This is a genomic window from Bacillus sp. AFS040349 (assembly GCF_002577655.1).
In the GTDB taxonomy this organism is placed as follows: Bacteria; Bacillota; Bacilli; order Bacillales; family Bacillaceae; genus Metabacillus.
Genome location: NZ_NUMC01000060.1, coordinates 1 through 57,671 on the forward strand (window position 1 = coordinate 1; position 57,671 = coordinate 57,671).

At 35.6% G+C, this 57,671-nt stretch carries 57 protein-coding genes, 1 pseudogene and 1 other annotated feature; of the genes and pseudogenes, 9 read left to right on the forward strand and 49 right to left on the reverse strand.

Going from position 1 to position 57,671, the window contains the following annotated elements:
- Nucleotides 1-40: 40 nt before the first annotated feature.
- A complete protein-coding gene (locus COD11_RS13705; RefSeq protein WP_176551087.1) occupies nucleotides 41-1,672 on the reverse strand; it encodes a Na/Pi cotransporter family protein in 1,632 nt (543 codons plus the stop codon).
- Nucleotides 1,673-1,910: 238 nt separating this feature from the next.
- Between COD11_RS13705 and COD11_RS13710 the strand changes: the two genes are divergently transcribed.
- The 3 genes from COD11_RS13710 (at nucleotide 1,911) to ispG (ending at nucleotide 4,426) form a co-directional block, all read left to right on the forward strand.
- Nucleotides 1,911-2,690 carry a DUF1189 domain-containing protein gene (locus COD11_RS13710; protein WP_098797464.1) on the forward strand — a complete coding sequence of 260 codons (780 nt, stop codon included), beginning with the start codon at nucleotides 1,911-1,913 and terminating at the stop codon, nucleotides 2,688-2,690.
- A gap of 153 nt (nucleotides 2,691-2,843) precedes the next feature.
- Nucleotides 2,844-3,176, forward strand: a complete 333-nt coding sequence (locus COD11_RS13715; RefSeq protein WP_231307901.1) for a LysM peptidoglycan-binding domain-containing protein — start codon at nucleotides 2,844-2,846, stop codon at nucleotides 3,174-3,176.
- Between the two features lie 152 nt (nucleotides 3,177-3,328).
- Nucleotides 3,329-4,426, forward strand: a complete 1,098-nt coding sequence (ispG, locus tag COD11_RS13720) for a flavodoxin-dependent (E)-4-hydroxy-3-methylbut-2-enyl-diphosphate synthase (protein ID WP_176551092.1) — start codon at nucleotides 3,329-3,331, stop codon at nucleotides 4,424-4,426.
- Nucleotides 4,427-4,466: 40 nt separating this feature from the next.
- Here ispG and COD11_RS13725 read toward each other — a convergent pair whose 3' ends face one another.
- Both COD11_RS13725 and COD11_RS13730 read right to left on the reverse strand, forming a co-directional pair.
- Nucleotides 4,467-4,661, reverse strand: coding sequence for a hypothetical protein (locus tag COD11_RS13725; RefSeq protein WP_098797467.1), 195 nt, complete (start codon nucleotides 4,659-4,661; stop codon nucleotides 4,467-4,469).
- A gap of 81 nt (nucleotides 4,662-4,742) precedes the next feature.
- Nucleotides 4,743-5,129, reverse strand: coding sequence for a DUF4190 domain-containing protein (locus tag COD11_RS13730; protein ID WP_098797468.1), 387 nt, complete (start codon nucleotides 5,127-5,129; stop codon nucleotides 4,743-4,745).
- A gap of 139 nt (nucleotides 5,130-5,268) precedes the next feature.
- On the opposite strand from COD11_RS13730, the gene COD11_RS13735 reads away from it, so the two are divergent.
- Nucleotides 5,269-5,844: a hypothetical protein gene (locus COD11_RS13735; protein WP_098797531.1), complete on the forward strand. Its 576-nt coding sequence runs from the start codon at nucleotides 5,269-5,271 to the stop codon at nucleotides 5,842-5,844.
- 33 nt (nucleotides 5,845-5,877) lie between these two features.
- Here the strand turns inward: COD11_RS13735 and zur are convergent, their stop codons facing one another.
- From zur to COD11_RS13750, 3 genes are read right to left on the reverse strand one after another with little or no spacing between them, the layout of a single operon-like run.
- On the reverse strand, nucleotides 5,878-6,285 hold the full coding sequence (gene zur, locus COD11_RS13740; protein ID WP_098797469.1) for a zinc uptake transcriptional repressor Zur: 408 nt from the start codon (nucleotides 6,283-6,285) through the stop codon (nucleotides 5,878-5,880).
- On the reverse strand, nucleotides 6,282-7,127 hold the full coding sequence (locus tag COD11_RS13745; protein WP_098797470.1) for a metal ABC transporter permease: 846 nt from the start codon (nucleotides 7,125-7,127) through the stop codon (nucleotides 6,282-6,284). Before COD11_RS13745 ends, zur begins: the two co-directional genes overlap by 4 nt.
- Before the next feature lie 15 nt (nucleotides 7,128-7,142).
- A complete protein-coding gene (locus COD11_RS13750) occupies nucleotides 7,143-7,904 on the reverse strand; it encodes a metal ABC transporter ATP-binding protein (protein WP_098797471.1) in 762 nt (253 codons plus the stop codon).
- Nucleotides 7,905-8,087: 183 nt separating this feature from the next.
- On the opposite strand from COD11_RS13750, the gene COD11_RS13755 reads away from it, so the two are divergent.
- A complete protein-coding gene (locus COD11_RS13755; RefSeq protein ID WP_098797472.1) occupies nucleotides 8,088-8,342 on the forward strand; it encodes a DUF2624 domain-containing protein in 255 nt (84 codons plus the stop codon).
- Between the two features lie 122 nt (nucleotides 8,343-8,464).
- Here the strand turns inward: COD11_RS13755 and COD11_RS13760 are convergent, their stop codons facing one another.
- Both COD11_RS13760 and COD11_RS13765 read right to left on the reverse strand, forming a co-directional pair.
- Entirely contained in the window at nucleotides 8,465-9,358 is an 894-nt protein-coding gene (locus COD11_RS13760) for a deoxyribonuclease IV (RefSeq protein ID WP_098797473.1), read from the reverse strand.
- Between the two features lie 13 nt (nucleotides 9,359-9,371).
- A complete protein-coding gene (locus COD11_RS13765) occupies nucleotides 9,372-10,688 on the reverse strand; it encodes a DEAD/DEAH box helicase (protein WP_098797474.1) in 1,317 nt (438 codons plus the stop codon).
- Nucleotides 10,689-10,887: 199 nt separating this feature from the next.
- Between COD11_RS13765 and COD11_RS13770 the strand changes: the two genes are divergently transcribed.
- Nucleotides 10,888-11,538, forward strand: a complete 651-nt coding sequence (locus COD11_RS13770; RefSeq protein WP_098797475.1) for a YqfQ family protein — start codon at nucleotides 10,888-10,890, stop codon at nucleotides 11,536-11,538.
- A 153-nt stretch (nucleotides 11,539-11,691) separates the two neighbouring features.
- Nucleotides 11,692-12,639 (forward strand): 4-hydroxy-3-methylbut-2-enyl diphosphate reductase, encoded by a 948-nt coding sequence (locus COD11_RS13775; RefSeq protein WP_098797476.1) that lies wholly within the window; start codon nucleotides 11,692-11,694, stop codon nucleotides 12,637-12,639.
- A gap of 47 nt (nucleotides 12,640-12,686) precedes the next feature.
- On the opposite strand, the gene COD11_RS13780 is transcribed toward COD11_RS13775, so the two are convergent.
- From COD11_RS13780 to gpr, 39 genes and pseudogenes are all read right to left on the reverse strand, one after another.
- Complete coding sequence (locus COD11_RS13780; protein ID WP_098797477.1) at nucleotides 12,687-13,808, reverse strand: Nif3-like dinuclear metal center hexameric protein; 1,122 nt, start codon at nucleotides 13,806-13,808, stop codon at nucleotides 12,687-12,689.
- On the reverse strand, nucleotides 13,805-14,521 hold the full coding sequence (locus COD11_RS13785) for a tRNA (adenine(22)-N(1))-methyltransferase (RefSeq protein ID WP_098797478.1): 717 nt from the start codon (nucleotides 14,519-14,521) through the stop codon (nucleotides 13,805-13,807). The genes COD11_RS13780 and COD11_RS13785 overlap by 4 nt, the downstream gene beginning before the upstream one ends.
- Before the next feature lie 123 nt (nucleotides 14,522-14,644).
- Nucleotides 14,645-15,007, reverse strand: a complete 363-nt coding sequence (cccA, locus tag COD11_RS13790) for a cytochrome c550 (RefSeq protein ID WP_098797479.1) — start codon at nucleotides 15,005-15,007, stop codon at nucleotides 14,645-14,647.
- Nucleotides 15,008-15,447: 440 nt separating this feature from the next.
- Nucleotides 15,448-15,984, reverse strand: coding sequence for a hypothetical protein (locus tag COD11_RS13795; protein WP_098797480.1), 537 nt, complete (start codon nucleotides 15,982-15,984; stop codon nucleotides 15,448-15,450).
- 121 nt (nucleotides 15,985-16,105) lie between these two features.
- The gene (gene rpoD / locus COD11_RS13800) at nucleotides 16,106-17,218 is read right to left on the reverse strand and encodes an RNA polymerase sigma factor RpoD (protein ID WP_098797481.1); all 1,113 of its coding nucleotides are present in this window, start codon (nucleotides 17,216-17,218) and stop codon (nucleotides 16,106-16,108) included.
- A 123-nt stretch (nucleotides 17,219-17,341) separates the two neighbouring features.
- On the reverse strand, nucleotides 17,342-19,168 hold the full coding sequence (gene dnaG / locus COD11_RS13805; protein WP_098797482.1) for a DNA primase: 1,827 nt from the start codon (nucleotides 19,166-19,168) through the stop codon (nucleotides 17,342-17,344).
- A 32-nt stretch (nucleotides 19,169-19,200) separates the two neighbouring features.
- A pseudogene (locus COD11_RS13810) lies at nucleotides 19,201-19,600 on the reverse strand (YaiI/YqxD family protein).
- Nucleotides 19,601-20,003: 403 nt separating this feature from the next.
- Nucleotides 20,004-20,816 carry a pyruvate, water dikinase regulatory protein gene (locus tag COD11_RS13815; protein ID WP_098797483.1) on the reverse strand — a complete coding sequence of 271 codons (813 nt, stop codon included), beginning with the start codon at nucleotides 20,814-20,816 and terminating at the stop codon, nucleotides 20,004-20,006.
- A 33-nt stretch (nucleotides 20,817-20,849) separates the two neighbouring features.
- Complete coding sequence (gene ccpN, locus COD11_RS13820; protein ID WP_098797484.1) at nucleotides 20,850-21,479, reverse strand: transcriptional regulator CcpN; 630 nt, start codon at nucleotides 21,477-21,479, stop codon at nucleotides 20,850-20,852.
- A 324-nt stretch (nucleotides 21,480-21,803) separates the two neighbouring features.
- A complete protein-coding gene (gene glyS / locus COD11_RS13825) occupies nucleotides 21,804-23,867 on the reverse strand; it encodes a glycine--tRNA ligase subunit beta (protein ID WP_098797485.1) in 2,064 nt (687 codons plus the stop codon).
- Complete coding sequence (glyQ, locus tag COD11_RS13830) at nucleotides 23,860-24,750, reverse strand: glycine--tRNA ligase subunit alpha (RefSeq protein ID WP_098797486.1); 891 nt, start codon at nucleotides 24,748-24,750, stop codon at nucleotides 23,860-23,862. The genes glyS and glyQ overlap by 8 nt, the downstream gene beginning before the upstream one ends.
- A gap of 156 nt (nucleotides 24,751-24,906) precedes the next feature.
- Nucleotides 24,907-25,078 (reverse strand) — a binding site (T-box leader).
- A gap of 56 nt (nucleotides 25,079-25,134) precedes the next feature.
- Nucleotides 25,135-25,887, reverse strand: coding sequence for a DNA repair protein RecO (recO, locus tag COD11_RS13835; protein WP_098797487.1), 753 nt, complete (start codon nucleotides 25,885-25,887; stop codon nucleotides 25,135-25,137).
- Between the two features lie 33 nt (nucleotides 25,888-25,920).
- Nucleotides 25,921-26,064, reverse strand: coding sequence for a YqzL family protein (locus tag COD11_RS13840; protein WP_098797488.1), 144 nt, complete (start codon nucleotides 26,062-26,064; stop codon nucleotides 25,921-25,923).
- 157 nt (nucleotides 26,065-26,221) lie between these two features.
- Complete coding sequence (gene era, locus COD11_RS13845) at nucleotides 26,222-27,133, reverse strand: GTPase Era (RefSeq protein ID WP_098797489.1); 912 nt, start codon at nucleotides 27,131-27,133, stop codon at nucleotides 26,222-26,224.
- Nucleotides 27,123-27,524, reverse strand: coding sequence for a cytidine deaminase (locus COD11_RS13850; RefSeq protein ID WP_176551088.1), 402 nt, complete (start codon nucleotides 27,522-27,524; stop codon nucleotides 27,123-27,125). Before COD11_RS13850 ends, era begins: the two co-directional genes overlap by 11 nt.
- Nucleotides 27,525-27,749: 225 nt before the next feature.
- Nucleotides 27,750-28,136, reverse strand: a complete 387-nt coding sequence (locus COD11_RS13855; protein WP_098797490.1) for a diacylglycerol kinase — start codon at nucleotides 28,134-28,136, stop codon at nucleotides 27,750-27,752.
- Complete coding sequence (gene ybeY / locus COD11_RS13860; RefSeq protein WP_098797491.1) at nucleotides 28,108-28,590, reverse strand: rRNA maturation RNase YbeY; 483 nt, start codon at nucleotides 28,588-28,590, stop codon at nucleotides 28,108-28,110. The genes COD11_RS13855 and ybeY overlap by 29 nt, the downstream gene beginning before the upstream one ends.
- On the reverse strand, nucleotides 28,587-30,755 hold the full coding sequence (locus tag COD11_RS13865) for an HD family phosphohydrolase (RefSeq protein ID WP_098797492.1): 2,169 nt from the start codon (nucleotides 30,753-30,755) through the stop codon (nucleotides 28,587-28,589). Before COD11_RS13865 ends, ybeY begins: the two co-directional genes overlap by 4 nt.
- 274 nt (nucleotides 30,756-31,029) lie before the next feature.
- Complete coding sequence (locus tag COD11_RS13870) at nucleotides 31,030-31,992, reverse strand: PhoH family protein (RefSeq protein ID WP_098797493.1); 963 nt, start codon at nucleotides 31,990-31,992, stop codon at nucleotides 31,030-31,032.
- 3 nt (nucleotides 31,993-31,995) lie between these two features.
- Nucleotides 31,996-33,183: a sporulation protein YqfD gene (gene yqfD / locus COD11_RS13875; protein ID WP_098797494.1), complete on the reverse strand. Its 1,188-nt coding sequence runs from the start codon at nucleotides 33,181-33,183 to the stop codon at nucleotides 31,996-31,998.
- A 158-nt stretch (nucleotides 33,184-33,341) separates the two neighbouring features.
- Nucleotides 33,342-33,629: a sporulation protein YqfC gene (gene yqfC / locus COD11_RS13880; RefSeq protein WP_098797495.1), complete on the reverse strand. Its 288-nt coding sequence runs from the start codon at nucleotides 33,627-33,629 to the stop codon at nucleotides 33,342-33,344.
- 70 nt (nucleotides 33,630-33,699) lie between these two features.
- Nucleotides 33,700-34,239 (reverse strand): hypothetical protein, encoded by a 540-nt coding sequence (locus COD11_RS13885; protein ID WP_098797496.1) that lies wholly within the window; start codon nucleotides 34,237-34,239, stop codon nucleotides 33,700-33,702.
- Between the two features lie 68 nt (nucleotides 34,240-34,307).
- A complete protein-coding gene (floA, locus tag COD11_RS13890) occupies nucleotides 34,308-35,300 on the reverse strand; it encodes a flotillin-like protein FloA (RefSeq protein ID WP_098797497.1) in 993 nt (330 codons plus the stop codon).
- A gap of 27 nt (nucleotides 35,301-35,327) precedes the next feature.
- The gene (locus COD11_RS13895; RefSeq protein WP_442919997.1) at nucleotides 35,328-36,644 is read right to left on the reverse strand and encodes an NfeD family protein; all 1,317 of its coding nucleotides are present in this window, start codon (nucleotides 36,642-36,644) and stop codon (nucleotides 35,328-35,330) included.
- 186 nt (nucleotides 36,645-36,830) lie between these two features.
- Entirely contained in the window at nucleotides 36,831-37,277 is a 447-nt protein-coding gene (locus tag COD11_RS13900; protein ID WP_098797498.1) for a GatB/YqeY domain-containing protein, read from the reverse strand.
- Between the two features lie 14 nt (nucleotides 37,278-37,291).
- Entirely contained in the window at nucleotides 37,292-37,465 is a 174-nt protein-coding gene (gene rpsU / locus COD11_RS13905) for a 30S ribosomal protein S21 (protein WP_015595024.1), read from the reverse strand.
- Between the two features lie 236 nt (nucleotides 37,466-37,701).
- Nucleotides 37,702-38,370, reverse strand: coding sequence for a deoxyribose-phosphate aldolase (deoC, locus tag COD11_RS13910; RefSeq protein WP_176551089.1), 669 nt, complete (start codon nucleotides 38,368-38,370; stop codon nucleotides 37,702-37,704).
- Nucleotides 38,371-38,980: 610 nt separating this feature from the next.
- The gene (gene mtaB / locus COD11_RS13915) at nucleotides 38,981-40,342 is read right to left on the reverse strand and encodes a tRNA (N(6)-L-threonylcarbamoyladenosine(37)-C(2))-methylthiotransferase MtaB (protein WP_098797500.1); all 1,362 of its coding nucleotides are present in this window, start codon (nucleotides 40,340-40,342) and stop codon (nucleotides 38,981-38,983) included.
- Nucleotides 40,343-40,347: 5 nt separating this feature from the next.
- Nucleotides 40,348-41,103 carry a 16S rRNA (uracil(1498)-N(3))-methyltransferase gene (locus tag COD11_RS13920; protein WP_098797501.1) on the reverse strand — a complete coding sequence of 252 codons (756 nt, stop codon included), beginning with the start codon at nucleotides 41,101-41,103 and terminating at the stop codon, nucleotides 40,348-40,350.
- 17 nt (nucleotides 41,104-41,120) lie between these two features.
- Nucleotides 41,121-42,059 carry a 50S ribosomal protein L11 methyltransferase gene (gene prmA / locus COD11_RS13925; RefSeq protein ID WP_098797502.1) on the reverse strand — a complete coding sequence of 313 codons (939 nt, stop codon included), beginning with the start codon at nucleotides 42,057-42,059 and terminating at the stop codon, nucleotides 41,121-41,123.
- Nucleotides 42,060-42,091: 32 nt separating this feature from the next.
- Nucleotides 42,092-43,213 carry a molecular chaperone DnaJ gene (gene dnaJ / locus COD11_RS13930; RefSeq protein ID WP_098797503.1) on the reverse strand — a complete coding sequence of 374 codons (1,122 nt, stop codon included), beginning with the start codon at nucleotides 43,211-43,213 and terminating at the stop codon, nucleotides 42,092-42,094.
- A 157-nt stretch (nucleotides 43,214-43,370) separates the two neighbouring features.
- Nucleotides 43,371-45,200: a molecular chaperone DnaK gene (gene dnaK / locus COD11_RS13935; protein ID WP_098797504.1), complete on the reverse strand. Its 1,830-nt coding sequence runs from the start codon at nucleotides 45,198-45,200 to the stop codon at nucleotides 43,371-43,373.
- Between the two features lie 33 nt (nucleotides 45,201-45,233).
- Nucleotides 45,234-45,812, reverse strand: a complete 579-nt coding sequence (gene grpE, locus COD11_RS13940; protein WP_098797505.1) for a nucleotide exchange factor GrpE — start codon at nucleotides 45,810-45,812, stop codon at nucleotides 45,234-45,236.
- Between the two features lie 102 nt (nucleotides 45,813-45,914).
- Complete coding sequence (gene hrcA / locus COD11_RS13945) at nucleotides 45,915-46,946, reverse strand: heat-inducible transcriptional repressor HrcA (RefSeq protein ID WP_098797506.1); 1,032 nt, start codon at nucleotides 46,944-46,946, stop codon at nucleotides 45,915-45,917.
- 140 nt (nucleotides 46,947-47,086) lie between these two features.
- Complete coding sequence (gene hemW / locus COD11_RS13950) at nucleotides 47,087-48,229, reverse strand: radical SAM family heme chaperone HemW (RefSeq protein WP_098797507.1); 1,143 nt, start codon at nucleotides 48,227-48,229, stop codon at nucleotides 47,087-47,089.
- Between the two features lie 108 nt (nucleotides 48,230-48,337).
- Complete coding sequence (gene lepA / locus COD11_RS13955) at nucleotides 48,338-50,161, reverse strand: translation elongation factor 4 (RefSeq protein ID WP_098797508.1); 1,824 nt, start codon at nucleotides 50,159-50,161, stop codon at nucleotides 48,338-48,340.
- 169 nt (nucleotides 50,162-50,330) lie between these two features.
- Nucleotides 50,331-50,678, reverse strand: coding sequence for a YqxA family protein (locus tag COD11_RS13960; RefSeq protein WP_098797509.1), 348 nt, complete (start codon nucleotides 50,676-50,678; stop codon nucleotides 50,331-50,333).
- A 22-nt stretch (nucleotides 50,679-50,700) separates the two neighbouring features.
- Nucleotides 50,701-51,900, reverse strand: a complete 1,200-nt coding sequence (gene spoIIP / locus COD11_RS13965) for a stage II sporulation protein P (RefSeq protein WP_098797510.1) — start codon at nucleotides 51,898-51,900, stop codon at nucleotides 50,701-50,703.
- A gap of 110 nt (nucleotides 51,901-52,010) precedes the next feature.
- The gene (gene gpr / locus COD11_RS13970) at nucleotides 52,011-53,120 is read right to left on the reverse strand and encodes a GPR endopeptidase (RefSeq protein WP_098797511.1); all 1,110 of its coding nucleotides are present in this window, start codon (nucleotides 53,118-53,120) and stop codon (nucleotides 52,011-52,013) included.
- 233 nt (nucleotides 53,121-53,353) lie between these two features.
- On the opposite strand from gpr, the gene rpsT reads away from it, so the two are divergent.
- Nucleotides 53,354-53,620 (forward strand): 30S ribosomal protein S20, encoded by a 267-nt coding sequence (rpsT, locus tag COD11_RS13975; protein ID WP_098797512.1) that lies wholly within the window; start codon nucleotides 53,354-53,356, stop codon nucleotides 53,618-53,620.
- Nucleotides 53,621-53,710: 90 nt separating this feature from the next.
- Here the strand turns inward: rpsT and holA are convergent, their stop codons facing one another.
- Complete coding sequence (gene holA, locus COD11_RS13980) at nucleotides 53,711-54,733, reverse strand: DNA polymerase III subunit delta (RefSeq protein WP_098797513.1); 1,023 nt, start codon at nucleotides 54,731-54,733, stop codon at nucleotides 53,711-53,713.
- 385 nt (nucleotides 54,734-55,118) lie between these two features.
- On the opposite strand from holA, the gene COD11_RS13985 reads away from it, so the two are divergent.
- Entirely contained in the window at nucleotides 55,119-55,253 is a 135-nt protein-coding gene (locus COD11_RS13985) for a YqzM family protein (RefSeq protein ID WP_098797514.1), read from the forward strand.
- Between the two features lie 51 nt (nucleotides 55,254-55,304).
- Here the strand turns inward: COD11_RS13985 and COD11_RS13990 are convergent, their stop codons facing one another.
- On the reverse strand, nucleotides 55,305-57,569 hold the full coding sequence (locus COD11_RS13990) for a DNA internalization-related competence protein ComEC/Rec2 (protein WP_098797515.1): 2,265 nt from the start codon (nucleotides 57,567-57,569) through the stop codon (nucleotides 55,305-55,307).
- Between the last annotated feature and the right edge of the window lie 102 nt (nucleotides 57,570-57,671).

The window sequence follows — 57,671 nt, forward strand, 5'->3', positions numbered from 1 at the left end:
ACCTTTTGAGTCACCCTCTTCTGATATTTTAATGAATAGATTAATCTCTGTATCCTAAAACAGCTTCTGCGATGTTAACTGAATGATCACCAATTCGTTCTAAGTTGCTAATAATGTCAACAAATACAATACCAGCAGAACCTGTACAGCTTCCTTCATTAATTCGCAATATATGTTTTTTACGAAGAGTTCTTTCCATTTTATCAATTTGCTCTTCTGACCTTAAAACCTTAGATGCTAAAGATGTGTCTTTATCATCTAAAGCTGCTATTGCATCTATTAATGTTTGAATTGTTAAGTCAAACATTTCTTGAAGATCCTGCTTTGCTGAATCCGTAAGTTTCACTTTATTTGTTATTTGATAACCAACCAATTCGACCACATTTTCAAAATGATCTCCGATGCGTTCAATATCTCTGACTGTATCCATTAGCATGCTGTGCTCTTCTGATTCAGCTGTCGACATCTCACTTCTTGAAATCAGAATTAAATAATCAGTTATTTTTCGATCTAAGTTGTTAATGGCATCCTCAAGTTGCAAAGCAGTGTCCGCATTTTTTTGAGAGAAGGTCATTTGATAATCCCTTGCAGCTTCTAAACCAACAGTTGCAAATTTCCCCATTCGAAGTACTTCTTCTTTTGCTTGCCCTAGGGCAATAGAAGATGATTGTTCAATAAAAATTGGGTCAAGGTGCTTTGCTTTATATTCAATAACTGAATCTTCACCTGGGATTAATTTTGTAACAATCCAGGCTAATACACCAATTAGAGGTAATTGAATAATTGTGTTAGAAAAGTTAAATGTTCCATGTGCAAAAGCAATGGTCATTTCAGGGTTAAGATTTAATTTTGCTTGTAAAAATTGCATGAGAACCGTAAAAAGTGGTAAGAAAATTAAAAAGATCGTCGTACCAATTAAATTAAAAATAACATGCGTTAAAGCAGCTCTTCTTGCAGCAACAGAAGCTCCAATAGAAGCTAATACAGCTGTAATGGTTGTACCAATATTATCACCAAAAAGTACCGGTAAAGCTGCCTTAATATCTAATAGACCTTGACCAAAAAGCTCCTGCAAAATTCCAATTGTCGCGCTTGAACTTTGAACAATAACTGTAAAGATTGTACCTACTAAAACACCAAGCAGCGGATTAGAGCTCATACTTACAGTTAAATCATGGAAGGCCTCTAAAGATCTCAACGGCTTCATTCCGTCACCCATTAATTCTAAACCAAAGAAAAGTGCTCCAAAACCAAACACAATTTGACCGATGTTATGTATTCTTTTATTTTTAAAGAAGAATAAAAGGATTGCACCTACAGCAATAATAGGTAAGGCATAATCAGAAATCTTAATTCCAATAATAAATGCTGTAACAGTGGTTCCTATATTAGCTCCCATAATAACACCAATAGCTTGTCTAAGTGACATAAACCCAGCACTAACTAAACCAACAGTAATAACTGTTGTGCCACTACTTGATTGAATTAATACTGTTACTATAATTCCAGCTAAAACACCCATTAAGGGGTTTGTCGTAAACTTATCCAAAATATCTCTTAGTTTGTCACCAGCGGAGCGTTGCAGACCATCTCCCATATATTTAATTCCAAATAGAAATATCCCAAGTCCACCAATGAATTCAAATATCATCTTCTGGATATCCAGTTCCAAAATTTCCAACTCCTCATTTCGTCTTTTGTCGACAAACATCTACAACCCTTACAATTATTAACGATATTCCGTTTTATTGTAAAGATGTTTTTCTAAAATATTTACAAAAAATTTATAAAAACTTTACAAAAGATCCTTAATTTAAAAATAAACCTTAACTTTGACTTCATTCCTTGTCATATTTCTTTTTCATCTATAAAATATAAGACGTATAAATTATAAGGATGTGTTTCATAACATGAACGTTTTTAAACAGTTATATACTAGCATATACTCACCTAAAACCATATCCACTTTTCGCTTTCAGGGAATAGGAAAAACTATTTTATATGTCTTTATCTTATCGTTACTTAGTACAATTCCGACTGGTTATCACTTTTCCACTGGCTTAAGTGAGGGTATAAAAGGGTTTGATCAAACATTACAAAATGAACTTCCCGACTTTATTATTGAAGATGGTCTTCTTTCAGCTGACACAGAAAAGCCAATAGAAATAAAAGTAGATGATTTTATCATTATTTTAGATGAATCAGGTGCTTTCGGTGTAGAAGAAATCGAGGCAAAACAAAATGCTATTGGTATTTTGAGCGATCGATTTGTATTCTCTGCAAATGGGCAAGCACAATCATACGAATATAGCCTATTGAACATGTCAATAACAAAGAAAGATTTAATGGAAATCACTTCACAGTTTAATCAACTTCTACCTATTGTTTTAACTATATTATTTGTTGTTATGTACTTATTCGGAGCATTCGTAAAGTTTATAGAAGTAACTTTTTTAGCATTGCTGGGATTAGCCATCAAAAACAGCTTACAAAGGAAACTTAACTTTAAGCAGGTTTGGGTTATGGCCGCCTACTCAACTACACTTGCAACTGTCTTTTTCTTTATAATGGATAGTCTACAGGTTATTGTTCCAAGCGGATTCTTAATCAACTGGTTTGTTCATTTAATTGTTATCTATTTAGTTTTAAAAGAAGTGCCTCCTATTAAGAAGAAAATAAAAGATGCTTAACAAAGCGCGGATTATCCCGCGTTTTTTTTATGTCTTCATTCCTTCATTCCTGTTATCAGGTCTATTCTATTAACTCTATTATTTTTAACATAATATTTAGGTTCAAAACATAGAGTGTATTATAGAATATTTAAAAAACCCTGGGAGGCAATGATGAAGCGATTCTCAACTATTCTAATCGGAGTATTTCTTTTGTACATTATCTATTACGACTTCCAAATTGGAACACTTCCAGTTACAAATAAAACATCTACAGTACAAGTAGTAGCCTCTGCGAGTATAGATAAACAGCAATCGAAAATCCAAACCTTTGAAATGACAGTAAAACAGGGAGACACCGTATTATCCATTATTGAAAAGCATCATGGAACCCTCCCTGTATCAATTGAACAAGTAATCAAAGATTTCGAAACCTTAAATCCTAAAATGGATGCAGAAGAAATTATGATCGGGAAAAAATATACTTTTCCAAATTATAATCAATAGATCATTCTTGTCATTTCCACCCCATCACTGTAAAATGAGGGTTGGTAAGTATAATTACTAGTAAAATAAAATGTAGTCAAGTAATATAAATATTGGATAAGATTGTCGAAGGTTTAAACTTATTGTTAAGGAGCGATTTACACGTGAGTGAAATCATACATCGTACGAAAACCAGACCCGTTAAAGTTGGTAATTTAACAATCGGTGGAAATAATGAGGTTGTTATTCAAAGTATGACAACAACGAAAACACATGATGTCGAAGCAACTGTCGCTGAGATTAACCGCCTAGAGGAAGCTGGTTGCCAAGTTGTACGTGTTGCATGTCCAGATGAACGTGCAGCAAATGCAATTGCTGAAATAAAAAAGAGAATTAATATACCACTTGTAGTTGATATTCATTTTGATTATAAACTTGCTCTAAAAGCTATTGAAGGCGGAGCGGATAAAATAAGAATTAACCCAGGAAATATCGGTAGAAAAGAAAAAGTTGAAGCTGTAGTAAAAGCCGCAAAAGAACGTAACATACCAATACGAATTGGTGTAAATGCTGGTTCTCTAGAAAAACGAATCTTAGAGAAATATGGATACCCTACTGCAGATGGTATGGTAGAAAGCGCTCTTCACCATATTAAAATTTTAGAGGATTTAGATTTTCATGACATCATTGTATCGATGAAAGCTTCTGATGTAAATCTTGCTATTGAGGCTTATGATAAAGCTGCAAGAGCATTCGATTATCCATTGCACTTAGGAATTACGGAATCAGGAACATTGTTTGCTGGGACGGTAAAAAGTGCTGCTGGCTTAGGTGCCATCTTAAGTAAAGGAATTGGGAACACAGTACGTGTATCGCTAAGCGCTGATCCTGTAGAAGAAGTAAAAGTTGCTCGAGAGTTGTTAAAATCCTTTGGATTAGCAGCGAATGCCGCTACTTTAATTTCTTGCCCAACATGCGGTCGTATCGAAATTGACCTCATTAGTATTGCAAATGAAGTTGAAGAATATATCGCAAAAATTAAGGCTCCAATCAAAGTTGCTGTATTAGGATGTGCCGTTAACGGACCTGGAGAAGCTCGTGAAGCGGATATTGGGATTGCTGGAGCTCGTGGTGAAGGTCTACTCTTCCGTAAAGGAAAAATTGTGCGCAAAGTACCTGAAGAAACTATGGTAGAGGAATTAAAAAAGGAAATTGATAAAATTGCTGAAGAGCACTATGCAAAACAAGAGGCTGAGAAAGCAAAAGCATAACATTTGAAAGGAATCGGTGACCCACCGATTCCTTTTTTTATTAATCATCCTTAGGAAGAATAACCGCTCCTATATTCGCATTATTTGATAGAGAAGTATCGATATCGTCTTCAAGCGGCTTATCACCATAAAATCGATCTTGAATAGCCATATTGGCATTATACGCATCACTTTCTAAGTCAGTTGATTTTACTCCATTATGAACAGATGCTTTAATCGTTTGCTTCTCTCTCAAATGGAATCCCCCTCCTAATACAATTTACATAACGAGGGATTGACCTTTTGGCCAATCCCTCTTTCAGTTCGTTTTCTTTTCCTAGAAGAACGGCATAATAAAGATGCCTAAAATAATCGATAAGGCGCCGATTCCAATGGCCCATGCACCTGTTCCAGTAGCACCGCGTCTACGTGCAATAAAGCCGACAATAATACCTGCTGCTCCTAATATGACAGGTAAAATGAACAATGAGATGATGGATAGGGCAAGGGCAAGAAAGCCCATTCCTCTTCCTTCTCCAACAGCTTCCCCTCGGTCTGCTTCTGTGTTAACAGTAGCGTTTGTACGACCCATATTAATTGGGGCTGCGATCTCAGCAGCTGATTCTGTTTCATAATTCTCAAGTTCTCGATCTAGCGGCGTAATCCCCTTATAATCAGGATTGTCAAAACGATCTCGTTCATTGAACTTATTTTCGTCTGCCATTTAGATCCCATCCTTTCTGAATTAAAGGAGCATTAATATTATGAGCAAAGAGAGAAAAACTATAACTGTAAAACTTTTCTGTTCGCTTAAAAATTCATTATGTTACACTTATGTAGTAGGAATCAACGAAGGAGAGAACATGATGTTACGACTAGGAATTGACATTGATGGAACCGTTACAGATCCAAGAACATTTGTCCCGTATTTAAATAAATCATTTAATAATTCTTTAACGTACGAAGATTTAAATCAATATGACTTAACAAAAGTCCTCAATATTACGGAAGAAGAATTTTGGGTTTGGATGGATAAATTTGAACCCATCATTTACAAAGAAGCTCCGCTTGCCCTTCATGCCAAAAACGTCTTAAATGAATGGAAGCATCAGCACGAATTATTATTTATCAGTGCAAGGAGAAAACATTTGTTGGATATCACGCACAACTGGTTTAAAGATCAGGACATTTCTTACCACCATATTGAACTGATAGGAAGTCATGATAAGCTTGAAGCCGTAAAGAATAATAAGATCTCCATCTTTTTTGAGGACAAGCATGATAATGCCTGTATGATAAGTGAGGAACATCAAATTCCCGTTATTTTGTTTAATACCCCTTACAATCAAGATCCGATTCCCAAAGGAGTCATTCGGGTAAATGACTGGCTTGAAGCAAAGAATTGGGTAAATCAATGGTATGATGTGAAAGTTTTATAAAGCCAAAAGCTCTGACACATCGTCAGAGCTTTTTTAATGACATTGCGGACATTTACCATATACTTCAAATTTATGTCCACTTATCTCATAATCATTTAAATTCTCCAAATTCCCCATTGGACAACCTGGCAATTCCTTCGTTTTTCCACACTTCAAGCAAATAAAATGATGGTGATGATGTTTACTATCACATGTAAAACGGAAATGTTTTTCCCCGGACAATTCAGTCATTTCAAAAATTCCAAGTTCAGCAAATAAAGATAAATTTCTATAGATTGTATCGAAGCTTAATCCAGGATAATTGTCTTTCAAAGATTCCAAAACATCTTTTGCCGTTAAATACTTATCATAATCTGCAAAAAGTTGAAGCATTTCCTCACGCTTACTTGTATATTTGTATCCTTTGTCTTTCAATAAGTCGAGAGCTTCTTGAACGTTCATGAAACTACTTTCCCCTTTGTCAATTTAGTCCATAAGATTGTCAATATTAAAATAAGCACTGACAAAATAACAATAGTCCCACCTGGTGCTAAGTCTAAATAATAGGCTAGGAATAATCCAATAATAACAGATAATTCGCCAAATAGTACAGAAAAGAAGATTGTTTGCTTAAATCCTTTTGCAATTCGAATGCTCGCTGCAACCGGAAGGGTCATAAGTGAAGATACTAATAAGATCCCTACAATCCTCATGGACCCACCGATTACAAGGGCAAGCATGAATATAAAAATAAAATGAATGGATTTCGCTTGAATACCAGATGCATTTGCATGCTCCTCGTCAAACGATAGTAAAAAAAGCTCTTTATAAAGAATAAAAACGATACTAATGACTAAAATAGTAATTCCTAGAATAACAAGCATATCTGTTCTACTAACAGCACTTATACTTCCAAATAAATAACTAAATAAATCGGTATTAAAGCCATCTGCTAAAGAAATAAAGATAACACTGATTCCAACACCTGCTGATAATATAATTGGAATGGCTAACTCTTGATAATGTTTATAGACTGTTCTTAGCTTCTCAATAAAAAGTGAGCCTATAACAGAGAAACTCATCCCAAGATAAATAGGATTAAGACCAGCAAAAGTTGAAATTTTCTTTTCAAGCAATAAACTCGCAGCAATTCCTGCCAAAGTAACATGACTTAGTGCATCAGCAATAAGTGACATTCTTCTGACAACTACAAAAACACCTAATAAAGGCGCAATTAAGCCTATGAGCATACCTGATATAAATGCATTTTGTAAAAATTCATATTCAAAAAGACTACTTAACATCTTGTATATCCTCCATTAATGGGAGTGATCATGTGACAACACATGTAGAGAGTGCCCATAAAAGTCAGACATCTCATCGTCCTTTAATAATTCAAATTCCTTTGAGTTTCCATGGAAGTGCAGGTGCTTATTAATACATGCAACATGGGAAACTTTATCTGATATTGTTCCAATATCATGGGTAACTAGTATAAGGGTGATACCTAATTCCTTATTTAAGTTAAGAAGCATATCATAAAAATTTTGAACTGTCTTCGCATCAACGCCTACAGTTGGCTCATCTAAAATTAATAATTTTGGATCACTAACAATTGCCCTTGCAATAAAAGCTCTTTGTTGTTGTCCACCAGACAGCTCTCCTATGTTCCTTTTTGTAAATTCACTCAATCCAACAGCATCAATCGCTTCATACACTCGCTTCCGATCTTGTTGATTCATAAATTTAAACAATCCGAGTCTTGATGTTAATCCACTGGAAACGACTTCAAAAACCGAAGCAGGGAATCCTGTGTTAAAGCTATTTGCTTTTTGCGAAACAAATCCAATTTCATGCCAGTTTTTGAACTTTTGGATAGATTGACCAAAGAGTTTAATCTCACCTTGTTGGGGTTTCAAAAGACCCAATAAACATTTTAATAATGTTGTTTTTCCAGATCCATTTGGACCAACAAGACCAAGAAAGCTTCCTTGTTCAATCGTTAAATTTATATTTTCAAGAACTTTTTGTCGTTCATACGTATAATCTACATGTTTTATTTCTACTATAGGTTGATTCATCTTTCTTCATCCTTTACGATTTAAGAATCGTTCCGATTTAATAAAAATACGTTTAAAAGGTATTCTTATTTATAACATGAAAATTGTACAGGAATCTTACTTAAAAGTAAAGGATAATTACTTGTAAAAAAACAGCACATTTTAGATCAAATCTCCATACATTGTTTCAGAGGAGGTTTGAAAATGATCTTATTTCAAAAAATTATTAATCAAAAGTTAAACAACATTTCTGTTGAGGAACTTATGCAATATGCCAAACAATTTAATATTTCAATAGGTCGAGCCCAAGCAGCCGAAGTCGTGAAAGCAATGAATGGAAAAAATATCAATATCTTTAATGTGAATGAAAGAAAAAAGCTGTTATCGCAAATTGCATCCATTACCTCTCCACAAACGGCACAGCAGGTTAATCAATTATTTCAGAAATTTACTAATTGACCATATACTTAGAAACATAAAAGCAATCAAATTTTATCAAGGAACAGTACATATTTGTTACTGTTCCTTTTTATTTGCCATAAAAAAGAGAGCAGCACTGATTGCAGCTCCCTCCCTAATTGTTACTGATTTGCTATTTTATCTAGTAATCCCTCATCAAATGTTTTTTCTTTTAACATATTGATTTCAAATTGATAAGGAGGCTTCTTGTACTTCTTATCTTCCCCGACAAAAGGTGTTTCTAATATTTTTGGAACATCCATTAAAGAAGGATGATGAACAATATGACTAAGTGCTCCAAAGCCAATATGTCCAAAACCAATGTTTTCATGACGGTCCTTTCTTGCTCCCATTGGATTTTTACTATCATTAATATGAAGAACTTTTATCCGGTCGATTCCAATTATGGAGTCAAACTCTTTTAACACACCATCAAAATCATTTACAATATCGTAACCAGCGTCATGAGTATGACAAGTGTCAAAGCAAACAGATAAATGTTGATTATGTGTTACACCATCAATAATTTTCGCTAACTCATCAAATGAACTTCCACATTCTGAACCTTTACCAGCCATTGTTTCAAGTGCAATTTGAACTTCTTGGTTATTTTCAAGAACTTCATTTAAGCCCTCAATAATTTTTCTGATTCCTTCATCTGCTCCAGCACCTACATGTGCACCAGGGTGAAGAACAATTTGCTTTGCACCAATTGCATGAGTTCTTTCAATCTCAGAGCGTAAGAAATCAACACCTAATTGAAAGGTTGCGGGATTTGTTGTGTTACCAATATTAATAATATAAGGGGCATGTACAATAATTTCATTGATTCCATGCTCCTTCATATGTTCTTTACCCGCTTCTATATTCAAATCTTCTATTTTTTTACGTCTTGTATTCTGAGGGGCACCAGTGTATACCATAAATGTATTGGCACCGTATGATACAGCTTCTTCACTAGATGTAAGAAGCATCTTTTTCCCGCTCATTGACACATGTGAACCAATTTTCAACATTTACTCTCTCTCCCTATTTTTGTTTTTTGTCTAACCTTCTTTTTCTCTTTTTAATTTGTTCCATTTCTCGGCCCATCTTCTTTTTATAGCCTGGTTTTACCTTTTTAGGTTTTTGAACAATACTTTTCGCTAAAGCATCTACCTCGTCTGTTACTCTTTTTCGATTTTGACGACGTTTTCTATCATCAATGTCACGCCATTCTCCACCAACAAAATCTTTATTAATAAATTCAATACCTTGCTTTTCAAGCTTGTTTAACGCATCTTCATCAGAAGTCTCATATAATGTCACAGCAATACCTGAACTACCTGCACGAGCTGTTCTTCCAACACGATGAATATAGAATTCTAAATCATTAGTAGGAATTTCATAGTTTAAAACATGACTTATTCCTTTAATGTCAATTCCACGTGCGGCTAAGTCTGTTGCAACAACATATTGGAATTCTAGCTCATTAATCTGCTTCATCATTTTTTTCCGATCACGCGGGGATAAATCACCATGTATTCTTCCGACCTTTAAACCTTTTTCAATGAGTGCATCTGCTAATTCATCCGCATTCTTTTTTGTGTTTGTAAAAACAATGGCTAAAAAAGGATTAAAATCCTTAAGCATATCATGAACAAGTTGTTTCTTATCGCGATGTCTAACTGGAACAAGAATATGTTCAATCTTTGCTGCAGTCGCTTGTTTAGGAGCTACATGTGTAAATTTTGGATTTGCCAAGTATTTTTTCAAAAATGGTTTTAGCTTTTCTGGAATAGTCGCAGAAAAAACCAAGATTTGTAATTGTTCAGGCATTTGCCCTGCAACCATATCCACATCTTTTATAAATCCCATATCTAAGATCATATCTGCTTCGTCAACCACAAATGAACGAACCCGATTGATAACTAGTGCGTTTTCTTTTACGAGGTCATTTATTCGCCCCGGTGTACCTACAACGATTTGTGGTTGGGTTTTTAATTTTTCTATTGTTCTTTGTTTGTCTGTACCACCTATAAAAAGCTTTGCAGATATATTATCTGGTGAAAAAGAAATTAGTTTTCCAACCTCATTGTAAATTTGTGATGCTAATTCTCTTGTCGGAGCCGTTATAACGACTTGTACTTCTTGTCGATCAGTATCAACTTGATTAATTAATGGTAGTAAGTAAGCATGTGTTTTTCCTGTACCAGTTTGAGATTGCCCAATCGCACTTTCACCTCTTAAAATAGAGGGAATTAATCGCTCCTGTATCTCAGTTGGCTCAAAGAATTTTAATTCTTTTGTGATCGCTTCTATAATAAAAGGCTTTAATGAAAAACGCTCAAATTTTGTTTGTTCCATCCGTATCTCTCCTTTTTGATAAAGTTCTTATTTTATACATAAATCGACACTTTATCAGTCCATCATTAGATTATACCTTATTGAATAAAAAACTCAAATTATGTAAAACATTTTTTCATTTTTTTATATAACAGAAACCAATTGACGTTTAAATGCATAGTCTAAAACAGGGTAATGAACTTTGAAAGGAGGAATTTTAATGTTTCAGCAAAGACCGATGCCTCCTATGAATTCCAGAGGTTACTTCCCACAACAAGGGCAATTTCCGATGGGACGACAAGTAAATCCAGGCTCATTCATGGGCAGAGGACAATTAGGGTCGCAAATGGCTGCTAGAGGTGCAGGTGGTGGCGGTGGATTAAAAGGTATTCTTTCAAAAATACTGCCGGGCTCACAAGGTGCAGCTGGAGGAGGGATAAACCCCCAAAGCTTTATTGGTGGTGCAAATGCTGCTTCAAATGCAACTAGAGCCACCGGATCTCTACAAGGGCTGATGAATCCTTCAAACATTTCAGGAATGCTTGGTAATGTGCAACGTGTATTAGGAATGGCACAGCAGGTAACACCAATGGTCCAACAATACGGTCCATTAGTAAAGAATCTTCCGGCTATGGTAAAGATTTATCGTGAGCTAAACAGCAGTAATGATAATGAGTCAAATGAATCCACAAATGAAACAGCACAAGCAGCTACTGTTACAGAACAGTCGAATCAGCCAACAAATCCAAACGTTAGTAAAAAAACATCTAAAAAAGAGTCTCCAAGTATATCTGAAGAAGTTATGCAATCAACTGAAACCAAAAAGCGTAAACCAATGCCAAGAAGCTCTCAGCCAAAAATGTATATCTAATATTCCTCTTTGTATTCTTTCCTGAATTTCGTTATAATATTAAGAGATTGTGAGACATAAGAGCCGTTTAGCGGCTTTTTTTTCAGTAGAAGCAGGGGACAAAGGGTCAATCATTTGTCAGCTCTCTATTTGATCTCTTAAGGAGGCAATATAATGGATATAATTAAAATCGCTCCACGCGGTTATTGTTATGGTGTTGTCGATGCAATGGTTATTGCAAAAAATGCAGCATTAGATAAATCTTTACCTAGACCTATCTACATTTTAGGAATGATTGTTCATAATAAACATGTAACAGATGCCTTTGAAGAGGATGGCATTATTACTTTAGATGGGGAAAACCGCTTAGAAATCTTAGAAAAGGTTGATAAAGGAACGGTTGTATTTACTGCCCATGGAGTTTCACCTGAAGTAAGAAAGCTTGCTAAGGAAAAAGGACTTGTTACTATTGATGCCACATGTCCAGATGTTTCTAGAACACATGACCTTATTCGTGAAAAAAAAGCTGAAGGGTACAACGTGATTTATATCGGCAAAAAAGGACACCCTGAGCCAGAAGGTGCTGTCGGGGTGGCACCAGAAATTGTGCATCTTGTCGAATCGGTTGAAGATGTGGAACAGCTCTCTCTTGAAAATGAAAAACTGGTCGTTACGAATCAAACAACAATGAGCCAATGGGATGTTGCCGACATTATGGAAAAAGTAAAAGAAAAATTTCCGCATGTTGAAATTCATCGTGAAATTTGCTTAGCTACTCAGGTCCGTCAAGAAGCTGTTGCTGAACAAGCAACAGAAGCAGATTTAACAATTGTTGTAGGTGACCCGAAAAGTAATAATTCAAATCGATTAGCACAAGTATCTGAGCAAATTGCCGGTACAAGAGCATATCGAATCTCAGATATAAGTGAACTTAAACTCGAGTGGTTAAAAGATGTGAAAACTGTTGCAGTAACTGCAGGAGCATCCACTCCAACGCCTATTACAAAGAAGGTTATTCAGTTCTTAGAGCAATATAATCCGGAGGACGAATCAACATGGAGTTTGGATCATAAAGTTCCATTATCTAAGATCCTCCCAAAAGTAAAGGTGAAAAATTCTTAATATAAGAAACAAAAACCCATTCAGAAATGAATGGGTTTTTTCTTATTCTATACAAATTTAAATGGATTTGTATCAACCTGAGATCCAAAGACCTTCACATCAAACTTTTCGTTCAAGCATAATTCTCCTAATTTTTTAGAAACTCCATCAATCATCACTTTTTCCACATGATGACCTGGATCTATAACATTTAAATCCATCATCATAGCATCATGGGCAACATGGAAGTAAAGATCTCCCGTAACATAAACATCTGCACCTTTAAATTTTGCCTGTTGGATATATTTATTACCATCTCCACCCAAAACGGCAACTTTTTTTATTTTCGCATCTGGTTTCCCTACCATTCTTACTCGTTCAACATGCAAAGAGCTTTTAACAAGTTCAGCAAACTCTTGAAGGGTTAGTTCCTTATTTAATTTCCCAATTCGCCCTAGGCCCAGAATTTCTCCCTTTTGTTCTACAGGATAAATATCATAAGCTACTTCCTCATAAGGATGTGATTTCAACATAGCTTGAATGACCTTTTTTTGTATTGACAGAGGGAAAATGGTTTCAATTCTGTGTTCGTCTACATACTCAAGTTTGCCCTTTTCGCCTATGAATGGATTTGCCTGATCTAGAGGCAAAAAGCTTCCCTCTCCTTTAGCTGAAAAAGAACAGTGACTATAGGCACCGATATGACCAGCTCCTGCACTTCCTAACGCATCTCTCACTACTTTTTCATGGGTACCAGGTACAAACACCACCAGCTTCTTTAATTGATCCTCATACGTAGGAACAAGCACTTCTAAATTGGTTAATTGCAATGCTTCTGCTAATAAATCATTAACCCCGCCAACTGCTACATCCAAATTAGTATGTGCAGCATACAACGCAATGTTGTGTTTGATACACTTTTCAAGCATTCTTCCATAAGTGGTTTCAGTTGATAGGGTTTTAATTGGTCTAAAAATCGGAGGATGATGAGCAATTATTAAATCAACATTTTGATCGATCGCTTCATCAATGACAGATTCAACTACATCTAATGTGATCATTACATTTTTGACTTTTTTGTTTAAACTACCAATTTGAAGCCCAATTTTATCTCCTTCAACAGCATATGCTTTTGGAGAGAATGCCTCAAATAATTGAATGACTTCATAACCATTTGGTATTTTAGTCATATGGTAAGAACCTCCTCCACCAGCTTCATTTGCTTTATTATTTCTTGATATTTCTCATTATTTTCATATGTATGTCCAGCTTCTTCAAGTTTCGCAATGATGGATTTCCAATGTTGATATTCCCCAGACCATTTTTTTTGAAACGTTTCTGATTTCTCCTTAGCTAAAATTGGTCCTAATAGCAGTCCTGCTTCATAAGAATAATGATTATATGGACGCTTTGCTTCACCTTTCTCCGCTATTAGTACTTCGTAAAGCTTTTCATCTTCCTCTAAAATTTCTTCTTCAATAAGCTCCCATCCGTTTTCTACTAACCACTCACGTATATAAATGGCATGAATGTTAGGCTGAAGGATTAAACGGGTAACATCTGTTAATTTTGATTTTCCTTCCTCTAATATCTTTTTAATTAGAGCACCACCCATTCCTGCAATGGTAATACAGTCAACAGGCTCACCGTCCTCTATTACTGAAAGTCCATCACCTTGTCTTACAGATATTACATTAGAAAGATTACATTTCATTACCTGATTTTTAGCAGATAAAAAAGGACCATCTGTAATTTCCCCGGCAATCGCAGCCTTAGCCTTTCCTTGTAAGATAGAGTAACAAGGTAAATAAGCATGATCCGAGCCTATATCAGCAAAGATCGCATCTTTTGGAACATAAGATGCAACTGTTTCAAGTCTTTTTGAAAGCTTTAATTCATTCATAAAGTTAGTCACCACAATTCGTTATTCTACATTTTCTTGGACATCATTAGCTTGTCCAAAAGCTCCTAATTAAAAGTATAAAAAAAGTCCTTCACAGATGCAAAGGACTTCTTTATTTGTAGGTTATTTAATTTGAGATACCCATTCAGCCATTTCGTCCAGCTTTTCATCTGGAACAAGACCAGCAGGCATAATTCCTCTACCTTCTTTAAGTGTTGTTTTAATATCATCTACACTTAGTTTCTCACCAACGCCTACAAGTGCAGGACCAGCTCCACCCTCATAGTTTTGTCCATGACATGAAATACAATTTTGTTGGTAAATTTCTTCCGGTGTAGCGTTTGCAACATCTTCGGTTTTTGGTTCTTCTTCTCCGCCACTAGCTAGTTCTTCATGATCGCCAATACCTTTAAAAGATAAAAGGAACATAAGGCCGATTCCTAGCACAGCAATTAATAAAAATGGAATAAGTGGATTGCGATTCATCATGTAACCTCCCTTATGTAAATAGTGAGCCTTTTCATCAGTGGCAACATATCATTGCCGTCTAATGATGAGTAGAATTATCGTCTGTCTTACGAGCAGTCCCCTCCGATAATTCTTTTATCTACTTTCATTTAGCTTTGTTATTTTGATGGATGATTTTCTTCTCCATGGGTGGTCGCTGCCCATTGGAATACTTTCGATCATCAACATATAGTCAAAATGAACAATATAGCTACATTTCATAGGGTTCTACTGCCCGGTACTGCTTGATAATCAACATAAGTACTATTTTTATAAACAATCTCTATTTTACTGTAATTTTTGAAATAGGAAAAGACCTATCTTTTAACATCTCCATGTTTTTCACACTTTAGACAAAAAACAGACAATAGTTATATGTAAGCGTAATTCTTTGTTGACATTATATCCAGTAAATACTTTCAAAATATAATACTTAACATAACGATGAAGAGGGCTATAATACCACTTACAAGCAGATAATAGATTCGAAATAACTTCCCAATTACAACCCAGAGCATACAATTACAAACAACTGTCAGTACAACCCAAAGCTCAGTCCCTTTCACAGCAAAATCTACAATTGTTATGGAACTAATTAATAGTTGCACAAGTGTGATTACTAACGGAATTTGAAATGCAGCTTTTTTTCTAATTACGTAAGCGGTAACAAGTCCAGAAGCTAAAACAAATATTCCTGCTGTAACTGTTTGCAAAACAAAAGACAATTCAGTAAAATAGGTGACAAGAAGAGTACAAAGAAGAAGAAAACTAAGAATACCAATTCCAATAAACGCCACATTAGGTCTCTTTGTTTTTTCTACTGGTTGTCCCTTTTCATCATGGGAGCCTTCTGTATAGAGGGCAAGTAAAAAATTACAGTAAGTGTCAGGAAGCAACTTACTTTCTTTCCAATATTTAATCTCGTTAACAATAATGTCTTTCTTTTCTCTATTCATGTAGTCATCCTTAAAAAGTTGTTTCCTTTATTTTAAAAAGGAAAACTGGACTTGTAAATGAAAAATTTAAAGATCCTTTTGCACAAGAAAAAAAGACGGACAATTGTGTCCGCCCCTTATCCTATTCTAAGAAATCCTTTAGACGTTTACTGCGGCTAGGATGACGTAACTTACGAAGCGCTTTTGCTTCTATTTGTCGAATACGCTCGCGTGTTACACCAAATACTTTTCCAACCTCTTCAAGAGTTCGTGTTCTTCCATCATCAAGACCAAAGCGCAGGCGCAATACGTTTTCTTCACGGTCTGTTAATGTATCTAACACATCTTCAAGTTGCTCTTTTAATAATTCATAAGCAGCATGTTCAGAAGGTGAGGTAGCATCCTGATCCTCGATGAAATCTCCTAAATGTGAATCATCTTCTTCACCGATTGGAGTTTCTAATGACACAGGCTCTTGAGCAATCTTCAGAATTTCTCTTACCTTATCAGGAGTTAGTTCCATATCTTCTCCAATTTCTTCTGGAGTTGGTTCTCTACCTAGATCCTGTAATAATTGACGTTGAACACGAATTAATTTATTAATTGTTTCAACCATATGAACCGGAATACGGATTGTTCGGGCTTGGTCTGCAATTGCACGTGTAATTGCTTGACGAATCCACCAAGTAGCATACGTACTAAATTTATAACCTTTTTCATAGTCGAATTTTTCGACAGCCTTCATTAACCCCATATTACCTTCTTGAATTAAATCTAAGAATAACATCCCACGACCAACATAGCGCTTAGCAATACTAACTACTAAACGAAGGTTAGCTTCAGCAAGTCTACGCTTTGCTTCTTCATCGCCTTCCTCAATACGCTTAGCTAAATTAATTTCTTCATTAGCTGATAATAAATCAACACGGCCAATTTCTTTCAGATACATTCTTACAGGGTCATTTATTTTAACTCCAGGTGGAACACTTAAGTCATTTAAATCAAATTCTTCTTCCTTAGCAAGATCTTGAATATTTGGATCAGCATCTTCACCTGCTTCACCAATTAGTTCAACACCTTGTTCACCAAGAAACTCATAATACTCATCCATTTGGTCTGATTCGATTTCAAAGTTAGACATACGTTCTGCAATTTCTTCATACGTCAAAACTCCACGTTTTTTCCCAATTTCAGTTAACTGATCTTTCACCTGTTCAAAGGTTACTTCTGTTTCATGGGTTTGTTTATCAGCCATAGGATCCCCTCCTTCCAGACTTACCATCGTAAGAAAAGCATTTGGATTACTGTTTTTTTGTTAGTATTCCTATATTTAAGATGATTTGGACTTTAATGAACCACATCATCAATTGCTTACTTATTATGATTTTAGAGCTTGTTTTAATTGAATAATTTCCATTGCAATTTGAGCTGCTTCTGTAAATTGCTTGTTTCGTTCAGCTTCATTTTTTTCAACTTCTTTTTCTTTTATCATTAACATTTTTTGATGATTCAACACCTGTTTTATATAATCTGATAACTCCTGTTCACTTACTTCAGAGTTTAAGGTGATCATCGCAATGTTGGATACGGTATGTTGTAATTCAGGATTTGGTAATCTAGAAAGAAAAGAACTTACATTTTCTTCATTTCCTTCCTCATAAAAACCATATAAATAAGTAACAATTGCCTTGTGTTCTTCAATATTAAACTGAAGACCAAGCCGATCTAGTACCTTTTCAGCAATATCTTTACTTCTTAGCATATGTGCTATCAACAATCTTTCAGCCGTATGAAATGCTGGTAATAACCGTTTAGATTGAATAGGCACTCTTTTGGGCTGCTGCTGAGACATTTTGTTTTGCTGCTGCAGAGGCTGCTGCTTACTTATTTGTTTTTCCTTTTGAAATGTTTGCTCCTTCAATACATCCATTGATAAATCAAATTCCGAGGATAATTGTTTTAAGTAAATTTCTTTTTCAACAGCATTCTCTATTCTAGATAGTTCGGAAAGAACAGAATCTATATACTGAAGTCTTTCCCCCTCATTATGAAGATTTTTGCCTCTTCGATAATAAGTCATCTTAAACGTCATAATCGGTACACTTGCCCCTATTACATCATGTTTAAACTTCTCTTCTCCGAACTTTTTGATGTAGTCATCAGGGTCCATACCATCTGGAATCATCGCAACTTTTATGTTACATCCTGCTGCCTTTAATATCTTAGAGGCTCTCATTGTTGCCTCAATTCCAGCAGAATCAGAATCATAACATATTATAACTTCAGACACATTTCTTCGTATGATTTTTGCCTGTTCTTCTGTTAGAGATGTTCCCATCGTTGCAATGGCCTGTTGTACTCCAGCACGTGTTGATGAAATAACATCTGCAAATCCTTCAAATAGGACAACTTGTTGATTTTTACGAATATGTAATCTTGCACGGTGAAAATTATAAAGCAGCTTGCTTTTATTAAAAATTTTCGTCTCTGGGCTATTTAAGTATTTTGGTTTTTCGTCACCAAGCACTCTTCCGGAAAAGGCAATTGTATTACCATGATGATCCATAATCGGGAACATGATTCGATTCCTAAAACGATCAAAGAATTCGTTGTCAGAGTTGTTTTTTTTAACAAGTAACCCTGCTTCCTCCATTAATGATAGGTCAAACCCTCTTTTATCTAAGAACTTTGATATAAAATCCCAAGAATCTAAAGAATAACCAATTTCAAATGCATCGATTGTTTCTTTTGTAAATCCTCTGTTCAGTAAGTAATCTAAAGCAGGTTGACCTTCCTTTGTATTTACTAACAAATGGTGGTAAAATTTCTTTAACAGCTCATGTGCTTCGACCATTTTGTCTGTACTTTTCGAAGCAACTTTCCCTTGATTTTGATCAACTGGCGAAATGGAAGGCAAATCGATTCCAGCCTTGTCTGCTAAATGCTGTGCTGCTTCTATAAATGTATATCCCTCATGTTGCATAAGAAAAGAATAGACATTACCTCCAGCACCACATCCAAAGCAATGGAATATTTGCTTATCAGCTGAAACAGAGAACGAAGGTGACTTTTCACCATGAAATGGACATAACCCAAAATAGTTCCGTCCTTGTTTCTTCAATTGAACATATTCACTTATCACATCAACAATGTCAGAAGTTCTTTGTATTTTTTCGAGTAATTCCTCGGGAATTCGATTTCCCATGCTAACAACTCCGTATTACAGATATTCGATATTTATTCAAGTTCTCCTGCATGTTTCGACAAAATTTTTTCTAAATTTGTGATAAAATTTAAAGTATCATCATCTGTAAACTTTTTTGGACCTTTCGTATATTTGCCACTTTTTCTTTCCACAGCAGACAAATATCGAAATTGAAGAGCTGTATCAATATTAGCTTCAGTATATCGTTTTCCCCTTGGGGTAATAAAAATAACATCTTTTCTTATTAATAAGCCCGCTAACCCAATGTCTTGCGAAATAACAATGTCGTTTTTATTGACGTGGTTTATTATGTATAAATCAGCTTCTTCTTTACCCGTGTCAACAAAAACCCATTCCATAAGTATTACCTGTTGTATGGTTATAAGAAGCAACAAATATGACATGAATGTTATACTTTCCCGCAAGATCCATAATTTCCACTTTAACTGGACATGCATCAGCATCTACATAATTTTTTTTATTTTTTTCGTCATATTTCTCTATTCTACATCACTCCGAAAATTCCTTCTTATTTCACACCTTTGATCGTTTACTATTCAAGAGAACTTTCTAAAATTCCTTTTGTCGAAAATTTTTTTATATAATATCTTGACAGTTTACAATTAATAGTCTATTCCCATATGTCAAGTTCTAAACCTAAAAAAAGTATTTTTCATCACAATTTTTTATTATAATACAAAGGTTCATAAATTTCTATTGTTTTTTTGTCGTAATCAATCGTAAAATATCACCATTTGACAAATGAAACCAAGAACACGAAGGAAAAGGATGACTATTACAGCCACCCCTTGGAATTTATTCCCTTTCCTAATCTTTAATTTTGGTTATTCATAAAGTTAGCAATAATATTTGCTGTTTCCTCAACCGCCTTATTTGATACATCCACAACCTTACAGCCTATTTTGTCTACCACTTTATCAAAATAATTCAATTCCTCTTTAATGCGATCGATATTTGCATAAAAGGCCTCATCATTTAAGCCTAATGATTTTAACCTTTCTTTACGGATATTGTTTAATTTCTCCGGCATGATACGCAATCCGATACATTTTTGTGCTGAGACCTTATAAAGCTCTTCAGGTGGCTCTACTTCTGGAACAATCGGTACATTTGCCACTTTGAACCGCTTATGAGCTAAATACTGAGAAAGTGGAGTTTTAGAAGTCCTTGACACACCTATTAAAACAATATCAGCCTTTAGTATTCCTCTTGGGTCACGGCCATCATCGTATTTAACAGCAAATTCAATAGCTTCAACCTTTTTAAAATAATCATCGTCTAACTTTCGTACTCTTCCTGGCTCATATTTTGCAGTTATCCCATAAGAAGTTTCCATCTTATCAATAAGGGGACCAATGATGTCATAATAAACAACACCTTGTCTTGTTGCTTCTTCAATGAGAAATTCTCTTAATTCTGGTACAACTAATGTGAAGCACACAATAGCTTTTTCCTGCTTTGCCAACGAAAGAACCTCAATAATTGTTCCTCTATCCTCAACGTAGGGAATTCTTTTGATTTTCGTATTTGCTGATGCTCCATTAAATTGACTTGCCGCTGCCTTAACTACTAGTTCAGCAGTTTCACCTACAGAGTCCGAAACTACATAAATCAATTGATAACTCATATTCTATTCCCCATTTCAACAGTTAGCTATATATTATTCATTAAGAAAGCTAACAAGTATTTTCGTCATATTTGTTTTCGTAATTCTCCCAATAACTTCAAGACCTTGCTCTGTATCTTTTACAACTGGTAAACCGTCAATTTGTTTTTCTATGAGAACTTGAGCTACGTCTATAATATAATCTTCAGGCCTACAAACAGTTATATTTGGCATTCGTGTCATGATAATGTTTACCGGGATCGTCGTAAGTTCCTGCTTTCCAATGCTTGTTCGAAGTAAATCCTTTCGAGAAAGAACTCCTATTAAGTGCGATTGTTCATCAACTACAAATAGTGTTCCAACATCTTCTAGGAACATCATACAAATGGCATCATAAACAGAAACATTAACATTTACAACAATTGGAATGGACTGATAGTCTTTAACTTGAAGACCCTTTAGCTCTTCCATAATCAAATGGGTATTTGTTTTACCTGTGAAATAATATCCTACACGTGGTCGTGCCTCTAGATATCCAGCCATTGTCAAAATAGCTAGATCCGGACGAAGAGTAGCTCTCGTTAAGTTCAATTGATCAGCAATTTGTTCACCTGTAATTGGACCATTAGCTTTAACGATTTCAACAATTTGTTCTTGCCTTTTATTTAATTCTATAAGACTCACCGCCTTACTATTAGATATGTATTATTTCATTATGGCTTTTCCAAACATTTTGCAAGGTTGCTCATTTCCGCTAAATCAACCTTATACAGCGGTTCAAAGAACCTCTTAATAAGAACAATCTATATGAGATCTTAATTAATATAATAACATTAAACCTCATGTGTATAACACATTAAAAAATCAAATAAAACTTCAAATGGATTTATCCATATGTCGATTATATACTATCTACCTATAATGAAAAGATATTGTTTCCGCTTTAATACCTTTGTATCTAAAGAAAAAGGGCTGACAAAGTTAAGTCAGTCCCTTCATATTTGATCATTACTTTACTAAAATGACATTCATTTTTGCAAAGGATTCTATTAATTGAGATAGTTTGACCATTTGAGCCAGACGATTCGCCTTTACATTTTCATCATCTGACATTACCATTGTATGATCAAAATAATCAATAATTACCGGTTTCAATTCTGCTAAAATACCATAATTTTCTCGGATCTTTTCTACAGTTTTAAAGTTGTTTAACTGTTCAACCGCTTGAAGATATGCCTTATAAAGTGATCTCTCATGTTCACTTTCAAATAACTCTTCGTTAATATCTAAGTTATTCCCTTTTTTAGCAATATTCATCACACGAGCCAGTGCTTCAACAGTTTCTTTAAATTCAGGTTCAACCGAAGCCTCTTGAAGAACTTTAGCACGTGCAACAAGTGAATTTACTTCAAGTATAGATGATTCTAAAACTGCATCGTTTAAGTCATAACGAATGTTTTCTTCAGCTAAACGATATTTTAATCTTAGTCTAAAGAATGATTGTAATTCTTCTTTCGCTTCAGTAGAACCTTTATCACCATAAAAAGATAGTGCTAGCTCAAATAACTCCGGCAAAGCAATTGTCCATTGCTTCGATAAAAGAATTTGAATAATTCCGCTTGCCTGCCTTCTTAAAGCATACGGGTCCTGTGACCCGGTTGGGATTTTGCCAATGGAGAAAAATCCAACAATTGTGTCTAATTTGTCTGCTAATGCAACAATTGCCCCAACATTTGAAGCAGGTGCTGCATCCTCAGCGTGCCTCGGCATATAGTGTTCGTTAATAGCTCTAGATACTTCTTCCGTTTCACCGCTTAGTCTCGCATACTTTTCACCAATTTTCCCTTGAAGCTCAGGGAACTCATATACCATATGTGTAACCAAGTCAAACTTACAAATAGACGCAGCTCTTTCCACGTCTTGCTTTTCATTTGAAGGTACTTGAAGTAGGTCTGCTAATTTGCCAGAAAGGCTTACAATTCGTTTCACCTTTTCTCCTAAAGTTCCTAACTCCTCATGGAAAACAATTTTATCAAGTTTTTTTACGGCATCCCCAATATTGAGTTTCTGATCTTCTTTATAGAAGAAATTTGCATCAGAAAGGCGCGCACGTAACACTTTTTCATTACCTCTTGCAACATTTTCAAGATGGTTTTGATCACCGTTTCTTACCGTAATAAAATAAGGCTGTAATTCTCCGGCTTTGCTTCTTACCGGGAAATAACGCTGATGCTCCTTCATCGTTGTAACCAACACTTCATCTGGTAACGATAAATATTCTTGTTCAAACTTACCAAACAAAGCGGTTGGGTATTCAACAAGATTGTTTACTTCCTCTAACAGGTCCTCATCAACCGGGATGACCCAGTTATGTTCTTGTTCGAGATCTGATAGCTGCTGACTTATTGCTTCTTTTCTTTTTACAGGATTTGCAATGACGAATTGTTCTAGTAATACTGTTTCATACAATGAAGGCATCGCAATTTCAACTTTCTCTCCTAGAAAACGATGACCATATGTATATGAATCTGTTTTTACCCCAGTAATTTCAAAAGGAATCACTTCTTGTCCAAATAAGGCTACAAGCCATTTAATTGGTCGGATATATCGTAATTCCTGGCTTCCCCAACGCATGTTTTTTGGGAATGTTAATCCCGTTATTAATTGTTTAGCCTCTGTTAATAATGTTTTTGCTTCTATTCCTTTTGTAAATTTTTGAACGTGAACATATTCAACGCCATTAATTTCCTTAAAGTAGATATCCTCAATAGAAGCACCTTGTCCTTTTGTAAAGCCTATTGCAGCTTTTGACCAGTTGCCATTCTCATCAAGAGCAATCTTTTTAGCAGGTCCTTTTGCTTCTTCTTCAATATCTGGCTGTTTTTCTAGCACATCTTTTATTAATACAGCTATACGACGGGGAGTGGAATACGTTCTCACTTCGCCATGTGATAATTGTTTTTCATCAAGCCATTTTGTTAATTTGTCTGCAAATTGATTCATTGCATCTGTCACATAATGTGCAGGCACTTCTTCTAAACCAATCTCTAATAATAAATCTTTCTTACTCATGATTTACTCCTCCTTCCTGTTGTAACATAGGGAAGCCTAATTTTTCGCGTTCTTCATAAAATGTTTTTGCGACTTTTCTAGCTAAGTTTCTTACACGGCCGATATAGCCTGTTCGCTCAGTAACAGAGATCGCTCCTTTTGCATCTAAAAGATTAAATGTATGAGAGCATTTTAAAACATAATCATATGCAGGATGGACAAGACCCTCATCCATCTGTCTCATCGCTTCTTTTTCATAGGTAGAGAACAGATGAAAAAGCATATCCGTATCAGATGTTTCAAAGGTATATTTTGAATGCTCATACTCAGGCATTAAAAAGATATCGCGCACTGTGTATCCATCCGTCCACTCTAAGTCAAATACATTTTCTTTATCTTGAATATAAGATGCCAGCCTTTCAATACCATACGTAATTTCAGCTGAAACTGGCTTACATTCTAACCCGCCAACTTGCTGGAAATAAGTAAATTGAGTGATTTCCATTCCATCTAACCATACTTCCCAACCTAAACCAGCACATCCAAGTGAAGGGTTTTCCCAGTTATCCTCAACAAAGCGAATATCATGCTCTAATGGATTAATTCCTAATGCACGTAACGAATCAAGGTAAAGCTCTTGAATATTGTCTGGTGAAGGCTTCATTATCACTTGAAATTGATGGTGTTGATAAAGTCTGTTAGGGTTTTCCCCATAACGTCCATCAGCGGGTCTTCTAGATGGTTCAACATAAGCCACCTTCCATGGCTCTGGTCCAATACTTCTTAAGAACGTATAAGGACTCATAGTACCTGCACCTTTCTCAGTATCATATGCTTGCATAAGCACACAGCCTTGATCAGACCAATGCTTTTGCAATGTTAGAATCATATTTTGAATATTCATCTTCATAAACCTCCATTATTTTTTAAAAAACAAGTTTTTGCTCTAGGGTTAAACGGCCTGGCTTATGTGATGTTTCTATTAAATACTAGAAGTACACCAGTTTTGGTAACACTCTTTAAAATTAAAAAAGCTCCCGTCCCTATGTCAAACTAATGACATAGGGACGGGAGCTAGCCCGCGGTTCCACCCTAATTGCTTATATGTATAAGCCACTTTAAATTAGTATGCTCCAGAATGCCTTTCATTACGGATCAATCCTTAGCTTTCACCATCCTAAGGTCGCTATCATTGAGGTTTCGTAATTACTTCTTTCCTTCAACGCAACAATTGTTAAATTATATTTGCATCTTAATTGAAAATTGTTCTAATGTCAACAACGTCCTTCTATAACTTTCCCTTTAAAGAATCCATTTGATCTAAAAAACGCTTTGATTTAATTGTAAGACCTGTATATTCCTGATAATAGGAGTTGATGACCATTTTCAATTCATTCTTCGTCTCCTGTTTAACAGAAATATTTCCTAATCGGTTTAAATCAAAATAATAAAATAGACGGAGGAGCTTTACTGTCATCGGTGATATCTGTAATCGATAAGGATCATTTTCAAAACATCGATGACATAAAAAACCTCCCTCACGTATGGAAAAATGAAATGTTCCATCTTTTTGACCACAAATAGAACAAGCATTAAGCTGCGGTTGCAACCCTAACACTGGCAACATCTTCATTTCAAAAATATGAATCAGAATATCCGGGTCTACATCTTCATCTAGAAATTGAAGGGTTTGTTTTAATAATTCAAACAAAAAAGGGTTTCTGTCTAGATTATCAGTACTTTTGTCTAGTAACTCAGCTAGGTATGAAGCATATGCTGTTAAAAAAATATCTTCTCGAATACTTCTAAATGACAAAATTGTTTCTCCCTGCTGCAAACCACCTAAACCACTGGATTTTTGAAACAAAAACGTCCCATACGTAAAAAGTTGGGTAATTGACGTAAGGCGACTATTAGGTTTCTTAGCGCCCCTTGCCATAACCCCAACTTTTCCAAGTTCTCTCGTATATAATGTTATTATTTTGTTTGTTTCACCGTAATCGGTAGAACGTATAACAATTCCTTCACATTTTTGAAGCAAATTTCCCCTCACCTTTCAAAGGTTCAGGCAAGATCAGGAAATTGGAAAATCTAGTTCAGCTAGTTCATCATCTTGAGAATCGGGTCCTTCATCATTCTCCTTTTCTAACTCTTTAAAAAGAAGATACGTATCAATACTACCTGTTTGCGAAAAAACCTTCCAGGTAAAATCCAACATATAAACCCCACCTTTCAGTTGTTAAGACTAGCAAGCAATAAATCCAATTTCTTTATAGTTATCTTGACCTTATTTTCTTCATTTCATGTTAAACAATTTTTACTAATGCTTTTCATGAATACGATTATTTTTTTGTTATTGTTTCATCCTAAACGCTTTAGTATTCATCTTCTCTAAATCCATAATCACGAAGCTGTGAAGCTTTATTTCGCCAATCTTTTTGCACTTTTACCCAAAGCTCTAAAAACACTTTAGATCCTAACAATGCTTCAATATCGACTCGTGCTCTTTGACCTACTTCTTTTAGCATGCTCCCACGTTTACCAATTACAATACCTTTTTGCGAATCACGCTCGACAATTATCGTTGCACCAACATATATTGCAGCATTGTTTTCACGGCGCTCAAGTGTATCCATTACCACTGCAATGGAATGTGGAATTTCTTCTCTTGTTAAATGTAAAACCTTTTCTCGTATTAGCTCTGTAATAATAAATCGTTCCGGGTGATCTGTCACTTGGTCTTCCGGGTAGTATTGCGGCCCTTCCGGTAGGACAGCTTCGATCTGTTGCAGTAACGTATCAATATTGTTTCCCTGCAGTGCTGAAATGGGAACAATTTCTTTAAAAGGATATAACTCTTTATATTTTTCAATGAGAGGCAGCAGTTGATCAGGATGGATTTGATCTATTTTGTTAATAATTAGAAAAACAGGTGTGTTTGTTTGCTTTAACTTCTCAATGATGAATTCATCACCACGTCCATACCCTTCTTCTGCATTAATCATAAATAAAATTAAATCAACCTCTTTTAACGTGTTTTGTGCTACTTTCATCATAAAATCGCCAAGCTTATGTTTTGGCTTATGAATTCCTGGGGTGTCAATAAAAATTGTTTGAGAATGATTCGTTGTATAAACCCCTTGAATTTTATTACGAGTTGTTTGCGGCTTATCACTCATAATAGCAATTTTTTGACCAATCACCCTGTTGATAAAAGTAGATTTTCCTACGTTTGGTCTTCCTATTATTGATACAAATCCTGATTTGAAAGATTGATTATGATTCATGTAAATCCTCCGCCGAAAAAGCTCCTGGTAGTAATTCACTAACTGTAAGTTCTGAAACATCACCTTGGAGGTTCGTTAATACAACCTTCATATCTTTTGGACAAAGCTCAGCAATAACTTGACGACAAGCACCACAAGGTGGAACAGGTCTAACGGTATCTGCTGCAACAGCTATAGCTGTATATTCTTTGTCACCTTCTGAATATGCTTTGAATATTGCTGTTCTCTCAGCACAATTACACATGCTGTAAGCAGCATTTTCAATATTACAGCCTTTATAAACTTTTCCATCCTTTGTTAATAAAGCTGCACCTACTTTAAACTTTGAGTAGGGAGTATAAGCCATTTCCCTTGCTGCTTTCGCTTCTTCGATGAGTTGTTCAATGTTCACTAAATCTTTCTTCCTTTCTCTAAGAGAATGACTAATTCTCTCTTTTATTTTACCTAATTTCCGGTTAAATTTCACGCCTAATTCAAACTTTGTAATTTAATTGTAAGAATTTTCGGACAGTGTATTTAATACACTAAAAGGTTTGTCTTTAAAGATAAAAATCTTTTTTCAGTGAAAGAGGCCTGATTTAAAATGGGTAAGCTATCTCGCTTCGACAGCTCATAGCTATAAAAATAATTTAAGATGACTCCATATAATAATTACACCAATTATAACCGAAAGAAACGCATATACCAAAACCGCTCCAGCCGCAGCATCTTTTGCTGCTTTTGCAAGCGGATGATAATCTGGTGTAATTAAATCTACAACATGCTCTAAAGCGGTATTGATCAATTCTAACGAAAGCATACCACCGAGCAAAAACAAGAGAAGGACCCATTCAAATGTTGTAAACCCAAGAATCATTCCCACTATCAGCATGATGAAGGAGATAGAAACATGGATTTGAAAATTCCTCTCGGATTTAAAGGTTTGAGTAATACCGGACCAGGCATATATAAAGCTTTTAAAAAAACGCTTCCATTCAGATAGTTTCGGATCTTTTAAGTCCATATTGATTTAAAATATCCTTTTGTTTAGTAAACATCTCTTTTTCATCAGCTTCTGTCATATGATCATAACCTAAAAGATGAAGAAAACCATGTACGGCTAAAAACCCCAGCTCCCTCATAAATGAATGACCATATTCCTGAGCCTGTTCTTTGGCACGAGGAATCGATATAATGATATCTCCAAGCATTCTAGGCTGATCTATACCTACAATTTCAACCTCGCCTTCTCCCATCTCTTCTAAAGCAAATGAAATAACATCTGTAGGTTGATCTTTGTCTCGATATTCCCGGTTTACTTCTTGTATACGTTCATTTGTAACGAATGTGACTGAGATCTCAGCACCTTCTGTTATACCTTCTTGTTCAGCAGCAAACTGCAGGAGTTCTTCAACTGTATGTATTTCCTTTTCAGTTAATTCATTTGTTTCATCATGACTATCGATAGATAATCTCATTCTTTCTTCACCTTCTGTTTTTTTGTTAGTTCAGGGTACTCAATTCTAGAATGGAAAATTCCTTTTAATGACTCACAAAAAGACTTAGCAATAATATCCAGTTCCTTTAATGTTATATCACATTCATCTAACTGATTATCTTGTAATCGATCAGAAATTATTGACCTGACCAGCTTTTCAATCTTTTCAGGAGTAGGGTTTGACATAGAGCGTACTGCAGCTTCTACACTATCCGCAATCGAGATAATCGCAATTTCTTTTGTTTGTGGCTTTGGACCTGGGTAACGGAACTCCTCCTCATAGATGGAATCATTCGTTTGCTTAGCCTGATGATAAAAATACTTTAAAAGTGTTGTCCCATGGTGCTGTTCAGCTATGTCAACAAATTCCTTTGGCATTTTATGCTTTCTTAACATTTCCACGCCATCTGTAACATGGGAAATGATGATATTTTTACTAAGTTGTGCAGATAGCTTATTATGTGGATTTTCAATATTCATCTGATTTTCAATAAAATACTGTGGACGTTTTGTTTTTCCAATATCATGATAATAAGCAGCCACCCTTGCAAGAAGTCCATTTGCACCAATAGCTTCACAAGCAGATTCTGATAAATTAGCAACCATAACACTATGATGATATGTTCCTGGGGTCTCCGTTAAAATTTTCCTTAGTAAAGGGTGATTAGGATTGGCCAACTCAATTAGCTTCATCGTTGATAGTATGCCAAAACCTGTTTCAAAAAATGGCATAAAACCTATCGTCAATACCGAAGACACAAGACCTGACGCACATGCCATTACAAAATACGAGGATATTTCCATATTAGAATATCCACCATTACGAATAAGCATAATGGCTGTAAGAGCTAGCACATTGATTCCAGCAACAAATAAACCTGCCTGTAAGATTTTTGAACGCAGGTTATGTTCACCTAAAAACAACACCCCTGCAAGACAGCCAAAAAGATAATAAATTCCGATAGAAAAGTTAAAATTGCCTGTTATTCCTTCATTAAATATAACACTTCCACAAACAGCAAAGATCATACTAGTTAAAATGGCTAATCGTTCATTTAATAATAATTTAACCAGCATCACTCCCATTGCAACCGGAACGATATAACCAATATGTGTATAATCAATCTTTTGAAATAAGCTGACAATTTTCATTAATAAAATCGTAATAGCAAAGATTAAACAATATAATAACAAAGAATTGTTTTTTCTTGAAATCGGACTGTCTTTCTTTTCGAAAAAATAAACAACCGCAGCCAAAATTAGTAGAATAAATAAACCGAGTCCCAAAAATGGTTTAAAAGATTGATGATCATCTAATAAACCAACAAGGCCAAGTTTTCGATAAACTTCACGGTTAATGAGTTCATCTTCTTCTACTAAAATTTGCCCTTGTTTTATTTGCGCTTCTTTTACACTATCTACAGCTAACTGTCTTTGTTCTTCTGTTGCTTCAAGGTCAAACACATAGTTTGGCGTGATTGCAAATCTAGCAAGAGTTGTGGCTGATTCAGAAACTTCTGGTCGCAACGATGTATATTGGAGCTCATCCTCGACCTGCTTTTTTGCTTCTGTTAATTGAACAATAGGTATTTCTTTGCTCATTATATTATTCACAGCTGTTACAACAGCATCTTTCGCTAACTCAAGTTCATCTTCAGATGTTTCAACTAATGATACAAATGTGTTAGCCGGAATTTTCTTGTTAATCGATTCTGTTAATTTCCCTCTAATTTTCTCAACTTTCTCATTTGACGTTGTAGTTGAAGCACCCTCTTCATTGCCTTTTTCTTCTTCTTTTCTAACTTCTATTACAGTGTCAAAGATAGACGAAACAAGATCTACTTGCTTTTCTGAGATTTCCTTTTTTAAAACATACTGATCCTCTACTGAATCATATGCTTCCTGTTGTTTTCTTTCTGTCTCAACTTTATCTTCCACCGTTGTAGGAGCATAAATTGTCTGGTCTGAAACAGTAAAGAGCTCAATATCCAGCGTTTCGGGCTTTACATTACTATACAGAGCAACAAATAAGATAACGGCTAATATGCTGTACAAAAAAATATGTAGAAACTTGTAACTATTTAACTTATCTACCACTTTGTTCGTTCTTTTATTTTCCTTTGAATTGGCATTTTTTTTCTTCATGATTGGCACCACCCTCTAACAACCTTCCAAAGAAAAGCCGCTATAAACAATTCTCTACTACCATTATTCATTTTTATCGAAAAATGTTCAACTGTTAAGACAAAATATGACAAAAAAAGAACAAAAGTGCAAGCACTTTCATAAACAATACCTTAAAAAGGATAAAGGCGAAAGTGCCTTATGAATTAATAACTTATTCAATTAACTGATGCACAAATCTTAATCCTTACTTCAAAGAAAAATGACCCGATTAAGGGTGCTCGGGTCATTTTTCTTATTTTGAATTTTCATCATATGCCGAGATAATTTTAGCTACAAGTGGATGTCGAACAACGTCTGACTGCTCAAGAATCACAAATGATAATCCACTAACATTTGTGAGAATATCTTTTGCGGTAGCCAAGCCTGATTTGACTCCTTTTGGAAGGTCCACTTGAGTAATATCACCAGTTATAACCATTTTGGAGCCAAATCCCAGTCTTGTTAGGAACATTTTCATTTGCTCTGGCGTAGTGTTCTGTGCTTCGTCTAAAATGACGAAAGCATCATCCAATGTTCTACCTCTCATATATGCCAAGGGTGCAATTTCAATTGTCCCACGCTCAATCAGCCTTTGGGTATGCTCCATTCCCAATACATCATGAAGAGCATCATATAATGGTCTTAAATAAGGATCAACTTTTTCCTTTAAGTCTCCCGGTAGAAATCCTAAACTTTCTCCGGCTTCCACAGCTGGTCTTGTTAAAATAATGCGTTTAACAGAGCCAAGTTTTAATGCATTAACGGCCATTACTACAGCTAGATACGTTTTTCCCGTTCCTGCAGGGCCAATTCCAAAAACTAAATCCTTTTTTTGAATAGCAGAAATATATTGACGCTGACCTAAGGTTTTTACGCGTATAGACTTTCCTTTAGCCGTTTTTCCAATTTCCTGCATATAAAGATTTTCCAGCTGATCTAACTTTTGTTCTTTCGCCATATTAATGGCATAAATAATGTCTCTTTCACTTATGTTAATACCTTTTCTAATAATGAGAAGCAGTGATTTAAGAAGTTCATCGACGAGTTTAACATTCTCCGCACTTCCTGAAACATAAACTCCTTCTCCTCTTGTTACAATCGAAACATTTAAACCTTCTTCGATTCGTTTTAAGTGAAGATCATGGTTACCAAATAGAGCAATTGCTTCGTTTGGATTTTCTACTTGTTGATTCATTGTCACTAATTCTTCTGGCATTCTTTAATCTCCCTGAACAATTGGTGTGGTTTTTACAATATTTTCTATCGCTTGATAAAGAACTGTCAACTTAACTTTACCATTCTCATTCGATTGGTGCAAAACTTTTTCACCTATGACCTTTTCTTCTTCATCCAATTTGTCTTCAATATCTTTACGTCCTCTATCTAATGCAGCTTCTTTTGCTTGTTCAATACTATATTCTCTTTTTACCTGTTCCTTTTCACGATATGTTTCATTCACATAGGCAATAGGAAGTGTAAACTTTAAAAATTTGACATGATAAACATCATCTTCAACTTCAAAAGATTCAAATTTACTAGCTCCAAATCCCCATATTGGAATTCTAAATGAACCAAATTGAAGATAATGTTTAACTTTAGCTTCCCCAGTTAACACATCAAAAGTCGTTTTTAATGGAATTGTTATTGAAGATTTATACCAAGTTTCCCCGAATATCTCAGCCTTAGCAGCAACTTTCTTCTGTTCATCTTCTTTACCAATCAAACCGGATACCAATACCTGTCCCTTTGAAACATGTTCATTTAAGGTTGTTAGCGGTTGACCTTGTTCAACGAACATCTTTTTAATAACAGCTTCCTTCTGTGCCACAATATGTCTTGGACTTACTAACTCTTCTTCCTCAGGCTGATTTTTTTCTACAACTTTTAGATGATAGGTTGTACCTGTTAACTCTACTCCAACCCATGTAATTTGTTGTATATTATCTGTTAAAGTCTTTTGAATATCATCTGGATTTTCAACCAAGAATTGGAACTTTCCGGTTTTAACTCCGATACTAGATAATTCTTTTTTTATTAAGTGTTCTGTTTCAGGTGATGCACCTTCGACCTTTATTCCCCAAATCATATTAGATAAAACAAAAATGACCAGTAAAAATGCAAGTAATCCTAAAACAAAACCATTATTTTTCCATGACTTTTTAACGAAAAAAGGAAAGCCCAGCCTCTTTTCAAACCTACATTTACATTCATTTTTCTTTACAACAGCTCGTAAAGCATGTACATCTTGAAGGCGTATAAAAAAACTTAAACTTTCTGACTCATATCGTTTAACATTCCACACCACAATATTGTTTCGGATACAATCGTTTAAAAACCGCTCTGTACCTCTTCCACTAATACTCACTTTCACTACACCAAACAAATAACTCGTCCATTTATTCTTCATACTCATCCCCCTGTTTAAGAAACACATCAATAAAAAAGAGATATATACTTGTCTGCCGTGTTGCTGAAACACAGCAGACAACTAGACAAATTCACTTAGATATTCCTTATGATTACATGAAGTTCTTTTCCAATTACGAACGATAGGAGTAAAAACATTTAAGACTCATCAAGGTATGAAACTTGGCTTATCTTACCTTCTAATAAAATTTCTTCCGGAAGTATTGTTTTTATGACAAAGGCTTCACCTTTAATTAAAAGCTGACCTTGCTTTAGTAATAGGCGAAGCTCAGTATCAGTAAATGTAAGGAGTCCTCGATGATTCTCTATGTAAATATGCAGCTGTCCGACCATCGTAATTCTAGGAAGATCCATCATGACATCCGGCGGGAGTTCAATGTTATTTGTTATCCATCTCGTTAATTGCTGGCGCCATTTTTTTGCCATAAAAAAAGACCCCCTTTCATCTCATATGTATGAGAGAAACCGGAGTCTTATAACACGTTTATTTGTTAAGTTACAATCGTCTTTTATTTTGGGTGTAATGTGGATTTTTTGAACGAGGTGGCCCTAGAATTTCACTCCAGATAACACCTTGAGCAGCACTTTGTTGATCAACAATAAGCTGATTACGATTTACATTTCGGTTAACTTTTGGTAACTTCTCCTCTTTTAAGGCTTGAGGTTTACCAAGACGCTCTTTTACAGTATTTACCCTATCATCTTTAACAGGATTGCGTTTCATCTTCTCATAAGCCTCTTGTACGGTTTGAAGAGGTGGCCTGTTTTCTTCTCTTGGTTTTGTTTCTACAGTTGTCATAACCGGTTTCGGGACAGGCCTCGGATTTGGTCTAGAGCTAGTCCTTGGATTCGGTCTTGGATTTGGCCTTGGACTTGGCCTAGAATCTTGCCTAGTATCCTGCGGAGAAACCGTTTGTTTAGTTGGTTGTTTTTGATTCGTTTCATCTTCTTTTGTCTTAGAAGTGAAAACGCGAGAGAAGAGCCATGCTAAAGCCGCCCAGACAAGAGGGTTTGTGAAAATTTCTGTTATATCCACTCTTTACTCCCTCCTTTTTAATGAGGAATAGGGATTGAGTACTCAATCCCTTTTATTGATAACGCTTCTTAGTATTGATCTGAATCATTATGATCTTTATTTGTTTTTCCAATTGAATCTCTCATGTCTGTATCTGCGGATATATTTTTAATATTCATATAATCCATAACACCAATATTACCTGAACGAAGAGCCTCAGACATAGCTAGCGGAACTTTCGCTTCTGCTTCCACAACCTTAGCTTTCATTTCCTGAACACGTGCAAGCATTTCTTGTTCTTGTGCAACAGCCATTGCTCTTCGTTCTTCTGCCTTTGCCTGAGCAATCTTTTTATCTGCTTCAGCTTGCTCTGTTTGTAATTCTGCACCAATATTTTTACCGATATCAACATCCGCAATATCAATCGAGAGAATTTCAAAGGCTGTACCTGAGTCAAGTCCTTTTCCTAAAACAGTTTGGGAAATCAAATCAGGGTTTTCAAGTACTTTCTTGTGATTATCTGATGAACCAATTGTACTTACAATCCCTTCACCAACACGGGCAATAATCGTGTCTTCACCAGCACCACCGACAAGTCGTTCAATATTTGCTCTAACAGTGATTCTAGCTTTAGCTTTTACTTCAATACCATCCATCGCAACACCAGCAATAAACGGTGTTTCAATCACTTTTGGGTTTACACTCATTTGTACAGCTTCTAGTACGTCACGACCGGCTAGATCGATTGCAGCACATCGTTCAAAAGTTAATTCGATGTTTGCACGTTCTGCGGCAATTAAAGCATTAACAACTCGGTCAACATTACCACCTGCTAAATAGTGGCTTTCTAGTTGGTTAGTTGTCACATCAAGACCTGCTTTATATGCTTTGATCAATGGGTTAACAACTCTACTTGGAATGACACGACGTAACCTCATTCCGATTAGCGTAAAAATACTTATCCTTACACCAGCTGCTAAGGCAGAAATCCATAGGGCAATCGGTACAAATGTAAAGAAAACACCTAAAACGATTAGCCCCAATATGATAAGTCCAATTAATAAGATTGCAGAAGCATCCATTTTGTTATTCCTCCTAATGTTTTTTCTTTATAATTCTCTCACAACAATACGTGAGCCTTCTACTTTTACTACTTTTACCTTATTTCCTTTTGTAATATATCCGCCTTCTGTCACTACATCAAGGCGTTCATCACTAATAATAGCTGTCCCTGACGGCCTTAAAGTTGTTAGCGCTACTCCTTCAGCACCAACTAATTCAGCTCTAGATACATTGGATACATAGCCACTTTCGGTATTTGTTGAATCACGCAAAATTAACTTTTTAAATATATTCATACGCTTTCCAAACACCTTTACTAATAGGATAGATGCTGTTATTGAAACAGCAAAGGAAATCAAAAGAGATATTGTCATGTGCACAAAATCACCTGAAGCTACATATAGGCTAGTGATAATGCTAACAAATCCTACTATTCCCAATATACCTCCTGGGACAAAAAACTCGGCTATTATAAAGATAATCCCAAGAATAAATAGAATAATGGATTCCATGCCAGCTAATCCCGCTACTAAGTGACCATAAAAGAATAAAAGAAGTGCTGCAAGTCCCATACTTCCTGGAACACCAAAACCAGGTGAATAAAGCTCCACAACCAACCCAAGACTTCCTATTGAAAGTAGAATTGGAACAACAACCGGATTCGTCAGAAACCTTGCAACTTTCTCAGCAAAGCTTTCTTCAGCTACAATCTCCACGGCATTATTATAACCTAATTGTTTTAGTAGATCATCTCGATCAATAGCCGTTCCTTCTGAATATCCAACTTCGAGTGCTTGTTTTGTCTCTAAAGTTAGCAAATCACCTTTACCCGCTCCGTATTCAGGAATATCTACATCTTTATCAGCCATTGCCAGCGCATATTTTGGATCACGACCATTACGTTCTGCTGACTCTCTCATTTCGGATAACCATAAAGACTGAGCTTTATCATCTGCCGCATTTCCATCACCTGTGATAATAGCAGCTGAGCCCATTTGACTGCCTGGTGCCATGTATATTTGATTTGCATTAAGAGCAATATAGGCGCCTGCAGAGATTGCTCTTCTATTAATATAAGCAGTAATCGGGATCTCACTTGAACGAAGAGTATCAGCTATTTCCATAGCCCCATCAACAGCCCCTCCAAGTGTATCAATCTCTAAAATAATGTGATCAACTTTTTGAGACTGTGCATCGGATACGGTTCTTTTAATATATTGCGATAAACCTTTTTCAACCGTTTCTTCAACAGGAATAATATAAACCTTTTCATTTGATTCTGCACTAATAATAGAAGTAAAACCTTGATAAATACTTAATATAAAAGCGAAGACAATCAAGAAAAGAAAAAACCTTTTTCTCACTTTACACCCCCCTTTCTATATCCTATTAGTAATACGGTTATGCAGATGAATTAGTTTCATCTTTTTTTGTGAAAGATGATTATATTATAAACATATTTATTCTTTGCTATTTTTTTATTGTCATGTAATGATTTTTTATGTAATAAAATAAAAGACATCTTGCAGAGCAAGATGTCTTTTTGTCATTTATGATAGTTGTTGTTGCACAAGCTTGTTAACAAGACTTCCGTCTGCTTTACCTTTTACTTTGGGCATAAGTGCTCCCATGACTTTCCCCATATCGGCTTTAGAAGTAGCATTTACCTCAGAAATTGTTTGCTTAACAATTTCTGCAACTTCTTCTTCGGAAAGCTGCTCAGGCATATAATTGACCAGTACATCAATCTCTGCTTGTGTTTTTTCAACTAAGTCCAAACGATCAGCATTTTTGAATTCCTGGAGGGAGTCTTTACGTTGTTTTAATTCGCGAGAAAGAACCGTCAATTCTTCTTCAGCAGACAATTCATTATTGCCAAGCTTTATCGCTTCATTTTGTAAAGCAGCTTTGACCATACGAATGACAACTAATTTTTCTTTTTCCTTGTTTTTCATCGCTTGTTTCATATCTTGATTCAAATGATCAAGAAGACTCATACGTACACCCTCTTTTAGAATTTGCGCTTTCTAGCTGCTTCAGACTTTTTCTTACGCTTTACGCTAGGCTTTTCATAGAATTCGCGCTTTCTTGCTTCTTGTATTGTACCACTTTTTGATACAGTACGTTTGAAACGACGAAGAGCATCTTCAAGCGACTCGTTTTTACGAACGACCGTTTTTGACATTCTCTTTCCCTCCCTCCGAATACAACCAATCGACTACTTGTAAATAAAACATGCCTATAGATAAACATGTACTTTGATATTATAATATAATGACTATAACAGGTCAACTCATATAATAAATTCTTATTCTTTTATTAAAAACCTTTATCTTAAGGTTATCTTATGAACATACCTGTCATTTGTTTGTACAAATGCTCAAAAAGGAATAAATTGTTTGTTATTATGGTATTCATCTTTTAATAATCAGATGTAGATACTTCGCCTTTAACGATTGCAACACCGGAACTTGCTCCAATACGAGTAGCTCCTGCGGCAATTAATGCCTCTGCACCTTCAGTGTCTCTAACCCCGCCTGATGCTTTTACTCCAATATCAGGACCTACTGTTTTTCTCATTAATGCAATATCTTCAACAGTAGCTCCGCCAGTAGAGAAGCCTGTTGATGTTTTTACAAAGTCAGCTCCTGCTTTAACTGCAAGTTCACAAGCTCTCACCTTTTCTTCTTCAGTTAAAAGACTCGTCTCTATAATAACCTTTGTTAGAGCCTTTCCTTTTGCCGCTTCCACAACAGCTTCAATATCGCGCTGAACAAGCTCATCATTTTTATCTTTTAAAGCACCGATATTTATAACCATATCAACTTCTGTTGCACCCTTAAAGATAGCATCCTTCGTTTCAAATCCTTTTGTCTCAGGAGTGTTCGCACCTAGTGGGAAACCTATAACAGTACAAACTTTTACTTCTGAATCTTTCAAAAGCTGGGCCGCTGTTTCAACCCAAGTTGGATTTACACAAACAGATGCAAACTGAAATTCAATTGCTTCCTGACAAAGCTTTTCTACTGTTTCTTTTGTTGTATCCGCTTTTAAAGCTGTATGATCTATCATTTTTGCAATTTTAGACATTATGTATCTTCTCCTTTATTTTTGATAGTTGTCCGACATCTTACATCTTATCATTTATCATATATAAAAACGAGTATAAAAATAATTTGTGCCAGTTAGAGAAATTTAGTCATTTTTATGTTTTTTTGAGGTCGGAAATTTAATAATGCAATTAGAATGAAGAGTTAATTTTAGTTATGAAGTTAAATAAAATTGCAAGAATAGGATTTTGGTTTTAGTAGCTCTTCACATATATGTATGAAGACCGTTTTCTATAGATTCTCTCTGGCTTTTGGTCTTCATTACCCATATGAAGACCATTTCCTCTGGTGTTTCTCTGGCTTTTGGTCTTCATCACCCATATGAAGACCATTTCCTCTGGTGTTTCTCTGGCTTTTGGTCTTCATCACTCTTATGAAGACCACTTCCCCTTATGTTTCTCTGGCTTTTGGTCTTCATCACTCTTATGAACGACACTACCCGCTCTTCCCCTTACACTTTTGTCGTTCATCACCCTTATGAACGACACAAACCACCGCCAATCTTCTTGTCGTATTGTTAAGACCCAAATAAACTCAAAAAAAATTAGGCGCGAATCCCTAAGAATCCGCGCCTAACCTAAAGTCTCTTATCATGAACTTAAACGAACTTCTTCTTCTACCTTAACAGTCTCTTCCATCACTCTTACAAACTGACCCTCATTGTATGGGTAGCCGGCTTTTGTGATTTTCACCTTCACGATTTTTCCGACCATTTCCTCATTTGCTGGGAAAACAACTTTTAGATAATTGTCTGTATATCCAACATACAAGTTTTCGTTTGTTTCTTCTTTGTATCTTTCTTCAGGAATTACTTCTAATACTTCATTCTCGAATTGTGATGCATATTCTTTTGCTAATTGATTTGAAAGTTCAATTAGGCGATGAACACGTTCGTTTTTTACATCCTCATCCACTTGATCTTCCATACGTGCAGCAGGCGTACCTGTTCGTTTAGAATAAGGGAACACATGTAGCTCTGAAAACTTATGTTTTTTAATAAAATTATACGTTTCCATGAACTCTTCTTCCGTTTCACCTGGGAAACCAACGATAACGTCAGATGTAATCGCTAAGCCAGGTAATGCTTCTTTTAAACGCTCAATACGCTCTGCAAAAAATTCCATCGTATACTTTCTACGCATACGTTTCAAAACAGTATCTGAGCCTGATTGAATTGGAATGTGCAGATGACGAACCACTTTATCTGAGTTTTGAAGCACTTCAATTACTTCGTCAGAAATTTGACTTGCTTCAATTGAAGAGATACGGATACGCTTTAAGCCTTCCACTTGCTCATCTAAATCTTTTAAAAGCATAGCTAAGTTATAGTCCTTTAAGTCCTCACCATATCCACCTGTGTGAATACCTGTTAGAACGATTTCTTTATAACCCGCATCTACGAGCTGTTGAGCTTGCGCAACTACCTCTTTAGGGTCACGAGAACGCATTAAACCACGAGCCCAAGGAATAATACAAAAAGTACAGAAATTATTGCAGCCTTCTTGAATTTTTAATGAAGCTCTTGTACGGTCTGTGAATGAAGGAACATCAAGTTCTTCATAAACACGCGTTTTCATAATGTTTCTAACGCTGTTAATTGGTTTTCTTTCTTCTTTGTATTGCTCAATATACTCTAACATTTTTACACGATCTTGAGTTCCAACAACAATATCAACACCCGGAATCGCCATGATTTCTGCCGGAGAAGTTTGCGCATAACAACCTGTTACACAAATAACACCATCCGGATTTTTTCGAATGGCACGACGAATAACTTGACGACTTTTTTTATCACCAGTGTTGGTAACTGTACATGTATTAATAACATACACGTCCGCAACACGTTCATAGTCAGTGCGTTCATAGCCAGCTTCTTTAAAGAGCTGCCATATCGCTTCTGTTTCATAATGATTTACTTTACAACCTAATGTATGAAATGCAACTGTAGGCATGATCTTCACCTCGATAGTTCGAAATTATAAGAAACAGCAGATAATAAATACAACGGTGCTGTCTCAGTTCTTAATATTCTTGGGCCAAAACTACAAATAATAAAACCTTCTTGCTCGAGTTTTGCAACCTCTTTTTCTGTTAATCCACCTTCAGGTCCAAACACAGCCAGCAGGGAACCACCAACCTGAAGTTCGTCTAATGCTTTAACCAAGTTTTTCTTTTCTCCCTGTTTAGCGGATTCTTCATAAGCAACAATTTTCACATCGAAATTTTTTGCTATAGAAATCAGTTCATGAAAATCACATGGTTCACAGATTGATGGAATTGTATTACGATATGATTGCTCTGATGCTTCCTTTGCGATTTTGGACCAACGCTCAAGCTTCTTACCGACCTTTTTAGTCTCAAGCTTTACAATTGAACGAGCAGCATTAAAAGGGATAAATGAAGAAGCACCTAATTCGGTGCCCTTTTGAATAATCCATTCAAGCTTATCCCCTTTAGGCAACCCGCTCGCAATGGAAATAGAAACTGGTAATTCATGATTCACTGTCATCCATTCTAATACAGAACAACTCACTTGGTCATTGGTAATTTCAACAATTTCACAAAGTGCTTCAAAGCCATCCTTCGTACAGCAGACAACCATATTACCTGATTGCATACGCAAAACACGTGAAATATGGTGTACGTCGTCACCTGTAATAAAGATATCTCCCTCAATATTTTCTTTAGCTGCTTCTATAAAATATCGTTGCAAAGGGATTCCCTCTTTCTTTACTTCTTTTTCGCGATAAACGCAACCCAATCTTCCATGACCATAGTTTCTTCAATAATAAAACCAGCATTTTGCAGCGCTTCTTTTACTTCATACTTTTTATTTTGAATAATACCTGATGTAATAAAAGTTCCGTCTTGTTTGAGTACTTCATATGCTTTATCAATAAAGCGAACAATAATTTCCGCAAGAATATTGGATACAATTAAATCAACTGGTCCTTCAACATCGTCTAGAAGATTTTTTTGAGAAACATTGACAATGTTTTGTACTTTGTTAATCTTACAATTTAAACGGGCACTATCAACTGCTACTTGATCTAAATCGTATGCATCAATACTTTTTGCACCGAGTAAACCTGCAGCAATACTTAGAACACCAGAACCTGTTCCTACGTCAATAACTGTATCATCCTTTTGTACAGTACGTTCTAATGCTTGTATACATAATACAGTGGTAGGATGTGTTCCTGTTCCAAAAGCCATCCCTGGATCTAGTTCTATGATTAATTCATCTGAGCTCACAGGTTCATAGATTTCCCAAGTTGGAACAATCGTAAACTTTTCAGAAATTTTAACAGGGTGGTAATATTTTTTCCAGGCTGTTGCCCATTCTTCTTCATTCACTTCACTTATTGTAATATGATTTCTTCCGAGATCGATATCATATACCAATAAATTATTAATAGCAGCCTTTATGCCCTCAACTGTTTCGCCAAGAAAACTATTAACAGGCAGATAAGCCTTTACAACAACACCTTCTTCTGGATAATCGGTTGGATCTAGTTGGTAGATTTCGCCGAGGGATGTACTCCGTTCCTTCATTAAGTCAGCTAAATCCTCAATGACCACCCCACTTGCTCCAGCTTCATGTAAAATATTTGAAATGGGTTCCACCGCTTCTTGTGTTGTATGGATGCTTAATTCAGACCATTTCATACCTACCAACTCCAATCCTTAACCTTTAAATATTAATCACCTTTGAACGCTCGTTTTACTTTATCAAAAAAGCTTTCTTCATGTTCATCGGGCTTTGCCCCACTGATTTCAGCAAATTCTCTTAACAAATCCTTTTGTTTTTCCGTTAAGTTTGTAGGAGTTAACACACGTAAAATAACATATTGATCACCTTGACCATAGCCTCTTACATTTGGTACTCCCTTACCAGATAAGCGGAATTTTTTTCCTGTTTGAGTTCCAGAAGGTACTTTAAGTTTTACCTTCCCGTGTAATGTTGGAATCTCAATTTCATCTCCAAGTGCAGCTTGAGCGAAAGTTAATGGCATTTCACAATAAATGTCATCACCATCTCTTTCAAAAAATTCATGTTCTCTCACATGGAAAACAACATATAGATCTCCTGGAGGTCCACCATTTACTCCTGGCTCTCCTTGTGCTGATACACGTAGTTGTTGACCATCATCAACACCTGCAGGAATTTTCACTTGGATTTTTTTGCGTTTTTTCACTTTACCTGTTCCACGACAAGTTCCACATTTATGCTTAATGATTTTACCTGTTCCTTCACAGTAGTGACAAACTCGTCTATTTACAATACGACCAAACGGTGTATTTTGTTCAACACTTTGTTGGCCGCTACCGCCACAATGCGAACATGTCTCAGGAGAAGTCCCCTTTTGAGCGCCCGAGCCATCACATGTTTCACACGTTTCTTCACGTGGGATTTCAATTGTTGTTTCTTTACCAAAAACAGCTTCTTCAAAATCCAGCGTCATAGTATATTGTAAGTCAGCACCTTGTCTTGGGGCATTCGGATCTCTTCTTCTTGTGCCACCGCCAAAGATTGAGCTAAAAATATCCTCAAAGCCAAAACCATCACCACCGAAACCAGCACCGCCACCAAAGCCTTGATTTGGATCAGTATGTCCAAATTGATCATAATGAGCTTTCTTTTGATCATCACTTAATGTTTCATAGGCCTCTGTAATTTCTTTGAATTTTTCGTCTGCATCTGCTTCTTTGTTGATGTCTGGATGATATTTCTTTGAAAGCTTACGATAAGCCTTTTTTATCTCATCCTTACCTGCGTTCTTACTTAACCCGAGCACCTCATAGTAATCACGCTTGCTCATAATTTCTCACTCCCGATTTTCTCACATAAGGTAAATTGTATCACTCAAAAGAGAAGAAAAGCAACATATTGTTACTGCTTATCACAAGCCTCTCACTTTTACAAAAAAAGCCAAAGTCAAGACCTACCCTGACTTTGACTTTTCACCTTAATATGACTTATTTTTTGTCGTCATCATTTACTTCTTCAAACTCTGCGTCAACAACATCGTCAGCTGCTTTATTACCAGCTTCTCCACCTTGTTGTGCCTGAGCTTGTTGTGCTTGCTCATATAGTTTCATAGAAAGCTCTTGTACAATTGTTTGAAGAGCTTCTTTTTTCACTTTAATTTCTTCTAATTCGTTTTTCTCAATCGCTGCTTTTAAAGCATCTTTTGCTTCATTCGCTTTCGCAACTTCAGCTTCGTCTACCTTACCTTCAAGATCTTTTAATGTTTTTTCTGTTTGGAACACTAATTGATCTGCTTCGTTACGTAGTTCAACTTCTTCTTTACGAGCTTTGTCTGCATCTGCGTTTTCTTCAGCTTCTTTAACCATACGGTCGATTTCATCATCAGATAAACCAGTGTTTGATTTAATTGTGATCGCTTGTTCTTTGTTTGTACCTAAATCTTTTGCACGAACATTTACGATACCATTTTTGTCGATATCAAATGATACCTCAATTTGAGGTACTCCACGTGGTGCTGGTGGAATATCTGTTAATTGGAAGCGACCTAATGTTTTGTTATCAGCTGACATTGGACGCTCACCTTGTAGCACGTGAATGTCTACTGCTGTTTGGTTATCAGCTGCGGTTGAGAACACTTGTGATTTACTTGTTGGGATTGTTGTATTACGTTCAATAAGCTTCGTAAATACCCCACCCATTGTTTCAATACCAAGTGAAAGCGGAGTAACGTCAAGTAATACAACGTCTTTTACGTCTCCAGTGATAACTCCACCTTGAATTGAAGCACCAAGTGCTACAACTTCATCAGGGTTTACGCCTTTATGAGGCTCTTTTCCTAATGCTTTTTTAATTGCTTCTTGTACAGCAGGAATACGAGTAGATCCCCCAACAAGAATAACTTTATCAATTTCACTAGCTGAAAGATCAGCATCGCTTAATGCTTGGCGGACAGGTCCCATTGTTCTTTCAACTAAATCTGAAGATAACTCGTCAAATTTAGCACGAGAAAGGCTTACTTCTAAGTGAAGTGGTCCAGCTTCTCCAGCCGTGATAAACGGTAATGAGATTTGAGTTGAAGTAACACCTGAAAGATCTTTTTTCGCTTTTTCAGCTGCATCTTTTAGACGTTGCAGGGCCATTTTATCTTTTGAAAGGTCAATGCCGTTTTCTTTTTTAAATTCTGCAACTAAGTAATCGATAATTACTTGGTCAAAGTCGTCTCCACCTAGACGGTTGTCCCCAGCAGTAGAACGTACTTCAAATACACCATCACCTAGTTCAAGTACAGATACGTCAAACGTACCGCCACCTAAGTCATAAACTAGGATTGTTTGGTCTTCGTCTGTTTTGTCTAAACCATATGCTAAAGCTGCAGCAGTAGGTTCGTTGATGATACGTTCAACTTCTAAACCTGCAATTTTACCAGCATCTTTTGTCGCTTGACGCTCAGCATCATTAAAGTAAGCTGGAACTGTAATAACTGCTTTTGTTACTGGCTCACCTAAATATTCTTCTGCATAAGATTTTAAATGTTGAAGAATAATGGCTGACATTTCTTGTGGTGTATAGTTTTTACCTTCAACTTCAACTTTATAGTCAGTACCCATATGACGTTTGATTGAGATAATTGTATTAGGGTTTGTGATAGCTTGACGCTTTGCTACCTCCCCAACTTGACGTTCGCCGTTTTTGAAAGCAACTACAGAAGGAGTTGTACGGTTACCTTCTGGATTTGGGATCACTTTCGGTTCTCCGCCTTCTAAAACTGCGACACATGAGTTTGTTGTACCTAAGTCGATACCGATAATTTTACTCATAGATAGAACCTCCTAATATGTAAGTTATGATAATTATTGATTTACTTTAACCATTGCAGGTCGAATCACTCGATCCTTCAATTTATATCCTTTTTGCAGTTCTTCAATGACAGAATTAGAATCATAGTTTTCATCCTCAACTTGCATCACTGCTTGATGTAGATGTGGATCAAATTGTTCACCAACTGATTTGATTGTTTCTACACCTTCGTTTTGCAGGGCTTGAACTAATTGGTTGTACACCATGTTCATTCCTTGTAGCAATGATTTGGTTTGATCATTGCTTGCTTCTATTTGTAACGCTCTTTCAAAGTTATCAAGAGCAGGTAAAATTTCAGAAACTAAGCTTTGTGCACGATACTTTTGAGCAGCCTCTTGATCTAAGCGAGCACGTCTTCTAAAGTTGTCAAAGTCTGCTTGAGCTCGAAGCATTTTGTTTTCTGTTTCATCAAGCTGTGCTTGTAAGGCAGCAATTTTAGCAGCTGACTCATCAACTACTTCAGCTTCTTCTACTTGAACATCATCTGCATCTACTATTTCAGCATCTGATTCGACGTTTTCAATTGTATCTACTGTTTCTTCTTGTTCTGCAACGTTTTTTTCATTTGACACGATCTTTCACCTCCCTTAAAGAAAGATATATATATCTAGTATTTATAAGCATGGGAATCGGATGGAATAGCGCTTATTCCATCCTTATCAATATAACCAAGCTTAAGAACCATGATACAAGTCGGTAAGAGTTTTAGACAGGTCACGTGTCATTCTTGTTAATAAACTTACAACACGGGAATATTCCATTCGAGTAGGACCAAGCACAGCTATTGTACCTAACTGATTGTCTCCTAATGAATAGGTGGCGGTAATAAGACTGCAGTTTTCCATTGCTGAAAGGTCATTTTCCTTACCAATTTTTATTGAAATGCCTGCAGAATTTGCTTTTAGTAGTCCATACAACTCTTTTTCTTGCTCAATCATTGTTAAAAGTGACCTAATTCTCCCAATATCTGAAAACTCTGGTTGACTGAGCATATTTGTTTTACCACCAAAATAAATTTTCTCATTTGACTCTAGCTTTAATGAACCAGCCATGATCTTTAATAGCATGTCATAGTTCTCAATATGATTCTTTAAGACAGTAACAACTTCTTTAAAGATTTTATTCTGGAGATCAACCAGTGGAACACCTACTAATCTTTCGTTAAGAATGTTCACCATTTTTTCAATATCACTTGGCTCTAGTGAATCTGGGAAAGTAATCGTACGATTTTCAACATGTCCAGTATTTGTGACAATGATGGCAACTGCAGTTTCCTTACTAATTGGCACGATTTGGATTCGTTTTAATCGATTTTCATTCACTTTCGGCCCTAGTACAATCGATGTATAATTTGTCATTTCCGACAAAATTTGTGCTGATTTTTGAACTACCTTTTCTAGTTCAAAAATTTTCTCAGCATAAATAGATTTAATTTGAGTTACTTCTGTTTTTGTTAATCTCTGTGGAGAAAGTAAATGGTCCACATAATAGCGATATCCCCTCTCAGAAGGAACACGTCCTGAGGAACTATGTGTTTTCTCAATAAATCCCAGGTCCTCTAAGTCAGCCATATCGTTCCTAATAGTAGCCGAGCTAAACGTAATTTCGTCTTTTTTCGCTAGTGATCGAGAACCAACAGGCTGAGCTGAATGAATAAAATCATCAATGATGACTTGAAGAACCAACAATTGGCGATCTGTAAGCACTATTCATCACCTCTGTTAGCACTCTTATAACGCGAGTGCTAAATATATATAAAAAGTTATCAAAACCAAAATAAATTGTCAATTATAAAATACTTGATTTATCAATGAAAAGCTCACAATTTTTAAATAAAGTCTGGTTTTTATGAAATTAAAAATTCTTGGAAAACTTCATTGCCTAATAGCTTCCCTTTATGAGTAAGAAAAAGGGATTCATCGTCATCTACCAGTAATCCTTGTTTAACAAGTTTTTGGATTTGACTACCAAATTTCTCTTCCAATTTAACTGAAAATCTTTTATGAAAAGTTTCCTTGTTAACACCTTTTACTTTTCGTAACCCAAGAAACATTTGCTCTTCCATTTCTTCTTCTTTGCTCACTTTTGTTTGTGCAGAAAAAGCTGTCCCGGATTCATCAATGTTCTCCATATACTTTCTGATTGGACCAACATTAGATGTTCTTAGCCCATTAACATATCCATGTGCACCTGCACCAAATCCATAGTAATACTCGTTGTTCCAATATGTTAGATTATGTTGACTTTCATATCCTGGAATGCTGTAATTACTTATTTCATATTGCTTAAAGCCATGCTTCTCCATTTCTTCCATTGCCAATTCATACATTTGCGCCTCATGCTCTTGAGGTGGCAGTGTTAATTTTCCTTTTTGCATTAAATTATAAAACACTGTTTTCGGTTCAATGATTAAAGAATATGCTGAGAAGTGTTTCACATTTAGAGTAAATGCAGTTTCCAGCGTTTCTCTAAATTGCTCGATTGTTTGTCCGGGCAGTGCATACATTAAATCGAGACTTAAATTATCAAAACCTACCTGTTCAGCTTGTTTTATTGTACGAAAAACATCATCTTTTCGATGAACTCGTCCAATTTTATTGAGAAGCTCATCGTCAAAACTCTGAACCCCAATACTTAAGCGATTAACTCCTGCATTCTTTAACACTTCCAATTTTTCTATAGAAAGCTCACCAGGATTTGCTTCAACCGCGAATTCAATAAGTTCATTTGTTGACAGCAGCTCGGTCGAGATACCTTCAAGAAGTCGATCAAGTTGTTTTGCCGATAGGGCTGTAGGAGTTCCACCACCAATAAAAATGGTTTTAAGCGGCTCCTGTTGTTTATTAATTTCCTTAGCATAATGCATTTCTGTTATAAGACTTTCAATATATTCATCAACAGGTTGTTGTTTGAAAAAAACCTTATTAAAATCACAATAATGACAAATATGATGGCAAAAAGGAATATGAATGTATGCGGATTTAATCATTTTTTCACCTTCTAATTAAGAAGCCGCAGACATCGCTGCGGCATCCATTTTCTTTCATATAACTTAAGAGAATTTATTATAGCATGTATCCGATTCTATCTAAAAGAATCAGCTTTCATCCATACGCAATACAGCCATAAAGGCTTCTTGTGGCACTTCAACAGAACCAACTTGCTTCATTCTCTTTTTACCTTCTTTTTGTTTTTCTAATAACTTACGTTTACGTGAAATGTCACCACCGTAACATTTCGCAAGTACGTTTTTACGCATTGCTTTGATTGTTGATCTTGCCACAATCTTTTGGCCAATCGCTGCTTGAATCGGCACTTCGAATTGTTGACGCGGAATAAGTTCTTTCAGTTTTTCAACAATTATTTTTCCACGCTCATACGATGAGTCACGGTGAACAATAAATGACAATGCATCAATCTTCTCAGCATTTAATAAAATGTCCATTTTAACTAGAGTTGATGTTTTGTAACCAATTAATTCATAGTCAAAGGAAGCATAACCTTTTGTATTCGATTTTAATTGATCAAAGAAATCATAAACAATTTCAGATAATGGGATTTCGTAATTAATGTTCACGCGATTTTCATCAAGATATTGCATATCTATGAAATTTCCACGTTTCTTCTGACAAAGCTCCATTACTGCACCGACATAATCATTCGGAACCATTATTGCCGCTTTAACATAAGGCTCTTCAATGCGGTCAATCTTTTGCGGGTCAGGCATATTAGATGGATTATCGACTCTTAGTGTTTCACCATCTGTTAAATGAACATCATAGATAACACTTGGAGCTGTAGTAATTAAATCAATTTTAAATTCACGTTCAATACGTTCTTGGATGATTTCCATATGAAGTAGTCCTAAAAATCCACAACGGAACCCAAATCCTAGAGCTTGTGACGTTTCTGGCTCAAATTGAAGAGACGAGTCATTTAGCTCAAGCTTTTCTAATGCTTCACGTAAATCATTATATTTAGCGGTATCAATTGGGTATAGTCCACAGAACACCATCGGATTTAACTTACGATAACCTGGCAGCGCCTCAGTTGCCCCGTTTTTTGCATTGGTAATTGTATCACCAACACGAGTGTCTCCAACGTTTTTAATAGCAGCTGTTAAAAATCCAACATCTCCTACATTTAATTCTTTTAACTGAACGGGTTTTGGATTGAATACCCCTACCTCAGTTACTTCAAATTCTTTACCGGTTGCCATCATTTTAATTTTTTGTCCTACTTTAACCGTTCCTTCAACTACACGAATGTATGCAACAACTCCGCGGTAAGCGTCATATAAGGAGTCAAAGATAAGAGCTTTTAACGGTCCTTCAGGATCACCTTGTGGTGCAGGTACTTTTTCTACAACCTGCTCTAGTATTTCTTCAATCCCAATTCCAGCTTTAGCAGATGCCAAAACTGCCTCAGATGCATCAAGTCCGATTACATCTTCAACCTCTTGACGAACACGTTCTGGGTCAGCACTTGGTAAGTCAATTTTGTTAATTACAGGCAAGATTTCCAAATCGTTATCAAGCGCTAAATATACATTTGCAAGCGTTTGAGCTTCTATTCCCTGAGCTGCATCAACCACAAGAATTGCTCCTTCACATGCTGCAAGACTTCGTGAAACCTCATACGTAAAGTCGACATGTCCTGGAGTATCGATTAAATGGAAAGTATATTCCTCTCCATCTTTCGCTTTATATTTTAATTGAACGGCATTCAATTTAATCGTGATCCCACGTTCTCGTTCAAGATCCATTGAATCTAACAGCTGATTCTTCATTTCACGCTGAGTTAAAGCTGATGTTTTTTCTAAAATACGATCTGCTAGAGTCGATTTACCGTGATCAATATGAGCAATAATCGAAAAGTTCCGGATTCTCGACTGCCTTTTTAATTTTTCTTCTCTATTCATAATATGTTTTCACTCCTACATAGCTTACAAATACACTATTTCTCATTATATCAATTGACAAATCAAGATTCAATGGATAAAAACGGAGGATGACCGTTGTTGTAGTAAAAAAGCCGACAGTTACTAATTGCCATTAGTTGATCATGGCGATTGTTTGTCGGCTTTCTTTTTATTCTAGTAAACCATTTAACCAGTTAGTTACCATATCCAATATTGTCGATACTCCATTACTAACTATGCCTGCAAGCTGTTTACCGATTTGAGAGAAGAAGTTAAAGGCTTCAATTTGTTCAAGCTGCTCTTGTTTTTTTTCAAGATCCTGACTGGTTACTTCGTTTCCAAGAATAGACGCGGCGACATCACCTGAATCATTTTGAACTTGAAATGCACCTTGTAAATCAGGATCATTGTATCCTTTCATTTTGATCATGCCTTGGTTTGCTTGCTGCATGCCAATTAACACGCCAAATAAAAGCACAGAACATAAAACAAAGCATTTAAACATGAATTTAATCATCTTACTTCCCTCACAATGTGTTTTACTTTTTTTCAGCTGATGAATCACCGTTTACTTTTTCTGCTTGCCAATAGTACTCGCTAAATACATCAGCTACAGCTGAAACTGTGTTTTTAAGTTCTTCTAGATTATTGTCAACCCCGCCAAATTCTAAGAGCATAGCGTTTTGAGATAAATCCTGGTTATAAACTCCGTTATAGCCTTTTCCTCCCTGCTCGAAAATCCCACGACTTAAGCCAGGGTATTTCTTTTCCAATAAATCATGAAGGTCTTTAGCTAACTTTTCATTTTTGTCAGCAGTTGGATTATCTCCACCAATTACAAATGCTAGTTTGGCATATGATATATCCCCAATTTTTATGGTGGTGACACCTTTTCTTTGTGAATCTCGATGAATATCGATCATATAATTCAAGTTACGATTACTAGCCATTGCACTTTCAACGATTGGCCTTGAGGCTGTATATGACTTTGCATAATTCCAACCTTTTTGCTTTAAATTGGCTTGTACATCTGTTTTTTCTACTTGTGATCCTATCCCCTCATCTGAGAGAGCTTTTCCTAATAACTCACTCACAATTGTGACGTTTGCTTTTGAGTGAATAGCACGATTAGGATCACTTTCTCCTTCTAATAACGGAAGATATGATTCAGTGTTATGAGTGTTATATATATAAACGACCTTTTTATCTCCTGTTGTAAGAGAAGGAGGAGCTTTTGGCTCTTCGTCTCCAGAATTTACAGCTTCATTTTTTGTAATAGATGCTTCTCTTTCTTGTTCCAGCACCTCTGTAGGCGGCGGAGATTCATATGGCATATTTGTATAGTTTGTCCCATCCCCAGCCACAACAATTTCACTATCAAACAAAGAGAATCCTGGTAATTCCCGTCCTAGCAAGCTGCGTGGGTCATCAGGGTTAATACTGGTAGCAACTTTAAACATAATAGAAGATAACTTGATTGGTTCTGCATGTTCTGGTAATGCAGAACTAAAAAAGCGGTTTTCAGCACCTAATAACTGAAGAAAAGCCTCACTATCAATATTTCGTGTTAAATCATTGATTGATGAGGAGGTTAAACGATATTCAGGTTTTAATGACGTCAAAATACCCGAAAGTAAAAAGGTCATGAACAAAACAATGAAGCTAACAACGATTCCTTTTTTTATGCTTGTCCCATTTAAGGTTACAACCATATTGCGGCTTGTACTAGAACGCTTCATTTCATAAAAAACCTCCTTATGCTTGTCTACTAAAATGTATGACAAAGCATAAGAAAGTAGAACAATCTGTTTTTTTCTTATGATAAATCAAAACAACCACTCTATTTTAACTAGTGTGTATAAGCACCTGAATTATCTTGGTCAACTTGCTGATGAAGTGCAGAATTTAACCCACTAGCTATAACATTTGCCATATCGTCAATGAACATATCAACCTCTTTAGGCGTGACCATTAAATTGTGCCCAAGTGGTGATAGAACTTCATGAATCAGCTTCCTTTTTTCGTCTTCCTCAAGCCCTCCGACTATTCCTAAAAATTGTTGACGATGCTCATCACTTGGTAAGTCATCATCTGTTAGTACTCGACGTTCTCCAAAACTCATTCCTGCTGGTGTTAACGATCTAGACGGTTTATTTCCTTCATTTAACTCTCTACCAAAATGCTTTAAAATATAGTCAATCGTATCACTTGTAATTGAAACAGCATCAACTACTGTTGGAATACCGATTGCAATGACAGGAATGCCAAACGTTTCCTTGCTCAGCGCTTTTCGTTTATTTCCAACTCCAGAACCAGGGTGGATGCCTGTATCTGAAATTTGAATCGTTGTATTTACTCGCTCAATTGATCTAGCCGCTAAGGCATCAATCGCAATGACAAAATCAGGTTTTGATTGCTCAATAACTCCTGAGATAATATCACTCGTTTCAATACCCGTTAATCCCATAACACCGGGCGCTAATGCACTAACAGGACGGAAGCCTTCTTCTACATTTTCCGGCTGTAATTTGAACAAATGTCTTGTGATTAATAGATTTTCAACTGCTAATGGACCCAGTGCATCAGGTGTGACATTCCAATTTCCTAATCCAACAACTAAACAGCTAGCATCCTTTGGGATATTAATATCTGTTAGAAATTGATTAAATAAATTTGCAAAAACATCTATAACTTTTTCTTGTAGTTCAGTATCCTTCTGTCTAATTCCCTGTACTTCTAAAGTTAAATATTTACCAGGTTTTTTCCCAACAATTTTTGACCCTTCCTCATCTATATCCAACGAAGAAATACTAACTCCTTCCTCGTCCCATTCCTTTATAACAACACCAGATATATCTGATGAATTTTCTACTTCATTTTGCTCAAGATACATCGCCCTTGCTTCTACAGCTAAATCTGTTCGAACAGAATAATTACTTAAATCTAATGATTTACCCATAACTATACCTCCCAAATTCTTTCCTACTGCTTATCTTTTCCATTATTTTGTTGAAACATTCTTTTGTAATCCAGATCGTTTCATCGAAAGATAAAAAATTACATGCTTTCAACGTATTTTCCTTTACATTAGTATTGCAATATGAGTGGCTGTTTGATAGAATATCTTTTGTTCATGTAAAGGAAATGATCGAGCTAAATAGATCTCGATGAACTTCTTAGGAGGTGAAAGATATGCCAAATATTAAATCTGCAATCAAGCGTGTTAAAACTAGCAATGAGCGTAATGCACATAACTCTGCTATTAAATCTACAATGCGTACTGCAATTAAAAGAGTAGATGCTTTAGTTTTAAATAACGATGCTGATAACGCAAAAGCTGCACTTGTTGAAGCTAACAAGCAAATCGATAAAGCTGCACAAAGTGGTTTAGTTCATAAAAACACTGCTTCTCGCTACAAATCTCGTTTAGCGAAAGCTGTTAACGGATTAACTGCATAATAATAAGAACGGTTGTCAATTTGCTTCAAGCAAACCTAGACAACCCTTTCTTATACGAAAAAACGATCCCACAAAGGATCGTTTTTTGTTTTAATCTTTTTTAAATAATTTTAACAAAAACAACTCTAGTAAAAGTTGTTTATCTTTTTTCCCTGTTTTCATTTCATAATCAGCCTCTGCAAGCTCCATTAAAATATGTGCCAATTCCTCTGTTTGAAATAGTCGAGCCTGTTGTAACGCAAGTTTTACTCTAAATGGATGAACTTTAACTGTCGAAGCAATCTGCTGTTGACCATAACCAACAGTTGACAGCTCTTTCACTTGTAGAATTAAGCGAAATTGTGTAACAAGTAAAGAAAGAATTTTAATAGGTTCTTCATTATTTTTTAATAAATCATAAAATATTTGTAAGGCCTCTTTGCTTCTTCGATAAATAACATGCTCAATTAAATCAAAAATGTTTTGCTCTAAGGTGCGTGCCACTAATAAATTTACTGTTTCAACTGAAATGATTCCACCCTCACCAACATAAGTGCTAAGCTTTTGTAGCTCTTGATGAATAGCCATTAGATCACCAGCAGTTAACACAAGCAATTGTTCCACTGCGTCTTTGTCTAACTCCACTCTTTGTTCTTGGGCCACGTTCAGCATCCACTTTATTGCTTCATCATCAGAAAGTGATTTCATTTCAATTACAGCAGATTGCTTTTTTAGCAATTTTGTAATTTTTTTTCGCTCATCTAATTTTTCATATGGTGCAACAAACACAAAGATCGTATAAGGAGCAGGAGAGTTTATGTATTGTTCAAGCTTTTCAACACGGTGTTCAAGCTTTTCTTTTTTCTTTTCACTTGTTAAAAAGACTGGATTTTTTATAATTACAACCCGCTTTTCTCCCATAAATGGTAACGTTTCAGCATCCTCAATTGCCGTTTCCACTGGTGTTTCTTCCATATCATATACAGATAAATTAAAATCCTTTTCCTCCTCCAAAAGTGAAGCTTGTACGATATGACGGAGTGTTTCCTGCATCAAAAATGACTCTTCTCCAACTAATAGATAAACTGGTTGTATTTTTTTATTCTGAATATCTTTCCATACATTAAAAATCATGTTCATTCTCCAATCGTTCATTTCACTTTATTTATCGTAAAGTGAAAAAACAGCTTTGGCAAGTAATAAAGAAAAAACCAAATTCAAAATAAAAGTTATCTTATATATATAAAATGAATAAGGGAACTAAAAACACTTTAGTCCCCTTTTATCTATATGAACGCTTCGATTCAGGGCCTAGGTACCTAAATTCGAAACGATGCTCCAATGTAAGTGTTATTTATTGTGACCAATTTAAAATGAACTATTATTGATTGTTTATAACATTGTTGGAAATTGCCGCCTCTCGTAATTCGCTCAGCATACCAAGGCTAATTAATAGGAAGATGATGTAGATTTTTTTATAGTAATCGCTTATACTAAAATTGATATAGGAGGGGTAACAGTGAACGAATTTGAAAAGAACGTCCAAAGTAAACGTAATGATGCTGTTGATTCAGGTGTGGGATTCGTTGTTTCATTTGGATTTTTCGCGACAATTTTCATCATTGCGACTGTTGTTAAATTAATCTCTGCTTAAGCGATGACACACGATTACATAGAGACTGCGCTGCAGTCTCTTTTTCGTTTATCATTTTACTTCATCGTATGGCGGATAAGTAAAAAACGTTCCTGCATTTCCATTAAATTCGTATAAAATTCCGCCTTGAAGATCTGTTCTAAAAATAGAGATTTTTCTACTCATCAATTTCTCCATTACTTCATCATGCGGGTGTTGATATCGGTTTTGGTAGCCAGCCGAAATAATCGCAATTGATGGGTTTAAATGATCTAACAGCTGATCAGAAGTTGAACCTCTGCTTCCGTGATGACCAACTTTTATAACATCTGCTTTTAAATTCGGATATGCCGATATCATTTTCTCTTCACTTTTCATTTCAGCATCCCCTGTAAATAACCATTTTAAGCCACCTATTTCCGCTATTAATACCATGGAATCATCATTTTTACTTTCAGTTAATGCAGAGGGTGACAAAATGTGAAACATAAAATCCTTATATAGTAATTGATCACCAGCTTCAACAACTCTAATATTCATTTTCTTCCTTTTCGCCTTTTCAACAATCTCACTTTCAAGCTCTCCTCTTATAAATCCTTTAGGTATAACGAGTTCCTCCACATTAACTTTATTTATGATAATCAAGGCTTCTCCAATATGATCCAAGTCGCCATGCGATAAAAATAATCCATTAAGTTTTGTTACCCCTATTGACTTTAAGTAGGGGATTGTTGTGTCTTCAGCAATAGAATAAACATTCTTCCTTAACTCCCAGTCTTCAGAAGGAAAAGTAAATTTACCACCTGTATCAATCAAAAAGTTCCCTTTATTAAATGGAAGTTGAATAAAAATCGAGTCACCTTGTCCAACATTGATCACCATAACTCTTCCATAAGGATTTATATATGATAGATGTAAATGTATAAAAAAGAGAAGGAGCAATCCACAAAATGGTTTATACAAAGACTTAAATATAGGATTCTTTTCAAAACGAAGGAATAAAACAAGTGAAGCAATACAATAGAAGATAATAAAAAGTAGTGAAGGTTTTCCAGTTGTCAGTGTGGTAAAAGATATATCAGCAGCACTTAAGACAAGACGATGAGAATAACCTAAAATAATGTGTAATAATGAAACCAATGGCATTCCAAGTGTTGATGAAAATGAAATCATAACGGTCGCTAAAATCGATAAAGGTAAGATACATATTGAATAAAAAGGCACAAAGATCATATTCAAAGGTAAACTAATGAGTGATACCTCAAAAAAATGAAATAACATTAGGGGCATTGCACAAAGTTGAGCAACAGTTGATACAATAAACAGCCTTACAAAAGCATTAGAAAAGAAAGTGATTAATTTTGATGAAAGTAATAATCCAAGGCTAACAATATATGATAATTGAAAACCAACTTGAAACAAGTAATATGGATTAAGAAAAAGTAAAACTAAACATGTAAAACTGATCACATCTGTTGCAGTAAATTTTTTATGAACAAGACTCATAATGAAATAAAGTATAACCATAAAGGATGCTCGTATAACGGATGGTGAGCCACCAGTTAAAATCATATATATCGGAAGCAATATAATCAAAATTTTCTTTGAATTCTCATGTGTTACACCAAAATATATGAAAAGAAAATATACTCCACCAACTAATAAACCAACATGTAAGCCTGATATTGCCAACAAATGGACAATACCTAATTTTTGGTAAGCCACTTCTACTTTTTCATCAAGTAAACGCCTTTCACCAAAAAGGAGGGCTTGCACGATTCCTTCAGACGAACTCGGAAATTTCTCCTCAATTAAATTTAGTCCTTTTTCTCGATACTTTTGAAGAAGAGTCATCACGTTTAAATCGCCTGCGTGACATTTTTGAATATCTGTTATCCGAAACTCCCAATGGATATGGTTGTCATGAAGATATTGTTTATAGTCAAATGCGTTAGGCATAGTTGGGGATTTAGGTACTACTAATTCACCTTTTAAAACACAAATATCACCAGGTTGTAATTCCTGTAAGGAGTTTTTTTCTTCAAATGACTTGATTGAATAGGAAAAAGTTACTTTCTCCTCTAATTCAGTTTGAATTATTCCTTTCATATAATTTCCATCTATTTCTGGGGTGGAGTATACCGTGCCCGTAGTTTGATAATCTCCTTCATTCAGCTTTGTTTGATTTTGAAATTCTGTGTGAAAATAGGTGGAGAGATAGACGAAAATAACAATCAAACCAAGAAAACTGAGAAAAGATTTAAACTTTAATTGGAGATAAATAAGAAAGGCTATAGTAAAGAAGATAGATATCGGGTGGAAATGAAACCGCCCCATTGTTATGGCTAAACAAGCAGCTATTGCGAGGAAAAGAAAATGGCCTTTAATTAAGTTTCACCACCTTATCATGATGAATTTGTAGTCTTTTCATATAAGATT

Bases quoted from the DNA above. Each gene is read 5' to 3' on its own strand.
- COD11_RS13710 (WP_098797464.1), top strand. From the start codon at position 1,911: ATGAACGTTTTTAAACAGTTATATACTAGCATATACTCACCTAAAACC.
- COD11_RS13715 (WP_231307901.1), top strand. From the start codon at position 2,844: ATGAAGCGATTCTCAACTATTCTAATCGGAGTATTTCTTTTGTACATT.
- COD11_RS13730 (WP_098797468.1), bottom strand. From the start codon at position 5,129: ATGGCAGACGAAAATAAGTTCAATGAACGAGATCGTTTTGACAATCCT.
- COD11_RS13735 (WP_098797531.1), top strand. From the start codon at position 5,269: ATGATGTTACGACTAGGAATTGACATTGATGGAACCGTTACAGATCCA.
- zur (WP_098797469.1), bottom strand. From the start codon at position 6,285: ATGAACGTTCAAGAAGCTCTCGACTTATTGAAAGACAAAGGATACAAA.
- COD11_RS13745 (WP_098797470.1), bottom strand. From the start codon at position 7,127: ATGTTAAGTAGTCTTTTTGAATATGAATTTTTACAAAATGCATTTATA.
- COD11_RS13750 (WP_098797471.1), bottom strand. From the start codon at position 7,904: ATGAATCAACCTATAGTAGAAATAAAACATGTAGATTATACGTATGAA.
- COD11_RS13755 (WP_098797472.1), top strand. From the start codon at position 8,088: ATGATCTTATTTCAAAAAATTATTAATCAAAAGTTAAACAACATTTCT.
- COD11_RS13760 (WP_098797473.1), bottom strand. From the start codon at position 9,358: ATGTTGAAAATTGGTTCACATGTGTCAATGAGCGGGAAAAAGATGCTT.
- COD11_RS13765 (WP_098797474.1), bottom strand. From the start codon at position 10,688: ATGGAACAAACAAAATTTGAGCGTTTTTCATTAAAGCCTTTTATTATA.
- COD11_RS13770 (WP_098797475.1), top strand. From the start codon at position 10,888: ATGTTTCAGCAAAGACCGATGCCTCCTATGAATTCCAGAGGTTACTTC.
- COD11_RS13775 (WP_098797476.1), top strand. From the start codon at position 11,692: ATGGATATAATTAAAATCGCTCCACGCGGTTATTGTTATGGTGTTGTC.
- COD11_RS13780 (WP_098797477.1), bottom strand. From the start codon at position 13,808: ATGACTAAAATACCAAATGGTTATGAAGTCATTCAATTATTTGAGGCA.
- COD11_RS13785 (WP_098797478.1), bottom strand. From the start codon at position 14,521: ATGAATGAATTAAAGCTTTCAAAAAGACTTGAAACAGTTGCATCTTAT.
- cccA (WP_098797479.1), bottom strand. From the start codon at position 15,007: ATGAATCGCAATCCACTTATTCCATTTTTATTAATTGCTGTGCTAGGA.
- COD11_RS13795 (WP_098797480.1), bottom strand. From the start codon at position 15,984: ATGAATAGAGAAAAGAAAGACATTATTGTTAACGAGATTAAATATTGG.
- rpoD (WP_098797481.1), bottom strand. From the start codon at position 17,218: ATGGCTGATAAACAAACCCATGAAACAGAAGTAACCTTTGAACAGGTG.
- dnaG (WP_098797482.1), bottom strand. From the start codon at position 19,168: ATGGGAAATCGAATTCCCGAGGAATTACTCGAAAAAATACAAAGAACT.
- COD11_RS13815 (WP_098797483.1), bottom strand. From the start codon at position 20,816: ATGAGTTATCAATTGATTTATGTAGTTTCGGACTCTGTAGGTGAAACT.
- glyS (WP_098797485.1), bottom strand. From the start codon at position 23,867: ATGAGTAAGAAAGATTTATTATTAGAGATTGGTTTAGAAGAAGTGCCT.
- glyQ (WP_098797486.1), bottom strand. From the start codon at position 24,750: ATGAATATTCAAAATATGATTCTAACATTGCAAAAGCATTGGTCTGAT.
- COD11_RS13840 (WP_098797488.1), bottom strand. From the start codon at position 26,064: ATGTTGGATTTTACCTGGAAGGTTTTTTCGCAAACAGGTAGTATTGAT.
- era (WP_098797489.1), bottom strand. From the start codon at position 27,133: ATGAATCATAATCAATCTTTCAAATCAGGATTTGTATCAATAATAGGA.
- COD11_RS13855 (WP_098797490.1), bottom strand. From the start codon at position 28,136: ATGGACTTAAAAGATCCGAAACTATCTGAATGGAAGCGTTTTTTTAAA.
- ybeY (WP_098797491.1), bottom strand. From the start codon at position 28,590: ATGAGATTATCTATCGATAGTCATGATGAAACAAATGAATTAACTGAA.
- COD11_RS13865 (WP_098797492.1), bottom strand. From the start codon at position 30,755: ATGAAGAAAAAAAATGCCAATTCAAAGGAAAATAAAAGAACGAACAAA.
- COD11_RS13870 (WP_098797493.1), bottom strand. From the start codon at position 31,992: ATGCCAGAAGAATTAGTGACAATGAATCAACAAGTAGAAAATCCAAAC.
- yqfD (WP_098797494.1), bottom strand. From the start codon at position 33,183: ATGAAGAATAAATGGACGAGTTATTTGTTTGGTGTAGTGAAAGTGAGT.
- yqfC (WP_098797495.1), bottom strand. From the start codon at position 33,629: ATGGCAAAAAAATGGCGCCAGCAATTAACGAGATGGATAACAAATAAC.
- floA (WP_098797497.1), bottom strand. From the start codon at position 35,300: ATGGATGCTTCTGCAATCTTATTAATTGGACTTATCATATTGGGGCTA.
- COD11_RS13900 (WP_098797498.1), bottom strand. From the start codon at position 37,277: ATGAGTCTTCTTGATCATTTGAATCAAGATATGAAACAAGCGATGAAA.
- rpsU (WP_015595024.1), bottom strand. From the start codon at position 37,465: ATGTCAAAAACGGTCGTTCGTAAAAACGAGTCGCTTGAAGATGCTCTT.
- deoC (WP_176551089.1), bottom strand. From the start codon at position 38,370: ATGTCTAAAATTGCAAAAATGATAGATCATACAGCTTTAAAAGCGGAT.
- mtaB (WP_098797500.1), bottom strand. From the start codon at position 40,342: ATGCCTACAGTTGCATTTCATACATTAGGTTGTAAAGTAAATCATTAT.
- prmA (WP_098797502.1), bottom strand. From the start codon at position 42,059: ATGAAATGGTCTGAATTAAGCATCCATACAACACAAGAAGCGGTGGAA.
- dnaJ (WP_098797503.1), bottom strand. From the start codon at position 43,213: ATGAGCAAGCGTGATTACTATGAGGTGCTCGGGTTAAGTAAGAACGCA.
- dnaK (WP_098797504.1), bottom strand. From the start codon at position 45,200: ATGAGTAAAATTATCGGTATCGACTTAGGTACAACAAACTCATGTGTC.
- hemW (WP_098797507.1), bottom strand. From the start codon at position 48,229: ATGATTAAATCCGCATACATTCATATTCCTTTTTGCCATCATATTTGT.
- lepA (WP_098797508.1), bottom strand. From the start codon at position 50,161: ATGAATAGAGAAGAAAAATTAAAAAGGCAGTCGAGAATCCGGAACTTT.
- COD11_RS13960 (WP_098797509.1), bottom strand. From the start codon at position 50,678: ATGATTAAATTCATGTTTAAATGCTTTGTTTTATGTTCTGTGCTTTTA.
- spoIIP (WP_098797510.1), bottom strand. From the start codon at position 51,900: ATGAAGCGTTCTAGTACAAGCCGCAATATGGTTGTAACCTTAAATGGG.
- gpr (WP_098797511.1), bottom strand. From the start codon at position 53,120: ATGGGTAAATCATTAGATTTAAGTAATTATTCTGTTCGAACAGATTTA.
- rpsT (WP_098797512.1), top strand. From the start codon at position 53,354: ATGCCAAATATTAAATCTGCAATCAAGCGTGTTAAAACTAGCAATGAG.
- holA (WP_098797513.1), bottom strand. From the start codon at position 54,733: ATGATTTTTAATGTATGGAAAGATATTCAGAATAAAAAAATACAACCA.
- COD11_RS13990 (WP_098797515.1), bottom strand. From the start codon at position 57,569: ATGGGGCGGTTTCATTTCCACCCGATATCTATCTTCTTTACTATAGCC.